Origin of the sequence: Mycobacterium sp. DL440, from assembly GCF_011745145.1 — a bacterium.
GTDB lineage: Bacteria > Actinomycetota > Actinomycetes > Mycobacteriales > Mycobacteriaceae > Mycobacterium.
Window position 1 is genome coordinate 2,426,055 of record NZ_CP050191.1, and the last position, 57,671, is coordinate 2,483,725.

The 57,671-nt window shown below is 66.6% G+C and carries 50 protein-coding genes, 1 tRNA gene and 1 pseudogene (1 of these 52 only partly in view); 36 read left to right on the plus strand and 16 right to left on the minus strand.

Features of this window, described 5'->3' with window-relative positions; genetic code table 11:
• The first annotated feature begins 127 nt into the window (after positions 1-127).
• From rpsA to HBE63_RS11795, 4 genes are all read left to right on the plus strand, one after another.
• The gene (gene rpsA / locus HBE63_RS11780) at positions 128-1,573 is read left to right on the plus strand and encodes a 30S ribosomal protein S1 (protein ID WP_166904907.1); all 1,446 of its coding nucleotides are present in this window, start codon (positions 128-130) and stop codon (positions 1,571-1,573) included.
• A 75-nt stretch (positions 1,574-1,648) separates the two neighbouring features.
• Positions 1,649-2,812 (plus strand): dephospho-CoA kinase, encoded by a 1,164-nt coding sequence (gene coaE / locus HBE63_RS11785; protein WP_166904908.1) that lies wholly within the window; start codon positions 1,649-1,651, stop codon positions 2,810-2,812.
• A gap of 167 nt (positions 2,813-2,979) precedes the next feature.
• The gene (locus HBE63_RS11790) at positions 2,980-5,082 is read left to right on the plus strand and encodes a CocE/NonD family hydrolase (protein WP_166904909.1); all 2,103 of its coding nucleotides are present in this window, start codon (positions 2,980-2,982) and stop codon (positions 5,080-5,082) included.
• Positions 5,083-5,174: 92 nt separating this feature from the next.
• Positions 5,175-5,909 carry a FadR/GntR family transcriptional regulator gene (locus tag HBE63_RS11795; protein WP_166904910.1) on the plus strand — a complete coding sequence of 245 codons (735 nt, stop codon included), beginning with the start codon at positions 5,175-5,177 and terminating at the stop codon, positions 5,907-5,909.
• A 3-nt stretch (positions 5,910-5,912) separates the two neighbouring features.
• On the opposite strand, the gene HBE63_RS11800 is transcribed toward HBE63_RS11795, so the two are convergent.
• Together HBE63_RS11800 and HBE63_RS11805 are read right to left on the minus strand one after the other, a co-directional pair.
• A complete protein-coding gene (locus HBE63_RS11800; RefSeq protein ID WP_166904911.1) occupies positions 5,913-6,488 on the minus strand; it encodes a hypothetical protein in 576 nt (191 codons plus the stop codon).
• Positions 6,489-6,499: 11 nt separating this feature from the next.
• Positions 6,500-7,006, minus strand: a complete 507-nt coding sequence (locus HBE63_RS11805) for a DUF402 domain-containing protein (RefSeq protein ID WP_208301438.1) — start codon at positions 7,004-7,006, stop codon at positions 6,500-6,502.
• A 68-nt stretch (positions 7,007-7,074) separates the two neighbouring features.
• Between HBE63_RS11805 and uvrB the strand changes: the two genes are divergently transcribed.
• The 4 genes and pseudogenes from uvrB (at position 7,075) to HBE63_RS11825 (ending at position 10,910) form a co-directional block, all read left to right on the plus strand.
• Positions 7,075-9,234 carry an excinuclease ABC subunit UvrB gene (gene uvrB, locus HBE63_RS11810; protein WP_166904912.1) on the plus strand — a complete coding sequence of 720 codons (2,160 nt, stop codon included), beginning with the start codon at positions 7,075-7,077 and terminating at the stop codon, positions 9,232-9,234.
• 44 nt (positions 9,235-9,278) lie between these two features.
• A pseudogene (locus HBE63_RS11815) lies at positions 9,279-9,771 on the plus strand (MFS transporter); the annotation flags it as partial.
• Positions 9,772-10,010: 239 nt separating this feature from the next.
• Entirely contained in the window at positions 10,011-10,778 is a 768-nt protein-coding gene (locus tag HBE63_RS11820; RefSeq protein ID WP_166904913.1) for a DUF899 domain-containing protein, read from the plus strand.
• Positions 10,779-10,839: 61 nt separating this feature from the next.
• Positions 10,840-10,910 (plus strand) — tRNA-Cys (locus HBE63_RS11825).
• A gap of 66 nt (positions 10,911-10,976) precedes the next feature.
• On the opposite strand, the gene HBE63_RS11830 is transcribed toward HBE63_RS11825, so the two are convergent.
• The 3 genes from HBE63_RS11830 to HBE63_RS11840 are packed head-to-tail and all read right to left on the minus strand — an operon-like array spanning position 10,977 to position 14,526.
• Positions 10,977-12,587, minus strand: a complete 1,611-nt coding sequence (locus HBE63_RS11830) for an NCS1 family nucleobase:cation symporter-1 (RefSeq protein ID WP_166904914.1) — start codon at positions 12,585-12,587, stop codon at positions 10,977-10,979.
• Between the two features lie 26 nt (positions 12,588-12,613).
• Positions 12,614-13,462, minus strand: coding sequence for a nitrilase-related carbon-nitrogen hydrolase (locus HBE63_RS11835; protein WP_166904915.1), 849 nt, complete (start codon positions 13,460-13,462; stop codon positions 12,614-12,616).
• 44 nt (positions 13,463-13,506) lie between these two features.
• Complete coding sequence (locus HBE63_RS11840; protein ID WP_166904916.1) at positions 13,507-14,526, minus strand: TIGR03842 family LLM class F420-dependent oxidoreductase; 1,020 nt, start codon at positions 14,524-14,526, stop codon at positions 13,507-13,509.
• 266 nt (positions 14,527-14,792) lie between these two features.
• On the opposite strand from HBE63_RS11840, the gene HBE63_RS11845 reads away from it, so the two are divergent.
• Together HBE63_RS11845 and HBE63_RS11850 are read left to right on the plus strand one after the other, a co-directional pair.
• The gene (locus HBE63_RS11845) at positions 14,793-16,013 is read left to right on the plus strand and encodes a CdaR family transcriptional regulator (RefSeq protein WP_243858613.1); all 1,221 of its coding nucleotides are present in this window, start codon (positions 14,793-14,795) and stop codon (positions 16,011-16,013) included.
• Between the two features lie 13 nt (positions 16,014-16,026).
• Entirely contained in the window at positions 16,027-16,872 is an 846-nt protein-coding gene (locus tag HBE63_RS11850; RefSeq protein ID WP_208301439.1) for an acyl-CoA thioesterase II, read from the plus strand.
• Position 16,873: 1 nt separating this feature from the next.
• Here HBE63_RS11850 and HBE63_RS11855 read toward each other — a convergent pair whose 3' ends face one another.
• Positions 16,874-18,412 (minus strand): glycosyltransferase family 39 protein, encoded by a 1,539-nt coding sequence (locus HBE63_RS11855; protein ID WP_166904918.1) that lies wholly within the window; start codon positions 18,410-18,412, stop codon positions 16,874-16,876.
• A 350-nt stretch (positions 18,413-18,762) separates the two neighbouring features.
• Here HBE63_RS11855 and HBE63_RS11860 point away from each other — a divergent pair, with 350 nt between their 5' ends.
• Positions 18,763-19,206, plus strand: coding sequence for a universal stress protein (locus HBE63_RS11860; RefSeq protein ID WP_166904919.1), 444 nt, complete (start codon positions 18,763-18,765; stop codon positions 19,204-19,206).
• A gap of 15 nt (positions 19,207-19,221) precedes the next feature.
• On the opposite strand, the gene HBE63_RS11865 is transcribed toward HBE63_RS11860, so the two are convergent.
• A complete protein-coding gene (locus HBE63_RS11865) occupies positions 19,222-19,905 on the minus strand; it encodes an MBL fold metallo-hydrolase (RefSeq protein ID WP_166904920.1) in 684 nt (227 codons plus the stop codon).
• Positions 19,906-19,978: 73 nt separating this feature from the next.
• Here HBE63_RS11865 and uvrA point away from each other — a divergent pair, with 73 nt between their 5' ends.
• Positions 19,979-22,873, plus strand: a complete 2,895-nt coding sequence (gene uvrA, locus HBE63_RS11870) for an excinuclease ABC subunit UvrA (RefSeq protein ID WP_166904921.1) — start codon at positions 19,979-19,981, stop codon at positions 22,871-22,873.
• A gap of 4 nt (positions 22,874-22,877) precedes the next feature.
• Here the strand turns inward: uvrA and HBE63_RS11875 are convergent, their stop codons facing one another.
• Positions 22,878-24,047: a winged helix DNA-binding domain-containing protein gene (locus HBE63_RS11875; RefSeq protein ID WP_166904922.1), complete on the minus strand. Its 1,170-nt coding sequence runs from the start codon at positions 24,045-24,047 to the stop codon at positions 22,878-22,880.
• A gap of 3 nt (positions 24,048-24,050) precedes the next feature.
• Complete coding sequence (locus HBE63_RS11880; RefSeq protein WP_371814974.1) at positions 24,051-24,410, minus strand: hypothetical protein; 360 nt, start codon at positions 24,408-24,410, stop codon at positions 24,051-24,053.
• 92 nt (positions 24,411-24,502) lie between these two features.
• Between HBE63_RS11880 and HBE63_RS11885 the strand changes: the two genes are divergently transcribed.
• From HBE63_RS11885 to HBE63_RS11895, 3 genes are all read left to right on the plus strand, one after another.
• A complete protein-coding gene (locus HBE63_RS11885; RefSeq protein WP_166909688.1) occupies positions 24,503-24,997 on the plus strand; it encodes a lipoprotein LpqH in 495 nt (164 codons plus the stop codon).
• 71 nt (positions 24,998-25,068) lie between these two features.
• Entirely contained in the window at positions 25,069-26,817 is a 1,749-nt protein-coding gene (locus tag HBE63_RS11890; RefSeq protein ID WP_166904923.1) for a hypothetical protein, read from the plus strand.
• On the plus strand, positions 26,799-28,013 hold the full coding sequence (locus HBE63_RS11895; protein ID WP_166904924.1) for a CHAT domain-containing protein: 1,215 nt from the start codon (positions 26,799-26,801) through the stop codon (positions 28,011-28,013). Before HBE63_RS11890 ends, HBE63_RS11895 begins: the two co-directional genes overlap by 19 nt.
• A 1-nt stretch (position 28,014) precedes the next feature.
• Here the strand turns inward: HBE63_RS11895 and HBE63_RS11900 are convergent, their stop codons facing one another.
• Positions 28,015-28,458, minus strand: a complete 444-nt coding sequence (locus HBE63_RS11900; RefSeq protein ID WP_166904925.1) for a hypothetical protein — start codon at positions 28,456-28,458, stop codon at positions 28,015-28,017.
• A gap of 65 nt (positions 28,459-28,523) precedes the next feature.
• Here HBE63_RS11900 and HBE63_RS11905 point away from each other — a divergent pair, with 65 nt between their 5' ends.
• Positions 28,524-29,864 (plus strand): hypothetical protein, encoded by a 1,341-nt coding sequence (locus HBE63_RS11905; RefSeq protein WP_371814975.1) that lies wholly within the window; start codon positions 28,524-28,526, stop codon positions 29,862-29,864.
• Positions 29,861-31,000, plus strand: coding sequence for a hypothetical protein (locus HBE63_RS11910; RefSeq protein WP_166904926.1), 1,140 nt, complete (start codon positions 29,861-29,863; stop codon positions 30,998-31,000). Before HBE63_RS11905 ends, HBE63_RS11910 begins: the two co-directional genes overlap by 4 nt.
• 3 nt (positions 31,001-31,003) lie before the next feature.
• Here the strand turns inward: HBE63_RS11910 and HBE63_RS11915 are convergent, their stop codons facing one another.
• The 3 genes from HBE63_RS11915 to HBE63_RS11925 form a co-directional block, all read right to left on the minus strand.
• On the minus strand, positions 31,004-32,365 hold the full coding sequence (locus HBE63_RS11915) for an alpha/beta hydrolase family protein (RefSeq protein WP_166904927.1): 1,362 nt from the start codon (positions 32,363-32,365) through the stop codon (positions 31,004-31,006).
• A 47-nt stretch (positions 32,366-32,412) separates the two neighbouring features.
• Entirely contained in the window at positions 32,413-35,748 is a 3,336-nt protein-coding gene (lysX, locus tag HBE63_RS11920; protein WP_166904928.1) for a bifunctional lysylphosphatidylglycerol synthetase/lysine--tRNA ligase LysX, read from the minus strand.
• Between the two features lie 67 nt (positions 35,749-35,815).
• Entirely contained in the window at positions 35,816-36,175 is a 360-nt protein-coding gene (locus HBE63_RS11925; RefSeq protein ID WP_166904929.1) for a DUF1844 domain-containing protein, read from the minus strand.
• 263 nt (positions 36,176-36,438) lie between these two features.
• Between HBE63_RS11925 and infC the strand changes: the two genes are divergently transcribed.
• The 5 genes from infC to HBE63_RS11950 all read left to right on the plus strand — a co-directional run bounded on the left by infC (position 36,439) and on the right by HBE63_RS11950 (position 39,034).
• Entirely contained in the window at positions 36,439-37,056 is a 618-nt protein-coding gene (infC, locus tag HBE63_RS11930; protein ID WP_166909692.1) for a translation initiation factor IF-3, read from the plus strand.
• Positions 37,057-37,079: 23 nt separating this feature from the next.
• Positions 37,080-37,274 (plus strand): 50S ribosomal protein L35, encoded by a 195-nt coding sequence (gene rpmI, locus HBE63_RS11935; protein WP_036449598.1) that lies wholly within the window; start codon positions 37,080-37,082, stop codon positions 37,272-37,274.
• A gap of 40 nt (positions 37,275-37,314) precedes the next feature.
• On the plus strand, positions 37,315-37,704 hold the full coding sequence (gene rplT / locus HBE63_RS11940; RefSeq protein WP_166904930.1) for a 50S ribosomal protein L20: 390 nt from the start codon (positions 37,315-37,317) through the stop codon (positions 37,702-37,704).
• 23 nt (positions 37,705-37,727) lie between these two features.
• Positions 37,728-38,471, plus strand: coding sequence for an RNA methyltransferase (locus HBE63_RS11945; protein ID WP_166904931.1), 744 nt, complete (start codon positions 37,728-37,730; stop codon positions 38,469-38,471).
• Positions 38,472-38,593: 122 nt separating this feature from the next.
• Complete coding sequence (locus HBE63_RS11950) at positions 38,594-39,034, plus strand: hemerythrin domain-containing protein (protein WP_166904932.1); 441 nt, start codon at positions 38,594-38,596, stop codon at positions 39,032-39,034.
• Positions 39,035-39,153: 119 nt separating this feature from the next.
• On the opposite strand, the gene HBE63_RS11955 is transcribed toward HBE63_RS11950, so the two are convergent.
• On the minus strand, positions 39,154-40,470 hold the full coding sequence (locus HBE63_RS11955) for an amino acid deaminase (protein ID WP_166904933.1): 1,317 nt from the start codon (positions 40,468-40,470) through the stop codon (positions 39,154-39,156).
• A 151-nt stretch (positions 40,471-40,621) separates the two neighbouring features.
• Here HBE63_RS11955 and HBE63_RS11960 point away from each other — a divergent pair, with 151 nt between their 5' ends.
• From HBE63_RS11960 to HBE63_RS11970, 3 genes are read left to right on the plus strand one after another with little or no spacing between them, the layout of a single operon-like run.
• Positions 40,622-41,656, plus strand: a complete 1,035-nt coding sequence (locus HBE63_RS11960; RefSeq protein ID WP_371814977.1) for a sugar kinase — start codon at positions 40,622-40,624, stop codon at positions 41,654-41,656.
• Positions 41,653-42,402 (plus strand): IclR family transcriptional regulator, encoded by a 750-nt coding sequence (locus HBE63_RS11965; protein ID WP_166904934.1) that lies wholly within the window; start codon positions 41,653-41,655, stop codon positions 42,400-42,402. The genes HBE63_RS11960 and HBE63_RS11965 overlap by 4 nt, the downstream gene beginning before the upstream one ends.
• 46 nt (positions 42,403-42,448) lie before the next feature.
• The gene (locus HBE63_RS11970; RefSeq protein WP_166904935.1) at positions 42,449-42,853 is read left to right on the plus strand and encodes a RidA family protein; all 405 of its coding nucleotides are present in this window, start codon (positions 42,449-42,451) and stop codon (positions 42,851-42,853) included.
• A 9-nt stretch (positions 42,854-42,862) separates the two neighbouring features.
• Here HBE63_RS11970 and HBE63_RS11975 read toward each other — a convergent pair whose 3' ends face one another.
• The gene (locus HBE63_RS11975; protein WP_166904936.1) at positions 42,863-44,101 is read right to left on the minus strand and encodes an acyl-CoA dehydrogenase family protein; all 1,239 of its coding nucleotides are present in this window, start codon (positions 44,099-44,101) and stop codon (positions 42,863-42,865) included.
• A gap of 27 nt (positions 44,102-44,128) precedes the next feature.
• On the minus strand, positions 44,129-45,148 hold the full coding sequence (locus HBE63_RS11980) for an oxygenase MpaB family protein (protein ID WP_166904937.1): 1,020 nt from the start codon (positions 45,146-45,148) through the stop codon (positions 44,129-44,131).
• A 228-nt stretch (positions 45,149-45,376) separates the two neighbouring features.
• Here HBE63_RS11980 and HBE63_RS11985 point away from each other — a divergent pair, with 228 nt between their 5' ends.
• The 11 genes from HBE63_RS11985 to argH all read left to right on the plus strand — a co-directional run.
• A complete protein-coding gene (locus HBE63_RS11985; RefSeq protein WP_166904938.1) occupies positions 45,377-46,264 on the plus strand; it encodes an adenylate/guanylate cyclase domain-containing protein in 888 nt (295 codons plus the stop codon).
• Positions 46,265-46,322: 58 nt separating this feature from the next.
• On the plus strand, positions 46,323-47,366 hold the full coding sequence (gene pheS, locus HBE63_RS11990) for a phenylalanine--tRNA ligase subunit alpha (protein WP_166904939.1): 1,044 nt from the start codon (positions 46,323-46,325) through the stop codon (positions 47,364-47,366).
• The gene (gene pheT, locus HBE63_RS11995; protein ID WP_166904940.1) at positions 47,366-49,855 is read left to right on the plus strand and encodes a phenylalanine--tRNA ligase subunit beta; all 2,490 of its coding nucleotides are present in this window, start codon (positions 47,366-47,368) and stop codon (positions 49,853-49,855) included. The genes pheS and pheT overlap by 1 nt, the downstream gene beginning before the upstream one ends.
• Positions 49,856-49,998: 143 nt before the next feature.
• A complete protein-coding gene (gene argC / locus HBE63_RS12000) occupies positions 49,999-51,033 on the plus strand; it encodes an N-acetyl-gamma-glutamyl-phosphate reductase (RefSeq protein ID WP_166904941.1) in 1,035 nt (344 codons plus the stop codon).
• A complete protein-coding gene (gene argJ / locus HBE63_RS12005) occupies positions 51,030-52,265 on the plus strand; it encodes a bifunctional glutamate N-acetyltransferase/amino-acid acetyltransferase ArgJ (protein WP_166904942.1) in 1,236 nt (411 codons plus the stop codon). Before argC ends, argJ begins: the two co-directional genes overlap by 4 nt.
• Positions 52,262-53,140: an acetylglutamate kinase gene (gene argB / locus HBE63_RS12010; protein ID WP_166904943.1), complete on the plus strand. Its 879-nt coding sequence runs from the start codon at positions 52,262-52,264 to the stop codon at positions 53,138-53,140. The genes argJ and argB overlap by 4 nt, the downstream gene beginning before the upstream one ends.
• Before the next feature lie 65 nt (positions 53,141-53,205).
• Positions 53,206-54,351 carry an acetylornithine transaminase gene (locus HBE63_RS12015; RefSeq protein WP_243858717.1) on the plus strand — a complete coding sequence of 382 codons (1,146 nt, stop codon included), beginning with the start codon at positions 53,206-53,208 and terminating at the stop codon, positions 54,349-54,351.
• Positions 54,348-55,274: an ornithine carbamoyltransferase gene (gene argF, locus HBE63_RS12020; RefSeq protein ID WP_166904945.1), complete on the plus strand. Its 927-nt coding sequence runs from the start codon at positions 54,348-54,350 to the stop codon at positions 55,272-55,274. The genes HBE63_RS12015 and argF overlap by 4 nt, the downstream gene beginning before the upstream one ends.
• 1 nt (position 55,275) lies before the next feature.
• Positions 55,276-55,752 carry an arginine repressor gene (locus HBE63_RS12025; RefSeq protein WP_166904946.1) on the plus strand — a complete coding sequence of 159 codons (477 nt, stop codon included), beginning with the start codon at positions 55,276-55,278 and terminating at the stop codon, positions 55,750-55,752.
• A gap of 23 nt (positions 55,753-55,775) precedes the next feature.
• Positions 55,776-56,975: an argininosuccinate synthase gene (locus HBE63_RS12030; protein WP_166904947.1), complete on the plus strand. Its 1,200-nt coding sequence runs from the start codon at positions 55,776-55,778 to the stop codon at positions 56,973-56,975.
• 75 nt (positions 56,976-57,050) lie between these two features.
• Positions 57,051-57,671: the start of an argininosuccinate lyase gene (gene argH / locus HBE63_RS12035; protein ID WP_166904948.1), read on the plus strand. Its footprint extends 807 nt past the window's final position; 621 of the gene's 1,428 nt are visible here — the first part of the coding sequence; the start codon lies at positions 57,051-57,053; its stop codon lies off the right edge, out of view.

Consider the following 57,671-nt stretch of genomic DNA (forward strand, 5'->3'; position numbering starts at 1 on the left):
CGTGTGCCTGGTCTAGTACCCTCTTTACGTATCTGTGCACGCAGCTAGACCCGTCACGGATCAGCACGAAGGCACTACCGCAAAACTACTGTCCCTACGAGTAAACCTGTCCGGAGCAACCCACCACATGCCAAGTCCCTCCATCACCTCGCCGCAAGTAGCCATCAACGACATTGGCTCGGCCGAGGACTTTCTCGCCGCGATCGACAAGACCATCAAGTACTTCAACGATGGCGACATCGTCGAAGGGACCATCGTCAAGGTTGACCGTGACGAGGTTCTGCTCGACATCGGTTACAAGACCGAAGGTGTCATTCCTTCCCGTGAACTCTCCATCAAGCACGACGTCGACCCCAATGAGGTCGTTTCCGTGGGCGATGAGGTCGAGGCCCTCGTTCTCACCAAGGAGGACAAGGAAGGCCGTCTGATCCTGTCCAAGAAGCGGGCTCAGTACGAGCGCGCCTGGGGCACCATCGAAGAGCTCAAGGAGAAGGACGAGGCCGTCAAGGGCACCGTCATCGAGGTCGTCAAGGGCGGCCTGATCCTCGACATCGGCCTGCGCGGCTTCCTGCCCGCATCGCTGGTCGAGATGCGTCGTGTCCGCGATCTGCAGCCGTACATCGGCAAGGAGATCGAGGCCAAGATCATCGAGCTGGACAAGAACCGCAACAACGTGGTGCTGAGCCGCCGCGCCTGGCTGGAGCAGACCCAGTCCGAGGTGCGCAGCGAGTTCCTCAACCAGCTGCAGAAGGGCGCCATCCGCAAGGGTGTCGTCTCCTCGATCGTCAACTTCGGCGCCTTCGTCGATCTCGGCGGTGTCGACGGCCTGGTGCACGTCTCCGAGCTGTCCTGGAAGCACATCGATCACCCGTCCGAGGTGGTTCAGGTGGGCGACGAGGTCACCGTCGAGGTGCTCGACGTCGACATGGATCGCGAGCGGGTTTCGCTGTCGCTCAAGGCGACTCAGGAAGATCCGTGGCGGCACTTCGCCCGCACACATGCCATCGGCCAGATCGTGCCGGGCAAGGTCACCAAGCTGGTGCCGTTCGGCGCGTTCGTCCGCGTCGAGGAGGGCATCGAGGGCCTGGTGCACATCTCGGAGCTGTCCGAGCGCCACGTCGAGGTCCCGGACCAGGTGGTCACCGTCGGCGACGACGCGATGGTCAAGGTCATCGACATCGACCTGGAGCGTCGCCGGATCTCGCTGAGCCTCAAGCAGGCCAACGAGGACTACACCGAGGAGTTCGACCCGTCGAAGTACGGCATGGCCGACAGCTACGACGACCAGGGCAACTACATCTTCCCCGAGGGCTTCGACGCCGAGACCAACGAATGGCTCGAAGGCTTCGACAAGCAGCGGGAAGAGTGGGAGGCCCGCTATGCCGAGGCCGAGCGCCGGCACAAGATGCACACCACGCAGATGGAGAAGTTCGCCGCGGCCGAGGCCGAGGAAGCTGCTCGTCCGACCTCGTCGTCGTCCAACGGCGCTGGTCGCGAAGAGTCCACTGGTGGCACGCTGGCCAGCGACGCACAGCTGGCTGCTCTGCGCGAGAAGCTCGCAGGCAACGCCTAACAAGTACGGCAACGAACGCCCCGGCCCTTTGGGTCGGGGCGTTCGTCGTTCCAGGGGCCTGACAGACTGTGGGGCGTGCTTCGCATCGGGTTAACCGGCGGTATCGGCGCCGGGAAGTCAACAGTGTCGGCAACATTCAGCGATCTCGGCGGCATCATCGTCGACGGTGACGTCATCGCGCGTGAGGTGGTCGAGCCTGGGACCGAGGGCTTGACCAAGCTAGTCGACGCGTTCGGGGACGGGATCCTGCTGCCCGAGGGCGCACTGAACCGTCCTGCGTTGGCGGCGGTCGCTTTCAGCGACGATGAGAAGCGCGCCACCCTGAACGGGATCGTGCATCCGCTGGTGGCGCACCGCCGGTCGGAGCTCATCGCGGCGGCCCATGAAGATGCGGTCATCATCGAGGACATCCCGCTTTTGGTGGAATCTCAGATGGCGCCGATGTTCCCGTTGGTCATCATCGTCAACGCCGACGCGGAACTGCGCGTCAAGCGGCTCATCGAATATCGCGGGTTCACCGAAGCGGACGCCCGCGCCCGCATCGCCGCGCAGGCGACCGAGGAGCAGCGCCGCGCGGTCGCCGATGTGTGGTTGGACAACTCGGGCAGCCCCGGCGCCGTCGTCGAGCAGGCCCGCGCCCTTTGGCACGAGCGGATCCTGCCCTTCGCGCACAACCTGAAGATCCGGCAGCCGGCGCGTCGGGACCCCGTCCTGGTGCCCTACGACGCGACCTGGCCGGACCAGGCGCGCCGCATCATCGCCCGACTCAACACGGCCTGCGGCCACCGTGCGGTGCGCATCGACCACATCGGTTCGACCGCCGTGCCCGGGATGGATGCCAAGGATGTCATCGATGTGCAGGTGACGGTCGGGTCGCTGGATGTCGCCGACGAACTCGCCGACGCGTTGCTGACCGCCGGCTATCCCGTGGTGCCGGGCATCACCACGGACACACCGCACGATGACGATCCGACGTTGTGGCAGAAGCATTTTCATGCCTCGGCAGATCCCGGACGGCCAACCAATGTGCACATCCGGGTGGACGGCCGGCCGAATCAGCGGTTCGCGCTGATGTTCGTCGACTGGTTGCGGGCCAACCCGGGCGTGCAGGCCGACTACCTGGCGGCCAAGCGTGCCGCATTGGTGACTTCCGACTATGTCGTGGCCAAGGAGCCGTGGTTCCTGGACGCCTACCGACGCGCCTGGGAGTGGGCGGATACGACGGGCTGGACCGCCTGACGCCGATACCGGCAAAGAACCGACATACCCCGACTTTCCCGACGCGGGATCAATTATCGCAATCTGACTTTCGGCACCGCTCCACTCCCGTATATATGGCCGCTGGGATGCAAGGGGGGTTGCGGATGTCGTTGGTGCGCAGAGCAGCTGTTGTCGCCGGTACTTTTATGCTCGTCAGCGCGACGGTCGGACCGCCCGCGCACGCTGATCCCGCAGCCGGCAGTGACGGTTACTACCAGCCGTACTCCAACGACTTCACCGGGATGGAAGGCGCCTGGACGGCCGAAAAGGATGGGCCGCAACCGCATTCGGCGGTGCACATCGACTGGGATGTGCCGATCACGATGAGTGACGGGACGGTGTTGAAGGCGAACGTCTACCGGCCGATGGACAACGGCGTGGTCGTCACCGATCCGCTGCCGACCGTGCTCAACGCGACGCCCTACGCCAAGTGGGCGATGGCGATCGGAACCAAGCTGATGAACGCACCGGGTATCCAGGACGGCATCCTGCGCGGCATCGGGAGCCTGGAAAGCTCCGACCCGGCCCTGAGGAACCTGATGCAACTGATGCAGACCATGGACGGCGGCATGACTCAGGTCGTAATGCCAGACAAGCAGCTGGTCAAAAGTGGGTACGTATGGATCGACCTCGACGTGCGGGGTACCGGGTTCTCCGAGGGGGAATGGCAGTTGACCGGCCCACGGGAACAGCAGGACACCGTCGAGGTGATCGACTGGATCAGCAAGCAGGACTTCAGTGACGGCAAGGTCGCCGCGACGGGTGTCTCCTATCACGCCATCAGCGCGCTACAGGCCGCCTCGCATCGGCCGCCCGCGCTGAAGGCTGTCTTTGCCGTCGAGCCCGCCACCGATCTCGTTCAGGACGTGGCGCTCCGCGGCGGGGGTATCAACGTCGGGTTCCTGCCGTTCTGGCTGCACATGGTCAACGGTCTCAAGCGCGTTCCCGATGTGCAGTCCATGGTCCTGGGTACCTACCAGCAGGAGTATCAAAAGTGGATCGATGACCGCGCTGAGGACCCCACGTCGATGTCCGATGCGATGTACACGGCACTCAACGCCCGCACGATGGGTGAGGTGCTCGGCTCGCACGAGGCGATGATGCTGTATGACTCACAAGGGCCGTGGCGCAAGGCCACCCGCATCGACATGGCCAATATCAATATCCCGACGATGATCACCGGCGGCTGGAGCGACCTGTTCCGCAACGGTGAGTTCCGCTCCTTCCAGGATCTGACCGGGCTCAAACCCGGTGAGAAACAACTGATCATGGGACCGGGCTACCACGTCACCAGTACCGGCGGATATGGCAAGCGCGATGCCCCACCCCGGGCGGACGTCCTACAGAAGGCATGGTTCGACCACTGGCTGAAAGGGATTGACAACGGCGTACAGAACCTTGGGCCGGTGTTGGAGAAGATGCCAGGAGCCCAAGGATGGCAACGGATTTCGCAGTTGCCGCGCCCGGGGATGACCAACCGACGGATGTACCTGCGTAGCGAGGAAAGTCATACCGCGGTACGCACCTTGCACGACGGGTCGTTGTCGCCGCTCCCGCCGGCGACACCGAATCGGCTCACCGTCAAGGTCGGGGTGGCCAGCCTCTGTTCGGACATCACCAACACCCAGTACCTCGGCATCACCGCGATCCTCATGGAGTGCGCCCAGAATGAGAACACACATGAGGTCGACGGCCTGACCTTCACAAGCGAACCGGTGTCGGTGCCGACGGTGCTCTCCGGTCCGGTTGCCGTGCATCTGAATACACGGCACGAAGGAACCGACGGCTTCTGGATGGCAACCGTCAGTGATGTGGACGCCGCCACGGGCACCTCAGTTCCGTTGAGCACCGGGTGGGTCGTGTCTTCGATGCGGCAGGTTGACGAAGAACGAAGCAAACGCGGACCCGACGGTGACTACGTCGACCCCATCCAGACCCTCGATCTCAAGCGCGGATATCAGCCGGTCACACCGGGTGAGCCCACGACCATCGACTTCGGCACCTATCCGCTGGACGCGGTCTTGCAACCGGGCCACCGGCTGCGGGTCAGTATCTACAGCAGCAACTATCCCTCGGCCGTCCCGCCGATGCCGATGATGATGGCGGCCGGACTGACACCGCCGCCGTACGACGTTCGGGATGTCGCACTCCTATTCGACCGAAGCAACACCTTCTATCCCGAACATCTCGACATCGATCCGGCGGCACCCAGTTGGGTCAGTGTCCCCACCAGCGATCCCATCGCGTGAGAGGTGTTGGGCGACAGGGCCGTAATCGGGCCACCGGCGTGGGTTCAGAGGTTGAGGCGGTAGCGTCTGAAGCGTCCAAAGGGGGGACGAACATGTCAACATTGAAACCGGCCTTGGTTCCGGTCCGCCAGATTGCCGCCCATGAGCTGGTCGTCGACCAGATGCGGCGGGCGCTGGAACTCGGCCAGTTCCGGCCCGGTGACCGGCTGCCCACCGAACGCGAACTCTCCGACATGCTCGACGTGTCCCGCACGACGGTGCGTGCGGCCGTGGCCGTCCTCGAAAAGGAGGGTCTGATCACCGTGCGGCGCGGCCGGGGCGGCGGGTTCACCGTCCAGGCGCCGCATTACGACGCCGCCCAGATGCGCCGGGAACTGCGCCGCAACAAGCGGGAGATCCGCGATGCGTTCGACTATCGCGTCGTCGTCGAGACGGGGGCCACCCGGCTGGCGGCCGAGCGACGCCGGGCAACCGATGTGACCGGGCTGCGCAAGCTGCTCAAGGGGATGGAAGCCGCGCTGCAGACCGGGATGAACGACCAGTCAGCTCAGCACACGACGGACTTCCAGACCCTCGACTCCGCATTTCACCTCGGCATCGCCGAGGCTACGCAGAACGAGCGGCTGCTGGAGGCGGTGGCCGACGCCCGCCGGAGGATGTGGCTACCGGTCGGTGCCATCTTCGGACGCCTGGAGCCCAACGCCAACGACTACCACGAGTCGATCCTCGAAGCGATCGCGAACCGTGATCCGGAGCTGGCCGCCGCGCAGATGGCGGCCCACATCAACGACACCCGGCACACGGTCGAGTCCTGGCTGAAGCGCTGACGGCTAGGCGGTCGGTGGCTCAGGTTCCGCCGACGACGGGACCGAGGGGTCAACGGGTGGCGGCGTCGCGGGATCGGTGCCCACCGGGGTGGTGTCGGCGGCATTGCCCGGCATCGGGGCGCTCAGCGGGGCGCCGCAGGGCAGACTGCCGTAGCTCGGATCGTCCTTGGGTCTGGTCAATCGTGGGCCGACGAAGGTGTCGGCCTGAGCGATGAGCTGGTCGTCCACCAGGATCTCGCAGTGTAGGTTCGCCGAGTACGGCCAGTCGATGCGGACGGCCATTCCGGCGGTCTCCGGGTTGGACACCACACCGGTCGCTTCGAAGATCCGCCCCGGCAGCATGGACGGATCGGCGGTGTTGATGTTGTCGTCGTCGATCTTGTAGGCGATGGTCGCGTTGCGCGATACGCCGTCGATCCTGGCGCGATAGGTGACGTTGTGTAGCTCCTGGTCGGGCAGCGGTTCCACCTGAGGCGGCGCCTCCGGATCGGCCTGTGCCGCAGCGGGAATCAACAGCGCGCCGGTGAGCAGTCCGGCCAGTGCGGGGAGGACTCCCCAGGCGTACTTAGCTGAGCTCATGAATCTCGACCTTACGCTCCCCGCCACGTGAGGGCCATTCCGTTGCCGGACAGCCACTGATCCAGGCGATATCCGCAGCTCGCCAGGCCCTCGATCGCGGTCGCCGCGGTTTGCACCGCGTGCTCGCCGACCTCCGGACTCAGCAGCCCGTGGCGGACCGCGGTGAGCAGCTCGTCGACGTCGCACAGCTCGACGCCGCGCCCGGTGCGGATCACCAGGTCCAGGTAGTGGTCCACCGCATGCCAGGCCTCCGGGCCGGCGGTATAGCTGCCGATGTCGAGGTAGAAGTCCTGGTCACGCTCGTGACCGGGGTTGAAATGGAACACGCTGGCCCGCAGTCCGAGCGACGGTAGCAGCCACGATTCCAGGTAGTGGAACTGGGCCCGGCCGGGTGTCGGCCGCGCCATGTACAGCCCCCAGGGCTCGACGGTGTAGACATCGACGGCCCGCACGATGCCTTTCGGATCGGTGTTCGTGCGGGCCACCAGGTCGAATGTCTCGTGCTTGGGTGCGTGGATGCGCCCAAGACTACGCGGGGAGTGAACGCGGGCGGAAGTTGTCGGTGCACCGTTCTACGCTGGTGAGCATGGCCTTCGCGACCGAACACCCTGTGCTCGCGCATTCGGAGTACCGGGCTGTCGACGACATCGTCCGGACCGGCGCCGAGTTCGAGGTGGTCAGTGAGTTTGACCCCGCCGGTGACCAGCCGGCTGCCATCGACGAGCTCGAGCGCCGGATCAAAGCCGGCGAGCGCGATGTCGTGCTGCTCGGCGCCACCGGTACCGGCAAGTCGGCCACCACTGCGTGGCTGATCGAGCGGCTGCAGCGGCCCACCCTGGTGATGGCACCCAACAAGACACTGGCCGCCCAGCTTGCCAATGAATTGCGGGAGATGTTGCCGCACAACGCTGTTGAGTATTTTGTCTCGTACTACGACTACTACCAGCCCGAGGCGTATATCGCCCAGACCGACACCTACATCGAGAAGGACAGCTCGATCAACGACGACGTCGAGCGGTTGCGGCACTCGGCGACCTCGAGCCTGCTGTCGCGGCGCGACGTGGTCGTGGTGGCCTCGGTGTCCTGCATCTACGGCCTGGGCACACCGCAGTCCTACCTCGACCGCTCGGTGGAGCTGGAGGTCGGCCAGGAGGTGCCGCGCGACGGGTTGCTGCGGTTGCTGGTGGATGTCCAGTACACCCGCAACGACATGGCGTTCACCCGAGGCTCCTTCCGGGTGCGCGGCGACACCGTGGAGATTATCCCGTCCTACGAGGAGCTCGCGGTGCGTATCGAGTTCTTCGGCGACGAGATCGAGGCGCTCTACTACATGCATCCGCTGACCGGCGACATCGTGCGGAAGGTCGATTCCCTGAGGGTCTTCCCGGCGACCCACTATGTGGCCGGACCCGAGCGGATGGCGCATGCGATCTCGACCATCGAGGCCGAGCTCGAGGCGCGGCTGGCCGAACTGGAGGGGCAGGGCAAGCTGCTGGAGGCCCAGCGCCTGCGGATGCGCACCAACTACGACCTCGAGATGATGAAACAGGTCGGGTTCTGTTCAGGCATCGAGAACTACTCGCGCCACATCGACGGCCGCCCGGCCGGTTCGTCACCTGCTACGTTGCTCGACTATTTCCCCGAGGACTTCCTGCTCGTCATCGACGAGTCCCACGTCACCGTGCCCCAGATCGGCGGCATGTACGAGGGTGACATGTCGCGCAAGCGCAACCTGGTGGATTTCGGCTTCCGGCTGCCCTCGGCGGTCGACAACCGGCCGCTGACCTGGGAGGAATTCGCCGACCGGATCGGGCAGACGGTGTACCTGTCGGCGACGCCGGGTGCGTATGAGATCAGTCAGGCCGGGGGCGAGTTTGTCGAGCAGGTGATCCGCCCGACCGGGCTGGTCGATCCGCAGGTGGTGGTGAAGCCGACAAAGGGCCAGATCGACGATCTGATCGGCGAGATCCGCACCCGCACCGAGCGCGACGAGCGGGTTCTGGTCACCACGCTGACGAAGAAGATGGCGGAGGATCTCACCGACTATCTCCTGGAACTCGGCATCAAGGTCCGGTATCTGCATTCGGAGGTCGACACGTTGCGGCGGGTCGAGCTGCTGCGCCAGCTGCGGCTCGGGGAGTACGACGTGCTGGTCGGTATCAACCTGCTGCGCGAGGGTCTGGATCTTCCCGAGGTGTCTCTGGTCGCGATTCTCGACGCCGACAAGGAGGGCTTCCTGCGCTCCACGCGCAGCCTGATCCAGACCATCGGCCGCGCGGCGCGCAATGTGTCCGGCGAAGTGCACATGTATGCGGACAAGATCACCGACTCGATGCGCGACGCGATCGACGAGACCGAACGCCGCCGCGCCAAGCAGGTCGCCTACAACGAGGCGAACGGGATCGACCCGCAGCCACTGCGCAAGAAGATCGCCGACATCCTCGACCAGGTGTACCGCGAGGCTGACGACACCGAGTCGGTCGAAGTCGGCGGTTCGGGGCGCAATGCCTCGCGTGGCCGGCGTGCTCAGGGCGAGCCGGGACGTTCCGTCAGCGCCGGCATCGTGGAGGGCCGGGACACCACGAACATGCCGCGGGCCGAATTGGCGGATCTGATCAAGGATCTGACCGAACAGATGATGACCGCCGCCCGCGATCTGCAGTTCGAACTGGCAGCCCGGATCCGGGACGAGATCCAGGACCTGAAGAAGGAGCTGCGAGGGATGGACGCGGCCGGCCTGAAGTAACCAGAGTTGACCTCAACTGCGGTTCAGCTTCTAGCGTCGTCGGTGTGACCGATACCGTGATGCCCGATACCGGGACCTGGCGGCAGTTGTTGGGCGCCCGGCGTGCTGCTGTACGCCACCAACGAATTCCTGACCATCAGCCTGCTGCCCAGTGCAGTGGCCGAGATCGGCGGGCAGCGGTTCTACGCCTGGGTGACGACGGTGTACCTGGTGGCCTCGGTGGTCGCGGCCACCACTGTCCACTCGCTGCTGATGCGGCTGGGCCCGCGGCGCGCATATCTGTTGGGGCTCACGGTGTTCGGTGCCGGAAGCCTGGGCTGTGCGTTGGCCCCCAGCATGGAGGTGCTGCTCCTCGGGCGCACCGTGCAGGGTTTCGCCGGCGGCTTGTTGGCCGGCCTGGGTTATGCGGTGATCAACACTGCGCTGCCGAATACGTTGTGGACCAAGGCCTCTGCGTTGGTGTCGGCGATGTGGGGTATCGGCACACTGATCGGTCCGGCGGCGGGCGGGCTGTTCGCGCAGTTCGGCCACTGGCGCCCGTCGCATTGCCGCCCCGCACGATTGGCGGGGGACGGCGGCTCTGATCGGTGTCGGGGTGGCGCTGGTGGTCGGGTTCCTGTTCGTGGACCGGTCGCCGGGCCCACTAGTCCCGCGAGCGTGCGCGTCTGCTCCCCGACGCGCCGCGTCCGGTCGGCATTTTCCGCACACTCGTGCGCGATGAGTTTCGCCGCCGGCGCGAGTCTCACTCGTATAGGACCGATTAAGGGAGTGATTCGATGCCGCTGACGCTCAATGCCTACCCAACTGTCGTCGCTCGGGAAGAGTGGCTCGAGGCTCGCAAGAAACTGTTGGCCGCCGAACGTGAGGCGACGCACCTGCGCGATGCGGTCAACGCCCAACGCCGCCGGCTGCCGATGGTGAAGGTGGACAAGGACTACACGTTCGACGGGCCCGACGGTGAAGTGAAGCTGCTCGATCTGTTCGAGGGCCGCAGCCAGCTCTACGTCCACCACTTCATGTGGATCGACGCGATCGACCAGGGATGTCCCAGCTGCACCGCCGCAGCCGACTTGACGTTCACCGCGAGAGATCGAGACTTGTTGCACGGCAAGGACGTCACGTTCGCCTGCATCTCCCGGGCGCCCTACGCCAGCATCGCGGCGTACCGCGACGGCCACGGCTGGACGTTCCCGTGGTACTCGTCGCGCGACGGTGATTTCAGCTACGACTTCCACGTGACGCTCGATCCGGCCCGTGCGCCCATCGAATACAACTACAAGTGCGTCGACGAACTCCACGAAGCAGGCTTCACCGACGACGACCTCCGGGGTGACTGGCCGGGGGCCAGTGTCTTCCTGCGCCGCGGCGACGAGGTCTTCCACACCTACTCGGCCTTCGCGCGCGGCCTCGATCACACCGCGGTCGGATACCCTTTCCTCGACCTCACCCCGTACGGGCGGCAGGAACCGTGGGAGGACTCGCCGGCCGGATGGCCGCAGGCTGGGGCAGTGGTCGGCAGGCCGGTGGGGGACTGCGGCGGTTAGTGATCATTGAGATCGAAACTATGGGCGGGTGCCGGGGTGCCTGGCAGGCTAACCAACTAACGCGGGTGTGTCTGAGTGGCCAGGAACCGGCCTGCAAAGCCGTTTACACGGGTTCGAATCCCGTCACTCGCTCGATAGGGGTCAGTTCGGGCCGGGAAGTACCGTCGACGATCGGTGGTACTTCCCGGCCCGACTGGTCTATGCGCTCGGCGTGACCGTGGGCACGGGCATCGCGTCAAATGGAACTGTGTGGTGGCTATGCCGTCGATGCGACGCCAACACCCAGTAGACGGCCATGGCGACCAGGAAGGCGACGATCCAGTTGTAGTCGTACAGCGGCTTGAGTAGCGGCACCACCCCGTCGGCGGGGAAGGGCCCGATTTTCTCTCCATCGGTTCCGGGCGCCGAGTAGGCTCCGCCCACCGCGACGAATGCGCCCACGGCCGTGGCGATCACCGCACGAACGTTCCATCCGCTGGTGAAGTGGTAGTGGCCGTCGAGGACGAACAGCTCGGGGACCCGTAGTTCGGTTTTGCGGGCGAGCCAATAGTCGGACGCCAGGACGCCGCCCACAGCCCCCATGACACCGCCATAGAACCCCAGCCAGACGAACACATATGTCTCGGGGCTGGCCAGCAGCTTCCACGGCAGGATCAGGGTGCCGAGCGCCACCGAAACCAGCACCCCCCGACGGAACGTGATCAGCTTGGGCAGTGCGTTGGCGAAGTCCAGTGCCGGGCTGACCAGGTTGGCCGCCATGTTGGTCTGCACACTGGAGACGACGATGGCCAAGGCGCCCACCAAAACCGCTACGCGACTGCCGAAATGGGACACCAAGGCGTCGGGATTCCACAGCTCGGCGGCCGTCACCCCGTAATGCTGTGACGCAAGCGAGGTGGCGATGATCGCCATCAGGGAGACGATCAGCATGGTTACCGGCAGACCCCATGCCTGACCCCGCCGCTGTGCCTGCTGGTTCTCGGCGAACCTGGTGAAATCCGGCATATTGAGCGACAGAGTCGACCAGAACGCGATGTTGGCCATCAGGCTGATCGGGAACACCGATAGCCAGAAGTGCGATCCCCAGCCCAGTTCCGAGGGCTGCGACACCACGGGTCCGAGATCGCCGCCGGTCTTGAACAGGAGTACGACGATCAGGAGCACCACGGCGCCCACCACGATCGGCGCCGCGATCTGCTGAAAGCGGCGCAGGGATTCAAAACCCTTGTAAATGACCGCTACCTGGACGACGAGACAGATGGCGTAGCACGCCAAGGTGGTGATCGGCACTGTTCCGATGATGCCGAGGTCGACGGGCTGAGCCCGTGACCAGGACGGTCCGATCGCAGCACCCAGGGCGAGATTGAGGCCCAGTCCGCCGAACCAGGTTTGAATGCCAAACCATCCGCATGCCACCAGTCCCCGCATCACCGCGGGCAGATTGGCACCGTGCACGCCATAGGCGGCTCGGGCGAACACCGGAAAACTGATCCCGTGCTTGGCGCCGGCGTGGCTGTTGAGCAGCATCGGGATCAACACGATCAGGTTGGCCAGCACGATCGTGAGAAGTGCCTGAACCCAGTTCATCCCCAGCGCGATGAGCGACGCTGCCAGCGTCCAGGTCGCAGGGTTCATGCACATCGCTACCCACAACGTCAGGTAGACACGGCTTTTCCAGGTGCGCATGGTCGGATGGATGGGTCGCAGATCTGAGTTGTAGAGCGAGGCCTCCAGGGTATGTCCATGCGCGTCCAATGGAATTGATGCAGACTCGCCGGCCGACGGGGTTTCGGGTGCTTCAGAGCGCATTGGGGACTCCATCTGTGAGCGGGAATCTAGCTGGCGGGGATGGCCTCGTAGGATTCGGGGCGACGGTCGCGGTAGAACTGCCATTCGTTGCGAATGGTGCGTACGAGGGACAGGTCGAGGTCGCGTATCACGATTTCCTCTGTGTCCTGCGATGCCACCTCGCCCACGTAGTTGCCACGAGGATCCACGAAATATGAACTCCCGTAGAAGGTGACCGCATCGTCGCCGAATTCACCGGTCTCAGTGCCGATTCGGTTGTTGGCGCCCACGAAGTACTGGTTGTTGGCGGCGGCCGCAGGTTGCTCTAATTCCCAGAGGCGGTTGGACAGGCCCGGTTTGGTGGCCGACGGGTTGAAGACCAATTCGGCACCGGCGAGCCCGAATTCGCGCCAGCCTTCCGGGAAATGGCGGTCGTAGCAGATGTATACGCCGACCTTGCCCACTGCGGTATCGAAGACCGGGTAGCCGAGATTACCGGGTTTGAAGTAGAACTTCTCCCAGAATCGGTCGACGTGCGGGATGTGATTCTTGCGGTACTTACCGAGATAGCTGCCATCGGCATCGATCACCGCCGCCGTGTTGTAGTAGACGCCCGGCATCTCCTCCTCGTACACCGGCAGGACCAATACAACACCGAGTTCCTTTGCGAGCGCCGAGAAGCGGTCGGTGAGTGGACCCGGGACGGCTTGCGCGTACTCGTAGTACCTCGGATCTTGGGTGATGCCGAAGTAGGGCCCGTGGAAGAGTTCCTGAAAGCAGACGATCTGCGCACCGGCCGTGGCGGCCTGTCGAGTCAGATCCTCGTGCTTGGTGACCATTGACTCCTCGTCTCCGGTCCAGGCCACCTGGGTAATGGCTGCCTTTATCGTGGTCATGAGGTCTTTTCCTCTCTCGTTCAATGATTTTGGGGTGGCGTCGGTTAGGTGAGGATGACGTCGCCGGGGCAGTTGATCGTGGGGATGATCGATTGGCCGTACTCGGCCAGGGTGTGGTCTTGGCCGTCGTGTTGGAGATAGACCGCGAACTGGTCGACGCCGAGCTTCTGTAATTCCTGCAATTTGGCAACGTGCGCTGCGGCGGGTCCAAGGATGCAGAAGCGGTCAACGATCTCGTCGGGCACGAAGTCCGAGTGCGAGCTGCCCGCGCGTCCGTGTGCGTTGTAGTCGTATCCGTGGCGACCTTTGATGTAGTCGGTGAGCGATTGGGGCACCGCGCCGCTGCTGCCGTACTTGGCGACGATGTCGGCGACGTGGTTGCCCACCATTCCGCCGAACCAACGGCATTGGTCGCGTTGGTGGTCGAGGTCGTCACCGATATAGGCCGGTGCACCGACGCAGACCTTGATGTCATCGGGGTTGCGTCCGGCGTCGGCCGCCGCGTTCTTGACTCGTTCGATCATCCACTTGGTGATGTCGGGATCAGCCAGCTGCAGCAGGAATCCGTCGGCGACCTGTCCACACAGCTCAAGCGCCTTCGGGCCGTAGGCGCCGACGTAAACGTCCAGAGTGGACTTCGAGGCCCAGGGCAGGCGCACGGTGGAACCGTTGATCTCGGTGGGGCGCCCGTTGGCCAGGTCGGAGATCACCTTGACCGCCGATCTCAAAGTGTCCAGCGTGGAGGGCTTTCCGGACAGCGTCCGCATGGCGCTGTCACCGCGGCCGATCGAGCACACAGTGCGGTTGCCGAACATCGAGTTCAGCGTCGCGTAGGTCGAGGCGGTTACCGTGACGTCGCGGCTGAGCGGGTTGGTGACCATGGGGCCGACGACCACTTTGCGAGTGGCCGCCAGAATCTGACCGTGGATGACGTAGGGCTCCTGCCACAGCATGTGCGAGTCGAACGTCCAGACGTAGTCGAATCCCCGATTCTCTGCGGCGACCGCCAACTCCACCACGCGTGAGGCAGGTGGATCTGGTTGCAGCACGATGCCGAAGTCCATTGGTAGACCTTTCTTTGTTCGACGGCGTGACTAGATGAGGTACTGGCTGAGGCCGCGCTTGACGTGACCGGCGACCCTGAAGCCCTCCGGCGCGTCGCTCTCGTGGTGCTACCGAACGCTCACGACTGTGGCCGCGGTCACAACGAACTTATGTGCCGAACCGGCATTGAACCAGCACGCTGTGCACCGAAAATTCGTACTTTTCGTGTGCATGTGCACACCCGGGCCGTAGACGGCGGCGCTGCCCCGTGACTACGGTGACCGTCGTGCGCAAAGCTCGCGAAACCGATCAGTGGTCGCGCATCCGTTGGATGGAGCTGATCGACCAGGTGACCGCCAATCGCGAGCGACTGGTCGATGCATATATGGCGCAGATCGACGAGGGGCGTCGGTTCTACGAATCGCGCGTGGACACCGCCGATCTGCGCGAGAGTGCGCGGACGGCGTTCACGATGCTGCTCAGGCAACTTGCCGGCGCACCGATCAGCGAGGAGGACCGCCGCGTCACCCGTGAACTCGGGGTGCGGCGTGCCCGCCAGGGCGTGCAGTCGAGGAAGCTCACCGCAGCGATCCACCGTGACTTCTCGGTGCTGTGGTCGGCGTTCCTGGAGCTGTCCGAAGACGACGATGCCGCGGTGCTGACGCACCACACGGAAGACATGTGGCGCGTGGTCGACGGTTTCGCAGGAAGCATCCACGCGGCGTACTTCGACGAAGTGATTGCGATTGCGCAGGAACGGTCGTTCAGCGTGCAATCGCTGCTGGCGCAGTTGATCACCGACGAGTATCCGTCGTTGACCTTCATCGCCCGGGCCGGACAGGCGCTATCTATCCGCGAGACCGACGGCATCTGGGTCGCCGCCGCCTTGGTCGCCGAGGGGGCGCCGCTGCAGCAGTTCGCCGAGCGTCTGCGTCGTCGTGGCCGGTCGGCCTACACCTATGTGATGGGGGAGTGCATCTTGGTGGTGTGGGTGGCCGGTGTTGCCGCCTCCGGGCTGGTAGGCGTGCTCGACGGATTCGCGTCGAGTCCCGACCGCGCCGACCTTCAATCGGTCCGATGCGGCGTTTCGCCGTTGTACCTGGGGGTCGCGCAGTTGCGCTCGGCCGCCGAGATCGCCTGCGAGATCGCCTTGGCCATGCATCCCGAACACGCTGGGCCCACGACCATCGCGGACGTCTGGCCGCTGGTCGCCGGAGCCGCCCTCCAGAGCCGTTTGCCGGCCCTGGAGGAGTCGATACGGGGGCCGTTGCGTGATTGTCGGCCCGCCGAGTTGGCAGCGTTGATGGAGACGATCAGGGTTTTTTCGCAAAACGGCGATGCGAGTGCGACTGCGGCCCAATTGTTTTGCCACCGCAACACGGTGATGAAACGGCTACGCCGACTGAAGGAACTCACGGGACTGGACATGACCGTGCCCAAGGACTCGGCGCGAGTGCTGGTGGTTCTGGCGTCCGAGTTGGCGGCAGTTGGGGCCCATCCCGAATAATGCTGCGGTGCCCATGCTGCCCCTTGCTGACATCCTGTCCACGCTCGACCTCGTGGAGTCGGGTGACGGCATCTTCGTCGCTGAACAGCGGGACAACGCCACCCACCACATCGTGGGTGGGCATCTCACTGCCCAGGCGCTGATGGCGGCCGGCCGCACGGTCCCTGGCCGACTGCCGCACAGCCTGCATGTTTATCTGCTGCGGGCCGGCGACGCCCGGTATCCGGTGCAGATGGAGGTGGGCGTCCTGCGCGACGGCGGCTCGCTGTCCACGCGTCAGGTCACCGCCCGCCAGGGGGGAGAGATATTGCTGGAGGCGATGATCTCGTTCAGCGTCCCGATGGATGCCGCGGACTACCATCGACGCGCGCCCGAGGTGCCCGGTCCCGAGACTCTTCCCGGGGTCGAGGAGCAGTTGCAGGCGTTCGCCGATGAGGCCGACGGGTTCTGGGTGCGCCCACAGTGGATCGAGCGACGCTACATCGACCCGCCTCCACGGCTGGCGATCGAGATGGCGGAGCCGCCGGAGCGCACCCGGATGTGGTGGCGTCCCGCCGGACCCGTGACCGACGATCCGATCATCAACAGTGCTCTGCTGACCTACTTCGCGGGTACCGCCCTGCTCGACACCACAGTGACCATGCGGCGTGCCACCCATGTGACCACGTTCTCGGCGTTGATCGACATGGCGATCTGGTTCCACCGCCCCGCGGATCTGACGGATTGGGTGTTGTCGGACCAGGTTTCACCCAGCGGCATCAACGGGAGAGGCCTGGCCAGCGCCACGCTGTACAACCGCGCCGGTCAACTGGTGTGCTCGACGACCCAGGAGATGTACTTCGGCCGCCGCCGCGACTGAATCAACGGGTGGACTTGACCACCTGGGCGAAGTTGAACTGCCAGCGTTCGACGATGTGGAAACCCATGCTTTCGGGTACCCGATAGGCCGGAGCGCGGTCCAATCGGGGTCCGGGCTTCAGCCCTGTTCCGCTCTGTCGGCTCGGTACCGACGGGTCGCGTTCGGACACCGTCCACAAGACGGTGCAACGGCGCACCTCGTCAGCGACGCCCCAGATCCCGAGATGCGCATCCCACAACCGATTTCGTTTCCAGGCCGGGGTGCCGCGACCGGGGTCGATCAGGTCGGTGTACGCGGCCGGGCGGGCGGCGGTGAGTGGGCGGATGGGGCCCGGTTTCCACGAGGTGGTGTTGTCGAAGATCAGGCAGTCACCGGGGGATGAGTGTGCCGAGATGACGTCTGCGACCTGGCTGAAGTCCATGCCCTCCTTGGCGTACGGGCCGCGCTGCACCATCAGGTAGTTCGGCGTCGCCGCGACGGCGAACACCGCCAATACGGCAGTGATCCACTCGCGGCTGCGAGCCACCGCGACCACACACACGGCGAGCAGCAGCGCCATCGCCGGCGTGGTGAAGCAGAGGTAGCGAGGGTAGTAAAGCGGTTGGGCAACAGCCGAATACGCCAGAAGTGCCGCGGTCGGGGCGAGAACCCACACGACGGCCATCACCACCAGTCGACGCGTGCCGTGATCGGTGGGCCGCAGCCGCCTGGCCAGCAGGGGTGCACTCAGCACAGCAGCCGCCAGTACCGCGAACGCCACACTGTGGTCGAAATACTGCCTGACCAGGACTTCGGCAACCGAATGCAGGCCCGGCGGTGAGATCCAGCCGACCTGGAAGCTCTGCGAACGACACCACAAGACGAACGGAACCACGACGACCATCGCGGCCGCCGTCACCGACACCCACCTGGTGCGGGTGCGACGACGGTTACCGACAATCGCGACAGCCACGGCGTGTGGAACCACCATCAGCACCACGAAGATGTTCAGCACGGTGGAAACCGCCAGCAGCACACCATATGACAGCCACAGCGCGGTGCGGTCGCGCCGGATGGCGAAGATGAGCAGAACTGTCAGCCACACCGCCGCCAGCGTCGACCAGGAGTACGAGCGGGCCTCGATACCTGCCCACGTGATCCTGGGCAGCATCGCGAAAAGAACTCCCGCACAGACTGATACCGTGCGGGTGCTGAACTGCCGACCGAGAACCACCACCCCGCCCGCGGCACCACCGATGGCCAGGCAGCTGGAGAACCTGGACCAGAACTCCGTTGCCGGAAAGATGGTGAACCAGCCGTGCATCCCGAGGTAGTACAGCCCGTGCACCGCGTCGATATGGCCGATCAGGTCCCACAGCTGTGGCACCGTTCGGGTAGCGGCCGAGATGGTGGCCGCCTCGTCGAACCACAGCGATGGACGGGCGGCTCCCGCCGCGCACAGCACGACGGCAAATGCGGCCACCGCCAGGGAATCGAATCGCGTTCCTCGAACGACGCGCCGGTCCGCGCCCTCGGCGCGCTCATTCAGCGATAGATCCACGTCAGCGACGGTGTCACCCCCTCAAGTGATGGCAAACAATAACCTGAGGCGCTCCGACTCGCTTTCTCCGACAGCACTATTGCCGGGTGGTCAGGGGTCCAGATGAGCTGGATCACTCCGGCGGCGAATCGTCCTGGCGACAACCCGGATTTGACCGACGTCGACTACGTCACGGTCGGCACCGAATTTGCGCCTCTACGAGTTAATATCAGTGCCGATTCGCCGGACCGGGCACCAACAGTGGGTCCAGTTGTCGGCTGGCCGTGCGGGTGTCGTGATTCGCACCCCTGGTCAGCAGGCGACGGGTTACTGTCTCGGGTGGCGTTGCAACTGACAGTGGGAGGGTATTCATGAGCGCGTATCGAACCGTGGTGGTCGGCACAGACGGATCTGATTCGTCGTTGCGTGCAGTCGACCGCGCCGGTCTGATTGCCGCCGGGTCGAATGCCAAGCTGATCGTGGCAACCGCGTACTTCCCCCAGAGCGAAGACCAGCGTGCCGCCGATGTGCTCAAGGAAGAGGGCTACAAGATGGCGGGCAATGCGCCGATCTACGCCATCCTCCGCGAGGCGACAGACCGTGCGAAGGCCGCCGGCGCCACCGACATCGAGGAGCGGCCGGTTGTCGGCGCTCCGGTCGATGCGCTGGTCGAGCTCGCCGAGGACGTTCAGGCGGATCTGCTGGTGGTCGGCAACGTCGGCCTGAGCACGATTGCCGGCCGTCTGCTGGGCTCGGTGCCCGCGAACGTGGCACGCCGGTCCAAGACCGACGTGCTCATCGTCCACACCAGCTGAGCTACCGGCTGACGACTACCAACCGCGCTCGCGCCACTCCTCGAGATGGGGACGTTCGGCGCCGAGCGTGGTGTCGTCTCCGTGGCCGGGGTACACCACTGTGCGGTCGTCGTAGACGTCGAACACCTTGGCGCCGACATCACCCAGTAGCCGCTCGAAGTCGCCGGGCTGCCAGGTTTTGCCGACTCCGCCGGGAAACAGGCAGTCGCCGGTGAACAGGTGGGTCACCCCGTCGGCCCCACTGAGCGCCAGGGCGACCGACCCCTCGGTGTGACCCTGCAGGTGGATCACGTCGAACTTCAGTTCGCCGACCGTGATGGTGTCGCCGTCGGCCAGGATCCGGTCGGGCGTCACCGGCAGTGGCTCGGCGTCCAGGGAGTGTGCGGCCGTCGGCGCCCCGGTGACCTCTGCCACAGCTTCCAGCGCCTGCCAGTGGTCGAAGTGTTGGTGGCTGGTGACGATCAGGGACAGCTCGGGTGCCTGCTGCTTGATCACATCCAGCAGCACCTCAGCGTCGTTTGCGGCGTCGATCAGCAGTGTTTCACCGGTGGATGTGCAGGTCACGAGGTAGGCGTTGTTGTCCATGGGGCCCACGGACACCTTGATTATCGAGGCGTTCGGCAGGGCGCGCCGGGCGGCGGTCCCCGGCTCCTGGTGACCGGTGTAGGTGTCGTCAACCGCGATGTGAGGGCTGGTCATAGCGCCACCGTATCCGGCTTGTCGGTGGGCGCACATAGCATGGGCGTGAAGTCTGTCGTGGGAAAGGAAACGCGTGGCTGACCGCCTGATTGTGAAGGGTGCGCGGGAGCACAATCTGCGAGGAGTCGACCTCGATCTGCCGCGTGATGCGCTGATCGTGTTCACCGGCCTGTCCGGGTCCGGCAAATCCTCGCTGGCCTTCGACACCATCTTCGCCGAGGGGCAGCGCCGCTACGTCGAGTCGCTGTCGGCCTACGCGCGCCAGTTCCTCGGGCAGATGGACAAGCCCGATGTCGACTTCATCGAGGGCCTGTCGCCTGCGGTGTCCATCGATCAGAAGTCGACCAACCGCAACCCCCGCTCGACCGTGGGCACCATCACCGAGGTGTACGACTACCTGCGTCTGCTGTACGCCCGCGCGGGTACCCCGCACTGCCCGGTGTGTGGTGAGCGCATCGCCCGGCAGACCCCGCAGCAGATCGTCGACCAGGTGCTGGCCATGGACGAGGGGCTGCGATTTCAGGTACTGGCCCCGGTCGTCCGCACCCGCAAGGGCGAGTTCGTGGACCTGTTCGAGAAGCTCAACACGCAGGGCTACAGCCGCGTGCGGGTGGACGGCATCGTGCATTCGCTCACCGATCCGCCCAAGCTCAAGAAGCAGGAAAAGCACGACATCGAGGTAGTCGTCGACCGCCTGACGGTCAAGGCCAGCTCCAAGCAGCGGCTCACCGACTCGGTGGAGACCGCGCTGAACCTGGCCGACGGCATCGTGGTGCTGGAGTTCGTGGACCGCGAGGATGACCATCCGCATCGTGAGCAGCGCTTCTCCGAGAAGCTGGCCTGCCCCAACGGCCACCCGCTCGCCGTTGATGATCTTGAACCCCGGTCGTTCTCGTTCAACTCGCCGTACGGCGCCTGCCCGGAGTGCACGGGCCTGGGTATCCGCAAAGAGGTCGACCCCGAACTGGTCGTGCCCGACCCGGAGCTGACCCTGGCCGGCGGCGCCATCGCTCCGTGGGCCGTCGGGCAGAGCGCCGAGTACTTCACCCGGATGCTGTCCGGGCTGGGCGATCAGCTCGGGTTCGACGTCGACACCCCGTGGAAGAAGCTTCCGGCCAAGGCGCGCAAGGCCATTCTGGAAGGCTCGGATCACCAGGTCCACGTCCGGTACAAGAACCGTTACGGCCGCACCCGGTCCTACTACGCCGATTTCGAGGGCGTGATGGCCTTCCTGGCACGGCGCATGGAGCAGACCGACTCGGAGCAGATGAAGGAACGCTACGAGGGTTTCATGCGCGATATCCCCTGCCCGGAGTGCAATGGCACCCGGCTCAAGCCCGAGATCCTCGCCGTGACACTGGCCGCCGGGGACCACGGTGCCAAGTCCATCGCCGAGGTGGCCGAGTTGTCGATCGCCGACTGCGCCGATTTCTTGAACGCCCTCACCCTGGGGACACGTGAACAGGCCATCGCCGGGCAGGTGCTCAAGGAGGTCCAGTCGCGGCTCGGGTTCCTGCTCGACGTCGGCCTGGACTATCTGTCGCTGTCGCGGGCGGCCGCGACGCTGTCCGGCGGTGAGGCACAGCGCATCCGGCTGGCCACCCAGATCGGCTCCGGGCTGGTCGGCGTGCTCTACGTGCTCGACGAGCCGTCCATCGGCCTGCACCAGCGCGACAACCGCAGACTGATCGACACCCTGGTCCGGTTGCGCGAACTGGGCAATACCCTCATCGTCGTCGAACACGATCTGGACACCATCGCGCATGCCGACTGGGTGGTGGACATCGGCCCGGCGGCCGGTGAGCACGGTGGCCGCATCGTGCACAGCGGAACGTATGCGGACCTGCTGAGCAACCCTGAATCCCTTACCGGCGCTTACCTTTCAGGCAAGGAGAGCATCGAGGTCCCGGCTGTTCGGCGGCCTACCGACAAGCGTCGGCAGATCACGGTCGTCGGGGCGAGAGAGAACAACCTCCGGGAGATTGACGTCGCGTTCCCCCTCGGTGTGCTCACCTCCGTCACGGGGGTCTCCGGCTCAGGAAAGTCGACTCTGGTCAACGACATCCTGGCCTCGGTGATGGCCAACAAACTCAATGGTGCCCGGCAGGTGCCCGGCAGACACACCCGGGTCAACGGACTCGACCAGTTGGACAAGTTGGTCCGCGTCGACCAGTCACCGATCGGCCGCACGCCGCGCTCCAACGCAGCCACCTATACCGGCGTGTTCGACAAGATCCGGTCGTTGTTCGCCGCCACCACCGAGGCCAAGGTCCGCGGCTATCAGCCCGGGCGGTTCTCGTTCAACGTCAAGGGCGGTCGGTGCGAAGCCTGCTCAGGTGACGGCACCATCAAGATCGAGATGAACTTCCTGCCCGACGTGTATGTGCCGTGCGAGGTGTGCCAGGGCGCCCGGTACAACCGGGAAACCCTCGAGGTGCATTACAAGGGCAAGACCATCGCCGAGGTGCTGGATATGTCGATCGAGGATGCCACCGAGTTCTTCGAGCCGATCAGCTCGATCCATCGCTACCTCAAAACCCTCGTCGACGTCGGCCTGGGGTACGTGCGGTTGGGACAGCCGGCGCCGACGTTGTCCGGCGGTGAGGCGCAACGTGTCAAGCTCGCTGCCGAATTGCAGAAGCGGTCTACCGGGCGCACCGTCTACATCCTCGACGAGCCGACCACCGGCCTGCACTTCGAGGACATCCGCAAACTGCTCAAGGTGATCAACGGCCTTGTCGACAAGGGCAATACGGTGATCGTCATCGAACACAACCTCGACGTGATCAAGACGTCGGACTGGATCGTGGACATGGGTCCCGAGGGTGGCGCCGGGGGCGGCACGGTCGTCGCGCAGGGCACACCGGAGGACGTGGCGGCCCACCCGGACAGCTACACCGGCGAGTTCCTCGCCGAGCTGATCGATGTACCGGCGCCGAAACCCAAGCGACGCAAGGTCAGTGCCTGACGGTTCAGCGCTTCGACAGGGGCGAGGGGAACCGGGGATTGGCGCGTGCGCCGGCCAGCCACTCGGTCAGCGCATCAGCGCGCTGTTGCAGTGCGCGCGTGCCGTCGCGGCCGATGTCTTCCAACAGGTGCACCTGGATGCGGCCGTCAGCGTGCTGACCCCAGCCGCCGACGATCCGGCCGTCCCACCATGCCGTGGGCCCGCCGTTGCCGTTGGTGTCGAAGACCTGGCTGCGATGAGCACCGAGGTACCAGTCGCGGTCGAACCAGCCCATCGTGGTGACGTCCAGGCCCGGGAGTAGCGCCGCCCACGGCTCGGCGTCCGGTTCGATGTCGAGGTCGTCGGGCAGGACGTAACCGGGGGTGCCGGCTGCCCCCTCCAGGCCGACCTCGACTGCGCCGATATCGCGCAGGGCGTGACGGGCCCAGGTCAGGGTGTTGCCGAACCACCATTTGATGTCCGTGACCGTGGCCGGGCCGAATGTCTGCAACCAGGTGCGCACCAGCTCGGCCCGGGCATGGTCCGGCTCGACTGTCGGCGCCGGTGTGCCGAGCCAGTCGGAGGTGACCGTCCACCGCGGCCGCGAGTTGGTCCAGCCGCTGTCGTTCGGGCCTCGGACGATCTCGCCGCGCACCCCGAGCACCGTCAAAACCCTTGGGGAGAGTGGAGTTTCACCGCCCCACCGCTTTCCTGGTGCCGGGTCGAAAGTGCCGGCGAGTTCGGGCACTGCGGTGCGCAGTTGCGCAGCAGCGGTAGGCCCGTGCTCGCGCAGATGGGCCAGGACGGCCTGGCATGCGGTGGCGAGCCACTGGGCGCCGTCAGCGGCCACCCCGGCCTTCTCCACATCGCCGACGAGTTTGCGGTGCTCGTTGCCGGCCACCCGGTCACTGGCCCCGGCCTGCACCAGCGGCAGGTCCTCGGCTCGGACGACCCACAGCGTGCGGCGCATCGCAAGGTGTTTGAGCACCGTGCGCCGCGCATACAGCTCCTGGTCCAGATTGTCGGTGGCGAAATCGGGTAGCCGCGACCACAGGGACAGGTAGGGCGTTGAGGGATCAGTCGCGTGCAGCCCGACGAAGGCGCCAACGGTGGCGGCGACGGAGGATGCCGGACGGCTCAGGAAGTGACGCCGGGCCAGCCGGGCCCGGCGCTCGGCAATGGTGAAGGTGCGCACGAATCAGGCGTCGTCCGGCTTGTGCATGGACTCACGGATCTGCTTCAGACGCTCGGCCGCCGCCTGCTGGCGCTTCTCGTACTGCTCCTCGATGGTGCGGCCCTCCGGAGTCTCGGACGCCAGCTCCGCCGCCCCGATGGCGGTGCCGTAGCGGGTTTCGATCTTCTCCCGGACCGCGTCGAATGTCGGAACCCCGGCAGGGGTGTAGCCGGTCTCGGCCGGCTCAGAGAGCGGAGGCGGGGCCGGGGGGAGCGGCGACGGGGGAACGATCTCCGCGTCGAGCACGCTCTCGGCTTCTTCAGGTTGATCCGGTTGCGCTGGGTCCTTCGTCACGAAATCCACGTTACCTGCGGCAACCGACATTTCTTGGGATCGGTAGCACTTGGGCCCACCAAGACTTCGAGACACAACGGAGCCATCGGGGCAACGTGAAACGAAGGGAAGACGCAATGACCATGAATCGAGTTATCGCCGGCGCCATGGGACTGCTCGCGACCGGCGCCGTGCTGGTGGGCTGCTCGAACGACAAGCCTGCCGACAAGCCCGCCGCCTCGGCGGACCAGCCCGCCGGCGAATCCAAGGTCAGCACCGGGGCCAACACCGAGGTCAAGGTCGACGGTTCGGACCTGGCGGGCCTCGATCTGAACTCGGTCACGTGTGTGAAGCAGGGCGGCAAGATCAACGTGGCCAGCGCCGCCGTCGGCGGTCAGCAGGGCCTGGGCGTGGTGATGACCGACGAGGCCACGCCGAAGGTCGAGTCGCTGGGCCTGGTCTACGACGGCAGCGCGTTGGCGGTCAGCGAGGCCATGGGCGTCAAGGTCGGTTCGGCCGAGGTCAAGGTCGACGGGGACACCTACACCATCACCGGTGAAGCGTCGGGTGCCGACATGAAGAACCCGATGGCCGGGATGATCAACAAGCCGTTCACCATCACGGTGTCCTGCAGCTGATCTCCCGACATGGTGGGCGTGCCCGGCGGACCTCCTGCCGGGCACGCCCACACCTTTTATATGGTGCAGGGGTGACCATCGTCGACGATCTCTCCCGGGCCCGTCACCTGGCGCTGGCCGCCGACGAGGGCGCCGCCCACGATCTCCTGGTCTCGCTGCTGCCCCGGATCGAGCAGGCCGACCGCGACGACTACGCGTTCGAGGTGTTCGCCCAACTCGGCGAGATCTTCCTGGTCCGCACCGCCTACGACGGTGTGCGGGAGAGTATTTCCCGGGCGCGGGATACCCTGGGGATATACGTCGCGATCCGCTCGGGGCAACGACCCGACCTCGCCGCACAGGCCACCATGCCCGACTCCGAGATCGATCACATGATCTGCCGCTACACCCGTCGGGTGGAGTTCCTCGAAGCCGGACTGGCTGCCGCCCGCGGCGATCATGACGGTGCCGCGGCGCATCTTGAGACCCTGATCGAAACCGGTGGGGACTTCGACGATTTGCGGCGCGAGCATCGTAACCTCATCTGCCACACCAGGATTCTGATCGCGAGCAGCCTGTGCGACGACGACTTGTACGCCGCGTCGGTGCCGGTGTGGGCCGAGGTGCTCGACGTCCTCGAGGATCGCGACGCCCCCCGCGCCGATGATGCCGAGGTCGATCACCTGTTCGTCACCGGGGCGCTCGGCTACGGCCGGTTCTGCGTCGAGTCCGGCCGCCTCGACGAGGCGGAGCCATGGCTTCGCCGGGCCGGTGCCCGGGCCGAGGCGCGGGGCTGGAAGCTGGCCGCCGCCCGCGCCCAACTCGAACGTGGTGCCGCGGCATGGGCGGCCGCTCAATACGCCGACACCCAGGATCTGGTGACCGAGGCCTACCCGGTGATCGCCGAGCATGCCCGCGCCCATGACGTGTCCCGGAGCTGGCTGTACTTCGGACTGATCCGGGTGGGTCTGGGCAGGTTGCGGGAGGCCGACGAATGCTGGGAACACGCCGAGAGACATTGGCGCGAGATTGAGCGGCCCTTGCATATTCACCGAATTCTGTTGCAACGGAGTTGGCTAGCTCTGTTCCGCGGCGCCTTCGACGAGGCGATCGCGATGGTGGACGAGGCCAGGGGACTGCTGGACGCCTCGCCGCGCCGCAGTTGGTTGCAGTACGCGCGACTGGATGCGCACCTGGGCAACATCTGGCGGGCCGATGCGTTGGCGGGGATGGGCTTCGACGGTTTGGGCAAACCGGGGCAGAGCTGGGAACAGGTCGAGGCTCGGCACGCCGCGGGGACCGGCACGTTCAACTGCCGCCCGGGCAGCCGCAAGTACCGCCGCGGGATGGTCAAGCTTGATCGGGCCGCCGACCTGAAGGTTCCCGCTGCGCTGGCGGTTGATTCGGTGCGATACACGATCACCGACGCCGGGGCCAGGGCCCGTTGGGCCAACGGTGTTGCGGCTCCCTTGATGGCGGGAGCATTCGCGGTGGCCTGGGAATCGGACAATACCGAGTTGACCTGTGAGCTGATCGAATACCACAGCGCACGAGGGACTTTCAGTACCGATCGAGCGGATGAGCCGGGTCCTGCCGCCGAATGGACCGAAACCGCCACGGCGGTCGTACCCGTCGAGGCCGAACTCGCACCGCAACTCGCCGTCGCGGCTGCCGCGGCACCAGTCGGCGGTGAAGGCGCACTGACCAGGCTCGGCCCGTTGCCCGCGCTGCGGATCGACCCGAGTTCGGGTCCGATATTGAGCCACTACCGGGAGCTGGCGCTGCAGCGGTACGGGCGGGACGTCACCGCGCCTGGCGCGGAATGGATCACGTGGCCGTGACCGACACCCTGGTACTCCGGTTCGCCGATGTCGGCGTCGCAACCTATGTCAGCCTGCGCGTGGTGGGGCAGCCGCAGCGCTCGGTCACCTGGGTGATCGAGGAACCGCACATGGAGGCGGTGGAGGCCGTACTCAACCCGGCGCTGCCGGATCCGATCGGTACCGAGACGCCGGCCGAGGCGGTCGAACGGGCCGTGGTCACCGGTGCATTCGCCACCCCGGAGTCCGAACTGGAACTGGCCCGGCTGCTCGGTTCGCACCTGATCGGGATCGACGGCTGGCAACTGCTGGCCGATTGCGTCGCCGATGTCCGACCGGTGCTTTTCGTGACGCCGAGCCCGCGGTTGGGCCGGGTGCCCTGGGGTCAGCTGGCGATGCCGGGTCCCGACGGCTTCCGGCTGATGGAGTTGGTGGATGTGCTGATGGCGGTGCCGCCCAACATCGTTCATGCGCCGCGCCACGCCGTCCGTTGGCAGGATCGCCTCGATCGCCCGCCGGTGCTGGTACTGGATCCCCGCATTCCCGGGCAACGGCCGGATTCGGCCCTGGGCTCGGTGCTGGGCCGCCCGTCAGCGCAGACGCCGTTGTCGGAGCACTTCGGTGAGCTGGTGGCCGGCCACGCCGTCCTGCCGAAGGTCGACGCGGCCGTCGAGCTGTTCCGGCGTACCGATACCGACCGGCACTGGTTGGCCGACGCCTGCGCACTGGACCCGAGCCGGCTGCTCTACGTCGGGCACGCCAGCGCCGCTGACGGTGCCGCCGGGCATGCCGATCGGGCGGCCCTGCACTTGGCCGAGAGCGGGCCGCTGACCGCGGGGGAGATGATCGCGACGCAGCTGCCGATCCCGCCACGAGTGGCGTTGCTGGCGTGCGCATCCGGCGGTGACTACCGGTTCGACGAGGCGTCCGGATTGGTTGCCGCGATGATCCTGGGTGGTGCTCAGCTGGTGACCGCGACGCTGTGGTCGCTGCCGACCACGGCCGGGTTCCGTCAATTCAGTCCAGCTGGTGCAGAGGCCGATCCGATGACCGACACCATCGTCGGGGTGGACCTGGCACATCGCGGCGATGACGCGGGTCGGGCGGTGAACCGCTGGCAACGGGTCATGATGCGCCGGTGGCGTGACGGGGACCCGACGGCCAGCCCCTTGCACTGGGCCGCGCTGGCCACGTTCACCGTCGACGGCGCCCGCTGAGTCAGGCCGGGGTCACACAGATCGCCACGACGCTCTCATTGCCCGGACGGTAGTACGCATCGATCAGGTTGCCCGGCGAGACCTTCGCCAGCGCCGATGCCGGGATCAGCGCTCGCTGACGCACCGGGAACTGGCCGCCGCCGCGCCGGCTGACCATCAGGTCGAGCTCGACCTCGCGGTAGTCCTCACGGATGGCCCCGGTGGCCCGCATGCCGGTGACGATTCCGCGCGACCGGGTCCCGGTGCGGATCAGCTCGAGCTGCACCCGGGTCATGAGTCCCTTGCGGACCAGCATGTGGTCGAATTCGGCAACCAGCTCCCCGAGGGTGACCAAACGCTCGTCGGCCTCGTCGTTCCGGCAGACACACCGCGCCCGGCGGGTGGCGGTCAGCGCGGCGCCGGCACAGAACAGGCACAGGACGGTGAGCAGCACGGCCTCGGTCATGTCCCCAAGGGTCCGGCCGAGCGACCACTACCGAACCCAACTTCGACGCCTCTATCCTGGTGCCGGTGAGCATCGGGTCCGAAACGTCTGGGGCGAGCGCGGGCGCCGATTCGGGCGTGGGTGCCGCCCAACCGCGCCGAGCGGTCATCGACCGGGCCTGGCGCGCGCTGGGCCCCGGCGTCGAGGTGTTCAGCGGCGACGATGGCGGGCCGCTGCGCCGGACCGTCAAACGGATCATCGACCCGCTGGTGCTCAGGCTGCGCAGCAACACCCACTATTCGGCACCGGTACTGGCTCCCGAGGTGGCTGCTGAACTGCACGCGCAGATGATGCGCAGCGGGCCACATCTGCGTGCCGCCGCCGGCTGGTTCACCGAGCTCAAACAGCAGCGCCGACGGCTGCGCATCACCACCGGCAATGCCCAGGAGCTCTATTTCCCGGTGTGTTTCGAACTTGCCGTGACCCGAGGCGCGCCGGCCTCAGACAAGACGGACGTTGCGACGGGGGTGCTTGCCGAGCTTCATCAGGGCCGTGACCGTACCGCCACCGAGGCGCTCAACCAGCATGTGGCCGATCCGCATGTCATCGACCGGTTACGTCGCCAACTCGACCGCAGCTGGCATGACGTCGTGGCCTCCGACGCGATCACCGGCCCGTTCTTCGCCGGGCTGGCGACCGTGCTCGGCCCGGCCGACAGCCACCGTGCCGAGGCGGCCCGCCGGCGGGTGTGGTCGGCGCTGGTGGCCGACGCCACGCCGTACAACCTCGGCGCCGGGGTGCGGCACGAGGACGCCGAGCTGCCCTGGTCGCTTGTCGCCGTCGGGCTGAGTTCAGTGCTGCCACAACAGCACCCGTCGATCAATGGCCCGGTCGACGGCGACCGCCCGCTGGACCGCAGCGTGGTAGATCGGGTGCGGGCGACATTGCGCCGGGCACTGGACCGCGACGAACTGCCGGACATCCCGCTGCTGTGCGCAGAGGAGGTGGACCGGTCCTGCGCGCCGTGGGGACTGCTCGCCGAGGACAAGCAGGCCGGGCTTGTGGTCGGCATCGAGGTGGCCACCGACCTGCGCCCGCTCGACGCCTCGGCCACGGGGCGCTACCAGCTGTCGGCGCGCATCCAGGCCCGGCTGGCAAAAGAAGCGTACGTGCTGCATGCCCGCCGCTACCTGGTGGCCGGTGCCGCGGTGCACCCGCGCCAACGGCAAGTCATCGACGATCTCGCCGCCTTCTGCCGCCCCTATCTGAGCCGGCTGTGGGCGCGGTTGCACGGCCGAGATGTCTGGCAGGAGTCTTGCGCGGACGTCGACGAGCTGCGATCACTGCTGGAAGGCGTGGCCAGATCGGTCAGCCTGGATCACCGGCAGCGCATCAAGGCGATGCTGGAAGTGCAGGTGGCAGAGTGATATTGAGTGCAGAGGGCGGGCTGTGGAGCACCGGCCCGGTGGCCGACGATGTGCCTCTGGTCGCGGTACTGGAGGTCAGCGGCGCGGTCCTGTCCTGGGTGGTGGATGGGGGCGCCGGCGAACCACCGTCCATCACGTTCACCGATCCGGAGCGCGCGGACTGGCTGTGGCGAGTGCTCGGCGAGTCGGGTCATGTCGCGCTCCTGGACGCACTGCGCCAGCGGGAGCCGGGACAGCCGCTCGACCTGGCCGGGGTCGAGGTGCTGCCCGGAACGACGGACACCTTGCGGCGGTTGGCGATCGGGCACTGGCTGCGGCGTTGGTGGCCGGCGAGCGACCGGTCCGGCATCGCGGCACTGGAGCGCCCGGTACTCGATGCCGAACTGGCGCTGCTGACGGTCGCCGCCGACGATTACTTCACCGACGACACCCTGGATGCCGATGTCGCAGGCCTGTTGGCGCCACACCTCGGTATGTTGAATTCTCTTGCAGTGTCCGGCGATCCGAGGATTGCGGCACTGGTCGAGGAATGCCGCGAGCTGGCCGGTGAGATCGGGCTGGACTGGCCGGACACGCTCGAAGCGGAACCGCGGCGGGACGACTACGCCCTCGCGGCCGGCGCCGGCGACGGTACGAAGGCGGCAGGGCTGATCGCGAGCGGAGCGGGCACGGTCGTGTGGTCGGCGGTGCCGCCCGGCGTGTTCGACGCTGCCGAGGACACCCTTGAATGGTCGGTGCTCGGGGATGGCGCGGGGGCCGCAGCCGTGGTGCAGGTATTGCTTTCGGGGCCGGATTCACCGCTGGGCATCGAGGTCGAAGTACACGGTAACGGTTGCGATGCTTCCGGTTTCCTCGATGCGACGGGTCGCGCGGTGCTGGAGTTGCACGATGCGGAGGGGCGGGGTCTCACCGAAACCGAGGCCTGGAACCTGGATTGGGCACGCACCACCGTCCGGGTCGGCGCCGAAGGCGCCCCCGAGTCCGCGCAGGTGCGGGACCGGGTGCGAGCGTTCGCGCGGGAACGGCTGGCCTCCGCGGCATCCAATTCGCGGCTCGCCACGGTGCTGGATTCGCGGCTCGCCGCGGTGCCCGATGCCTTCCTCGCCGAGGTCCGCGCGGCCGAATCCGACTACTGAGCGCTACTTGGCGGCCGTCTGGATGAACGCTGCCGAGGGCGACGACTGCGGCAGTCCGGTCGCAGGTGCCTGCGGGGTGCCGATCGCACCGGCCAGCCAGGGCAGGGCCGTCGAGAACGCGTGGCTGGCGAACGGCCAGTCGTGGGTTCCCTGGTGGGTCACCACTGCGCAGGCGATGCCGTGTTTCGAGCCGAGTGCACACAAGGAGTTGGCGGCCTTGACCTGATCGTTGGCGTGGGCTGCGGGCTTGCCTGGCGTGGACGTGTCGTTGACGTCGAACCAGCCCGACATCTGGTCGTACGGCCCGTGCCGGTTGATCACGGTGCTCGGGTCGAACGTGTCCCACGCGGCGGCGTTGCCGCCGAACAGGCGGTCGATGGTCTGTGCCTTGGTTCCCGAGTTCGGGCCGATGTCACCGGCGATGTCGACGAACGCACTGAACAGTTCAGGGTGCATGACCGCCATGTCCACCGCGCAGGTGCCGCCCATGGACCAGCCGACGATGCCCCATCCCGAGGCCGTCGGATTGACGCCGTAGTGGCTGTTCATATACGGGACAACGTCTTTGGTGAGATGGTCGGCGGAGTTCCCGCGCTTGCCATTGACGCATTCGGTGTCGTTGTTGAAGGTGCCGCCCGGGTCGACAAATGCCAGCACCGGCGCGTACCCGTGGTGGGCGGCGGCGAATTCGTCCATCGTCTTGATCACGTTGCCCGCCCGCATCCAGTCGGCCGGGGTGTTGAACTCACCGCCGATCATCATCACGGTCGGCAACTGCGGAGCGGGATTGGAAGCGAACCACGCCGGCGGCAGGTATACATACTCGCCGCGATGCCGGAAACCCGAAGCGGTGTTGGGGATTTCGACGGGGACCACACTGCCCTTGGCGGGGATGGTGCCCTGGCGCTGCATAGCGGTCACCGTGACCTGATCGGTCTGGTCGGGCAGTGGGCCTGCAGTCAACTGGTTCCATGCGGTCTGCACCCACGGGAAGTAACCGACCCACAGGTTCAGTGCCAGTGCCGTACACAGCAGCGTCAGCGGCACTGCCATGACGGCGGTACCGCGCCGCCACCACCGGCTGCCGCGCCAGCCCGCCGCCAGGACCACGACCGCCGCGCCCGTCAGCGCGATCCACACCCACAGGGACCTGGGAGCCGGGTTGCCCGCCAGCCCCTCGGACTCGATGTACCAGTTGGTGCCCGCGACGAGGATGCCGCCCACTGCGGCGGCGAACGGCAGCCAGATGAGCGCCCAGCGGCGGGTACGCCAGCCGATCGCGGCGATCAACACCACGGCGGTGATGACTTGAATGCTGGTCGGAACCCAGCCGTGCATCAAGGACAGGTGGTGAGTGAAGGTCACAGCAATATCGTCGCCGCCCAATCTTGGGATCGGCTGTGAGGAACCTGCTAACGAGGTTTGGCCAGGGGAAACGGCAGTGTTTCGCGGATGCTACGGCCAGTTATCAACATGACCACCCGGTCCACGCCCATACCGAGACCACCCGTCGGCGGCATGGCGTACTCCATGGCCTGCAGGAAATCCTCGTCGAGTTCCATCGCCTCGGGGTCCCCACCCGCGGCCAGCAACGATTGTTCCTGCAACCGGCGGCGCTGCTCGACGGGGTCGGTGAGCTCGCTGTAGGCGGTGCCCAGTTCGACGCCCCAAGCCACCAGATCCCAGCGTTCGGCAACCCCCGGGATGCTCCGGTGCGGCCGGGTCAGCGGCGACACCGAGGTCGGGAAGTCCTTGTAGAACGTGGGCTCTTCGGTGCGGTCCTCGACGAGGTGCTCGTACATCTCCAGCACGACGGCGCCGGCGTCCCAGTGAGTCAGATAGGGGATGTGCGCCGCATCGCAGAGCCGGCGCAGCGTGGCCAGGTCTGTTTCGACGGTGACGTGCTCGCCGAGGGCTTCCGACACCGCGTCGTGCACGGTCTTGACCGCCCACTGGCCTGAGATGTCGATCGGCTCGAGGACTCCGTCGGCGCGCGGCCGTTGGAAGACCTGGGCTCCGTTGGCGGCGGCCGCGGCGTTCTGGATCAACTCGCGGCAGCCGTCGATCCAGACGTTGTAGTCGGCGTGGGCCTGGTAGGCCTCCAGCAGGGTGAACTCGGGGTTGTGGCTGAAGTCCACGCCCTCGTTGCGGAACGCGCGGCCCAGTTCGAAGACCCGCTCCACACCGCCGACGCACAACCGCTTGAGGTAGAGCTCGGGTGCGATGCGCAGGTACAGGTCCAGGTCGTAGGCATTGATGTGGGTCAGGAACGGCCGGGCGTTGGCGCCCCCGTGGATCTGTTGCAGGATGGGGGTCTCGACTTCGAGGAAACCTTTGGCGTACAACGTCTCCCGAATGGCGCGCAGGGCGCCGCTGCGGGCCCGGATCAAGTCCCGCGCCTCGGTGTTGACGGCCAGGTCCACGTAGCGGGCTCGGACCCGGGCCTCCTGGTCGGTCAGGCCCTTCCACTTGTCCGGCAGCGGGCGCAGGCATTTGCCGACCATCCGCCAACTGTCGACCAGCAGCGAGTGGGTGCCGTTGCGGCTGCGCCCCATGGAACCGCTGACCTCGATCAGATCGCCCAGGTCGATGGTCGCGGTGAAGTCGGCGGTGCCGGCCTGGGTCAGGCGGGCGTTGTCGAGCAACAGCTGAACTTCGCCGGACCAATCGCGCAGTTGGGCGAACAAAACACCGCCGTAATCCCGAACCCGCAGGATCCGCCCGGCGACGCTCACGCCGTCACCGTCGGCGGATTCCAGTGCGGCCGCGACGGTATGGCTGGGTGCCTGGCCCACGGGATAGGCATCCACACCGCTGGCCTGCAACTGGCGCAGCTTGGCCATCCGGACCCGGACCTGCTCGGGCAGTCGCTGTTGATCGTCGTCAGTCAGCTCGTCCCGCAGTCCGTTGGGGTCCGGGGCGCTGCCGTCGTGGTGCAACCGGCCCGAATCCACGAGATCGGCAGGGGCCGCGACGTGTTCGCCGGTGTGCTGTTTGTTTCGCCGGGAGAACGGCAGTACCAGGAATCCCTCGGCGATCACCGAGGCCACCCCGACCCGCGGGATCAACCGGGCGTCCTCGTAGCAGGCGTACCGGGGGACCCAGTGGGGCTGGTACTTCATGTTCGAGCGGTACAGCGTCTCCAACTGCCACCACCGGGAGAAGAACACCAACAGCGCTCGCCACAGTCGGGCCACCGGGCCGGCGCCCAGCTGTGCACCCTGCTGAAATGCCGACCGGAACATCGCGAAGTTCAATGAAATGCGGCTGACGCCAATGCCTTCGGACTGCATGCACAGTTCGCTGACCATCAGCTCGATGGTGCCGTTGGGGGATTGCGGGGAACGGCGCATGACATCGAGCGAGACACCGTTGGCTCCCCACGGCACCAGCGACAGCAATGCCACCACCTCGGGTTCTGAATTTTCTGGTTCGCCGTCCTTGTGCCGGACCGCCTCGACGAGCAGGCAGTCACCGTCGGCTGGGTCGCCGAGCCGGCCCAGTGCCATCGAGAAGCCGCGTTCGGTCTCGGTGTCCCGCCAGGCGTCGGCACGCTTGATCACCTCGGCCATCTCGGCCTGGTCCAGTTCACGGTGACGCCGCATGCGCACCGAGGTGCCGGCACGCCGGGCCCGGGTGACCGCCTGTCGCACCGCGCGCATATCGGGCCCGGACAGCCGGAAGTTGTCCGGATACAGAATGGCTTCGTCGCCGAGTTGCAGCGCGTTGAGCCCGGCCGCCCGGAACGCCTCGGCCGCAGTCGAACTGGCGCCCATCACGCCCGGTGCCCAGCCGTAGGTCTGGCACAGCTGCAGCCACGCGCCGATCGCCTGCGGCCAGGCCTTGGGATCACCGACCGGATCGCCGCCGGCCAGACACACCCCAACTTCTACGCGGTAGGCGATCGCGGCCCGGCCGTTGGGTGCGAACACCACCGACTTGTCTCGGCGCGTGGCGAAGTACCCCAGGGAATCGTTCTTGCCGTAGGTCTGCAACAGCCCGCGGATCGCCGATTCGTCTTCGCCGGTCAGTGCATTGGAGGCGCGTTGGGACTGGAACAGCACGACCGCGGCCGCCATCAGCGCCAGCGCGCCGAACAAGCCGAAGATCGCGTTGAGGAAGGTGTGCGAGTAGCCCTCGAAAACCTCAGTCGGGACGGTGGCGAATCCGCTGACCCGGTTGACCGCGTACAGCAGCCGCCATTCCGGGGACAGGGTGCCGGGGAACAGTTCCAGCAGCGCCCATGCGGCCAGGATCCCGATCGCCATGCCCACGACCAACACCACGGCGGATTTGAGCAGGGCGCCGCGGCGCACCTTGGCCCAGAACTGATTACGGGCCAAGACGAGCGCGGCGATGGCGGCCACGTGGAACACCACACCGATGACCTCGCCGACATCGTCGGCGACGGGGTCCCCACCGGCAGCGAGATCACCGAGGTTCCAGCCGATGGCACCCACCATGTAGAGCACCAGGATCCACCAGGCGATCCGCTTGCGGGCGGCCAGCGCGGCGGCCAGCAGCGCCAGCACGAACGCCCAGGCGAAGCTGGTGTCGGGAAAGTTGAAGATGTAGTCGTTGACGAACTCTCGCGGCACCTGGATCAACCAACGCACCGCCGGAGACACACTGGCGACCAGCGACAGGGTGGCGATCACCCCGACGATCCAGCCGGCTGCTGCGGGAACCCAGGAGAACCTCGACGCGAGCTGGACCCCGGTGCGGTTGCCGCGGCTCATAACGGTCATAGGCCCGGAGAATAGGCGGTCAAACCGTCAATTGGGTCCATCGCGCGCTCAGACACCGTCCAGGTGTTTACCAGACCGGTCCGGTGTACTTCTCGCCTGGACCTTTACCCGGCTCCTCGGGCGCCGCGCTGGCTTCACGGAATGCCAGCTGCAGGGTCTTGAGACCGTCGCGTACGGGGCCGGCGTGGGGTCCCAGGTATTCGGCCGATGCCGTGACGAGCCCGGCCAGTGCGGTGATGAGCCGCCGGGCCTCGTCGAGGTCGCGGTGGGGACTATCGTCGGGATCCTCGGCCGAGAGCCCGATCTTCTCGGCTGCGGCGCTCATCAACATGACCGCCGCCCGGGTGATCACCTCCACCGCGGGAATGTCGGCCAGGTCCCGTAGCTGCGGCGTCGCTTCGTCGGGCGTTTCGGTCGGATCCGTCATAGCTGCTAGACTGTCATGCGCGACCGTCCCGGCTTATGTCAGGGACAGCAAGTGGAGTCCCACTCCCACCGTTGGCCACAAGGTACAGCGGTCCGGTCGCCGGTGTCCTCGGACGCCGGTTCTGTGCTCCAGCGTTGGAGCTGCAGGCGGCGCAAGCCGTGATCGGTCGGCATTGGGCCCTGCTATGAGCAGGGCTTTTCTGTTCTAGCGGGCAGAAGTGCGGATGGGCGGGCCTCCTCAGCAGACCCAACATAGGAGGCCCCATCAGCACTGAGACCCGCATCAACGAGCGCATCCGAGTACCTGAAGTCCGCCTGATCGGACCGAACGGCGAGCAGGTAGGGATCGTGCGCATCGAAGATGCTCTCCGCGTCGCCGCGGATGCCGATCTCGACCTCGTCGAAGTTGCACCAGCCGCTAAACCCCCGGTCTGCAAGATCATGGATTACGGCAAGTTCAAGTACGAGACGGCACTCAAGGAGCGCGAGTCTCGCAAGAACCAGCAGCAGACCGTCGTCAAGGAGCAGAAGCTGCGTCCCAAGATCGACGACCACGACTACGAGACGAAGAAGGGCCATGTGGTCCGCTTCCTCGAAGCCGGGTCCAAGGTCAAGGTGACCATCATGTTCCGTGGTCGTGAGCAGTCCCGCCCCGAACTCGGGTACCGGTTGCTGCAGCGGCTGGGCGCCGATGTGGCCGATTACGGTTTCGTCGAGACGTCAGCCAAGCAGGACGGCCGCAACATGACGATGGTGCTGGCACCGCACCGCGGCGCGAAGACCCGCGCCAAGGCGGCAGAGCAGGCCGAGCGCCCCAGCGGGCAGCAGGCAGCACCAGCCGCACCAGCCGCACCAGAAGCACCAGACGTTACGCAGAACTAGTTTCAACACAGAACTGAGGATTCATGCCCAAGGCGAAGACCCACAGCGGAGCATCGAAGCGTTTCCGCAAGACCGGGACCGGCAAGATCGTGCGCCAGAAGGCCGGCCGACGCCACCTGCTGGAGCACAAGGCCACCAAGCGCACCCGCCGGCTCGACGGCCGCACCGTGGTGGCAGCCAATGACACCAAGCGTGTCAACAAGTTGCTCAACGGCTAGACCTGCCGCTCCCCGTACCGAACGAGAATAGGAACATCCCATGGCACGCGTGAAGCGCGCACTCAACGCCCAGAAGAAGCGGCGTACCGTACTCAAGGCCTCGAAGGGCTACCGCGGCCAGCGGTCGCGTCTGTACCGCAAGGCCAAGGAACAGCAGCTGCATTCGCTGACCTACGCCTACCGCGACCGTCGTGCCCGCAAGGGTGACTTCCGCAAGCTGTGGATCTCGCGTATCAACGCCGCGGCCCGCGCCAACGGCATCACCTACAACCGCCTGATCCAGGGCTTGAAGGCTGCCGGTGTCGAGGTGGACCGCAAGAACCTGGCCGAGATCGCCGTCAGCGACGCCGCCGCGTTCACCGCGCTGGTCGAGGTCGCCAAGGCTGCTCTGCCGGAGGACGTCAACGCTCCTTCCGGAGAGGCCGCCTGACGCTCACCGAGCGTTCTGCCCGGGTGGCGGCTGCAGTCAAACTGCAGCGCCACGTCGGGCGCCGCCGCGCCGCACGCTTCCTTGCCGAGGGGTCCAACCTCGTCGAGGCGGCGTTGCGGCGCGGACTTGTTTCCGAGGTGTTCGCGACCGAGGCGGCCATGGACCGCTTCGGCGAGTTGCTGACCGAGGCGCCGGTGCAGTTGGTCACCGAGCGAGCGGCAAAAGCGTTGTCGGACACCGTGACCCCGGTAGGCCTGGTGGCCGTGTGCCGACTGCCGGAGGTCTCCCTTGAAGACGTTCTGGCTGCCGCGCCCCGGCTGATCGCGGTGCCCGTGCAGATCTCGGAGCCGGGCAACGCCGGTACGTTGATCCGCGCTGCCGACGCGATGGGCGCCGACGCCGTCGTGTTGGCCGGCCACAGCGTCGACCCGTACAACAGCAAGTGCCTGCGGGCGTCGGCCGGCAGCATCTTCTCGCTGCCGGTGATCAGCGAGCCCGATGAGTCGGCAATCGTTGCGCGACTGCAGGCCGCCGGGCTGCAGGTGCTGGCCACCACGCTCGACGGCGAGGTCAGCCTCGACGATGTGGAGCTGACCGGGCCCACCGCCTGGCTGTTCGGGCCCGAAGCCCACGGCCTGCCAACCGAGTTCGCTGCGGCAGCCGATCACCGGGTGCACATTCCCATGCCCGGACATTCCGAAAGCCTCAATATCGCCTCGGCGGCATCGATCTGCCTGTATCAGAGCGCGCGCGCCCACCGGCATTAGTGCCGAATGGCCACTTATCGCACGGCTTTTCGCGATTTGTGTATCACAAGTGGCCACTCGACCCATGTGGCACGATGCTGTTGGGAGGACCAGCCATGTGCCAATACTGCGGTTGCCGAGATATGCCACTGTTGCGGGATTACATCGCCGAGCACGAGCGGGCCGTCGACCACGGCCGCGAAGCGGTGCGTGCCATGGACCGCGGCGAGCTGGACGCGGCCGGCCGGCTTCTGGCGGCGATGTTCGAGGAATTGCGCTCGCACTGGCAGGGTGAGGAGAACGGGCTGTTCGCGGTGATGCACACCGATGAGCTCTACGCCGAGCACATCGACCCGCTGGTGGCCGAACACCGCGAGCTCGCTGCGTTCCTCGAGGTGGTCGACCTGACCGATCCGGCTGATCAGGCCCGGGTTCGCAAGGAGATCGATGAGCTCTACGCCCATATCGCCAAAGAAGAGGACGGGCTGTTCCCGGCCGCACTCACTGCGCTCGACGGCCCCGACTGGGATGCCGCGATGGCGGGATGGCAGGACGCGCACCCAGGCCGGCACATGATTTCCTAGCGCCCGCTGGCCAGCGACAGTGCGGCGACGAAATTCGCTGCCCGACTGGCACGTCGAGTTCTGTCATTGCACACCTCCGTCATCGAGAGCCAACTGCCCGCGTACAGGACAGATCTGGATCAGAAGTAGGTACGGATCAGGCCGACGACGACGGGATCCGTCTCGTCCGGCGCCACGACCGGGATCCATCTCCATTTGTCGAACGCCGTGCACGGGTGGGAAAGCCCCAGTCTCACAACGTCGCCCACCCGGATGTCGGAGGCGGGCGGGAGGGTCAGGAACGCGTGCTGGTCGTTGACGGCGACGATCTCCGCATCCGCGAGAGGACGTGCGGGTGCGCCGAGTTGCGGGGCGACCAGTTGGGGTATCGGCAGTCCCTCGTCGAACGGGACATCGCGCTTACCGGCGTCCAGTAGCGCCAGCCCAGGTTCCGGGCGTGACACCACTCGTGCCCAGGTATGCATCGCCGAGCGCAGCCGGTAACGCTCTTCGCCGCGGCGAAACGGCGTAATCCCGGTGTAGAAGCCGTCGTCGTGGATGATGTAGGCCCCGGCACGGACCACGACGTGTGTGCGGCCGCCGGCCAGCGGGGCCAGCACATCCGCCACGGCATCGAAATAGGCACTGCCACCGGCAGTTACATAGAGGTCGGACTCGGCGGGGTAAAGTCCCTCGGCTTCGATGCGGCGGTGCAGCCGGGCCATGTCCGCCAGGTAGTGCCGGACCCGCGAGAGCGACGTGTCCGATGCGTCGTGCGCCAGCGATCCCTCGTAGCCGGATACCCCGGCCAGGCGCAGGGCGTCACTGGCCGCGATGCGCTCGGCCACCGCCGAGGCCTCATCCACCGAACGCGCACCGGTACGGCCGCCGGCCGCACCGAGTTCGACGAGCACCGGAATCTGCCGAGCCACCTGGAATTCGGCGAGGGCCACGTTCATCGCGTCCACCGTGGCCGCCGAGTCCGCCCAGGCGATCACCTCGAGGTCGGGCCGGGCGGCCATCTCCCGGGCCAGCCAGTGCAACGCTGCCGGATCCACCAGGGCATTGGCAAGCTGGATCCGTCGCACCCCGAAACTCACCGCGACGCGTACCTGACTGGGGGTGGCCAGGGTGATACCCCATGCCCCGCTGCGTAATTGGCGATTCCAAAGGACCGGTGACATCGTGGTCTTGCCGTGCGGTGCCAGCTCGACCCCGTGCGCTGTGCACCATGCCGCCATGGCGGCCACATTGTCATCGATGGCCGAATTGTCCAGTGTCATCACTGGTGTGGTGAATGCCGAGAGGCGGGGGCCAGTGGCGAGGAACTCCTCGGTGGTGAGGCCGTCGGCGGCAGCCGGAAGGGCCTTGTCCAGTTCGGACAGGCGCTCGGCGCGGAGGTTGTCCCAAGCCTCAGTGTCGAGCGTGGGCTCACCTCCTCGTGTCGTCGTACCCATCTTGTCCTCCGCGGGTGCGTTTGGGGGAAGCCACCAGAACAGTGTGAACTGCTACGTTGCGTATAGTGCAACGCATGTTGCAATTTAGTGTGTGACCTGTCTAACATGGCTGGCGACACCGCGTCAATCGTCCCAACCCGCGAGGACTGCAGTGCCCGAATTGCGCGCAGCTACCGTCGGCGGCATCGCCTGCCTCGGTGAAGCGCTGCTCCTGGCCGGTACTCAAGGGGAATTGCACCTGGCCGGTACTCAGGCTGGACTGCACCTGGCCGGTGCGGAAGCCAACGTCGCGGCCGGCCTCGTCGCCTGGGGCATCCCCGCTTTCTTCATCGGCCGGCTCGGCGACGACGAACACGGGGCCCTGATCAGATCCGAGTTGACCGCCCGCGGAATCGACCTCTCCGCTGTCGAGATCGATCCAGCCCGCCCCACCGGGCACTACGCAAAAGTGGCCGCACCGCACAGCACGGGGGAGCCGCGCAGCGTCATCCGGTACAACCGGGCGGGGTCGGCAGCGTCGGCAATGACACCTGAATTCCTGGACGCGCCGGCGGTTGCGACCGCATTCGCGCACGCATCGGTGGTGCACTGCAGCGGCATCACCCCGGCCCTGTCGACGAGCTGTCGGGCCATGATGCGCCGACTGCTGACCGAGCGACCCGGCATTGCCGGGCCGGTGAGTTTCGATGTGAGCTGGCGTGAACAGCTGTGGCCCGACGGCGACACCGCCGAACTGGTCGCGCTGGCCAACCAGGCCGACGTGGTGTTGATGGGTGTCGACGAGGCGCTCCGCGTCATGGGAACCGACGACCCAATTGCCTTGCGCCGCATCTTGCCGGACCCCGCGACGCTGGTCATCAAGGACGGTGCGGATCAGGCGCTGGCCGTCGACTGCTCCGGCGAGGAGTTCGTGGTTCCCGCGCTGTGTGTCGAGGTCGTGGAATCAGTCGGCGCCGGCGACGCCTTCGCCGCCGGATTCCTCAGCGGCGTCATCCTCGATGAAGATCCGGAATCATGCCTGCGGCGCGGCCACATCGGAGCCGCCGTCACCCTCACTGTCGCGGCGGATTTCGCGCCGGCACCGCCCGGCGAGCTGATCGAGCACCTGCTCACCTGCACGGACGGGGAGTGGGCTGCGACGAGGGTGAGCGAGGCTGGGTTTTCGGTGTGCGGGGGCAGGCGGTGAGCCAGAGCGTCGCGCGTGCCCTGCAGTTGTTGATTCAGCTCGGCAACGGCCCGGCCGGCCTGGATGAGCTGGCGGCCGCCACGGAAGTGCACAAGACCACCGTGATGAGGCTGCTGCGTACTCTCTCCGACGAGCGGTTCACCTTCCGCGACAACAACAACCGGTATCACCTCGGATCACGGATCTTCGAACTCGCCGCCCACGGCACCGATCAGCGGGAGATCCGCCAGATCGCCTCGCGGTACCTCGTCGGGTTCAATCGCGAGTACGGCCGCAGCACCCATCTCGCCGCGATGGAAGGTAGCGACATCGTGTACATCGACAAGCTCGAATCGCACGATCAGATCCGCATGTACTCGCGAATCGGCTTGACCGCCAACCTGAATTCCACCGCCGTCGCCAAGGTGATTCTCGCTGACCTGTCCGATGCCGAACTGCTGTCGATCGTCGCCGCGATGGACTTCACCCGGCGTGCTGCGAACACCATCACCACGCCGGAGGCATATCTGCGGGAAATCGAGACCGTCCGCGCACAGGGCTGGGCGCAGGACCGTGAAGAGAACGAGCCGTCGATCAACTGCGTGGGGGCACCGATCCGCGGCGCGAATGGCCGTGTCGTCGCGGCGGTCTCGGTGTCGGTGCCCGACGTGGTGCTGCCCTTCGAGCAGGTGTTGGAACTCCTGCCGCCGCTGCGGGCGGTAACCCGGCGCATCTCGGCTGAGTGCGGTTACCATCCACCCGCCTGATCCAGCCCGCACACATCGAAAACAGGAAAACAGAGGAGATTCCACCGTGTCCGATTCGCAGGTCATCCGTACCGACGACGCACCGGCACCCGCTCACACCTTCAGCCAAGGCATCCGTAAGGGCGGCTTCCTCCAGGTGTCGGGGCAGGGGCCGATGGACCCCGCGACCAACACCTACATCGGCGAAGGCGACGTCAAGGGACAGACGCGCCGGACGTTGGAGAACGTCAAGGCGATCCTGGCCGCCGGTGGCGCCGGTGTCGATGACGTCCTGATGTTCCGGGTCTACCTCACCAAGCGCGAGGATTTCGCGGCCATGAACGAGGTATACGGCGAGTTCGTCGCCGAGAACGTGAAGTCCGGCCAGCTTCCTTGCCGGACAACGATATTCGTCGACCTCCCGCACGAGGTCATGCTGGTGGAGATCGACGCGCTCGCCGTCGCGGGTTGACCGGGAAGGCTAGCTGAGCAAACCCCGTGCCACGTGGGTGATCTGCACTTCGTTGCTGCCGGCGTAGATCATCAGCGACTTCGCATCACGTGCCAACTGCTCCACCCGGTACTCGGTCATGTAGCCATTGCCGCCGAACAGCTGCACCGCCTCCATCGCGACGTCGGTGGCCGCCTGCGAGCAGTACCACTTGATCGCGGAGGCCTCGGCGAGGGAGATCGGGGCGCCCTTCTCGGCGGATTCGATGACGCGGAACAGCATGTTGCGCACGTTCATCCGGGCCACCTCCATGTTGGCCAGCTTGAGCTGGATCAGCTGGAACTGGCTGATCTCCTGGCCCCACAGGGTGCGGGTCTTGGCGTAGTCGACGCTCAACCGCAGGCATTCCTCGATCACGCCCAGCGCCATCGCGGCCACCCCGATGCGTTCGGCCGAGAAGTTCGATCGTGCGCTGGCCCGGCCTTCGTCGGCCCCATCGTCGGACCCTTCGGTCTCGCCGAGGAGCCGGTCACGTCCCAGCCGGACGTTGTTGAAGAACAGCTCGCCGGTGCGCGATGAGTGAATGCCCATCTTGCGGAACGGCTTCGACTGTACGAAGCCTTCCATCCCGCGATCGAGGACGAAGGTCAGCACCTTCCGATTGCGTTTGTCCGCACCGTCACGCTCATCCAACTTCGCGTAGACCACCACGACATCGGCGTCCGGGCCGTTGGTGATGAAGGTCTTCTGGCCGTTGAGGATGTAATCGTCGCCGTCACGGGTCACATAGGACTTCATCCCGCCGAAGGCGTCCGAGCCCGAATCGGGTTCGGTGATCGCCCACGCGCCGATCTTCTCGTAGGTCACCAGCCCGGGCAGCCAGCGTTCCTGTTGGGCCAGTGTGCCGCGGCTCTGGATGGTCGACACGGTCAGGCCCAGGCTCACCCCCAGGCCGGTGACGAGGCCCATCGACACCCGGCACAGTTCGCTGATCAGGACGAATCCCATGCCCGGCGAACCGCTGCCGCCGAACATTCCACCGCGGGCCCCCGAGGGCTTGTCCTCGCCGCTGCGCAGCTTTTCCAGTCGCTTGTCCAGCGATTCCTTGGAGAGGGTGTCAATACCGAACGTGGCGAACAGCTTTCGCACGATCGGATACGGCTCCATCTCGCCGCTTTCCAGCTCATCGAGGTGGGGCCGGATCTCCTTGTCCACGAACTCGCGTACTGCGTCCCGGACAGCGACGTCGACATCAGACCAATCAAGCATCTCGACAGCTTAGACAGGTGTCAAAAGTCAGGCTGCACTGCGCCGGGCGGGCCGCCGCAACGCCGGCAGGGAAAAGGTGGTGTGCACCAGCGCGCCGGCCCGGTCCAGCAGGGTCTTGTGGCGCGGTAGGTAGTGCATCGGCAGCCCGCGGCGGTCACGGGGCGGTCCCATGAAGCCAGGTGCTTCGATCAGGGGGCCGTCGGCCGGTAGCTTCCCGGCAGCGCGGCGGTAGGCCGACAGCGCGCGCGGGTGCAGCCTGATCTCCTCGGGCACCGCGACGAATGCCAATTCGACCATCTTGCCGAAGATCCGCAGCAGGACCTCGTCGCCGGGCGTCCAACGCATCCCGGCCTTTTCCCGCACGGCCGGGTCGAACAGGCCGGCCGCGATCCAGCGTTGCGCCCCGACAAGGGGTTTGAACAGTTGATCCCACACCGGCGTCGGCATCAGCACAAACCACGGTTTGGGGATCCGGATGGTGAAGATGTCGAGGGTGGCCCGGTTGATCTCGAGCTCGTCCCGGCACTTGGCGTCCCAGTACTCCTGAAATTCCGCCCAGGTCTTGGGAACTGGCCGCATACTCATTCCGTACATGCCGTACCACTGCACGTGCTCGTCGAACAGTTGGCACTTCTCGGCCTCGGTGAGACCGCCGCAGAAATACTCCGCGGTCTTGATGATGAGCATGAAGAACGTGGCGTGTGCCCAGTAGAACGTCTCGGGATTCAGCGCGTGATAGCGCCGGCCCTGGCCGTCGACGCCCTTGATGGTGTGGTGAAAGCCCTTGATCTGTGCGCCGGTGTCAGCCGCCCGGTCACCGTCGTAGACGACGCCCATGATCGGGTAGACCGACCGGGCCACCCGTTGTAGGGGTTCGCGGAGCAGGATCGAGTGTTCCTCGACGCCCGCACCGAGTTCGGGATACATGTTCTGGATCGCGCCGATCCAGACGCCCAACATCCCGGTGCGCAGATCGCCGAAGTACTTCCAGGTCAGCGAATCCGGGCCGAGTGGATCGTGCTCGCTGGTGGTGGCTCGTATGGTCATTGCGTCCTCGTTGACTCGTCATGACGTGAATCACAGCTGTGCCCAACGATAGTAGTGACAACGTATGTTGTCTACGACGCCACGGCGCGTCGTCGCGCACTGTTATGAGGCGGCTACCGTGGCGCCACAGGGCTGTGACCAGCCCGATTTCCTGGCGCCCGGAAAGTGTGGGCAAACCCGCTCGTGGCGCGATTGCCGCCCGGTCCGCGCGCCACTTACTCTTGCGCTGTGGATGGCGAGCCGTTCGATGACCCGTCCGGCGAAGTCGGGGATGTCGAGCAGGCGCCGCAGCAGCGCCCCGTGAAGACGCCCGGGTTGCCGGGGCCATTGGGGTGGGTGCAACGCACCAATCGCAGCCCGGCCGTCATCGATCTGGTCCGGCGGGTACGTCGGTCGTTGCCCGGGGATCCGGATTTCGGTGACCGCCTCTCGGCTTCGGGTGAGGGTGGGCCCCGCGCGGCCGCGCGCGTGGCGGACCGCCTGCTCGACCGTGACGCCGCCTCGCGTGAGGTGAGCCTGGGCGCGCTACAGGTTTGGCAGGCGCTGACCGAGCGGGTCTCGGGAACTCCGGCGAATTCCGAGGTGACGCTGGTGTTCACCGATCTGGTCGGTTTCTCGTCGTGGTCGCTGCGTTCCGGCGACGACGCCACCTTGCGGTTGCTGCGACGGGTGGCGCAGGTGATCGAGCCCCCGGTGCTCGAGGCAGGCGGTCACATCGTCAAACGCATGGGCGACGGAATGATGGCGGTGTTCTCCGATCCGGGCACCGCGCTGGATGCCATGCTCGTGGCGCTCGATGGTGTCAAGAACATCGATCTGGACGGTTACGCGCCGCGGATGCGGGTCGGTATCCACACCGGGCGCCCGCAGCGCATCGGGTCCGACTGGCTCGGCGTCGACGTCAACGTCACCGCCCGGGTGATGGAACGGGCGAGCAGCGGAGGGCTCGTGGTGTCCCACACCACGTTGGCGGGCATCTCCGAGGATGAGCTGGCCGCACTCGGGGTCACTGTCAGGCGCCAACGGCGGCAGATGTTCTCGAACAAGCCCGAGGGAGTGCCCGAGGATCTGGTGATGTACCGGGTGAAGACTTCCGGGCAGTCGCCGGCGGGCTGAAGGCCGACCGCTGGAAACGGATTCGAAGCCTCATCAGGCCATCGCCTATGATCGCCGGGTGGCTGAGCAGCCCAGTGATCTCTCAGAAGAAGCCCTGACCAAAGCCGTCAGCGCGGCCCGGCATGCCTTTGAGCTGGCCGGTGACCTCGACGCGCTCGCGCGCGCCAAGACCGAGCACCTCGGTGATCGTGCCCCGATCGCCCTGGCACGCCAGGCGTTGGCAACTCTGCCGAAGGCAGACCGCGCCGACGCCGGCAAGCGGGTCAACGTCGCCCGCGGTGAGGCCCAGCGCGCGTACGACGAGCGGTTGGCCGCGCTGCGTGCCGAGCGGGACGCCGCGGTGCTGGTCGCCGAACGGATCGATGTGACGTTGCCCTCGACGCGCCAGCCGGTGGGCGCCCGGCACCCGATCACGATCCTGGCCGAGAACGTCGCCGACACCTTCGTGGCGATGGGCTGGGAGCTGGCCGAGGGGCCGGAGGTCGAGACCGAGCAGTTCAACTTCGACGCGCTCAACTTTCCGCCGGACCATCCGGCCCGCAGCGAGCAGGACACCTTCCAGGTGGCCCCTGACGGTTCGCGGCAGGTGCTGCGCACTCACACCTCACCGGTGCAGATCCGCGCGCTGCTGGAGCGGGAGCCGCCGGTCTACATCATCTCGATCGGGCGGACCTTCCGGACCGATGAACTCGATTCCACCCACACTCCGGTGTTCCACCAGGTGGAGGGGCTGGCGGTGGACAAGGGCCTGACCATGGCGAATCTGCGCGGCACGCTGGACGCCTTCGCGCGGGCCCAGTTCGGGCCGGACGGGCGCACCCGGTTCCGTCCGCACTTCTTCCCCTTCACCGAGCCGTCGGCAGAGGTGGACATCTGGTTCCCCGGCAAGAAGGGCGGCCCCGGCTGGGTCGAGTGGGGCGGCTGCGGCATGGTCAATCCGAATGTGTTGCGCGCATGCGGTATCGATCCGGATATCTACTCGGGATTTGCCTTCGGCATGGGATTGGAGCGAACCCTGCAGTTCCGCAATGGAATTCCCGACATGCGCGACATGGTCGAGGGCGATGTCCGGTTCTCGCTGCCGTTCGGGGTCGGTGCCTGATGCGGATTCCGTTCAGCTGGCTGCGCGAGGCCGTCCGCGCCGGTGCCCCGGACTGGGATGCCTCCGTCGAGGAACTCGAGGAGACGTTCATCCGGATCGGCCACGAGGTCGAGGAGATCATCCCGGTCGGTCCGGTGACCGGTCCGCTGACCATCGGCCGGGTCGCCGAGATCGAGGAGCTCACCGAGTTCAAGAAGCCGATCCGGGCTTGCAAGGTCGACGTCGGGGAATCCGAGCTGCGCGACATCGTTTGTGGAGCAACGAATTTCGCGGTCGGCGACCTGGTCGTGGCGGCACTGCCCGGCACTATTTTGCCCGGCGATTTCAAAATCGCCACCCGCAAGACCTACGGGCGGGTCTCCGACGGCATGATCTGCTCGGCATCGGAGATGAACCTGGGTGTCGAGGGGTCGGGCATCCTGGTGTTGCCGCCCGGTACCGCGGCACCGGGCACTCCGGCCGCCGAGGTCCTCGGGCTGGACGATGTGGTGTTCCACCTGGCGATCACCCCGGATCGCGGCTACTGCCTGTCGGTGCGCGGCCTGGCGCGTGAGATCGCCTGTGCGCACGACCTGGACTTCGCTGACCTGGCCGACGTGACACCGCTGCCTGCCGAGGGGGAGGCCTGGCCGCTGACCGTGCAGCCCGGAACCGGCGTGCAGCGCTTCGGGTTACGCCCGGTCACCGGAATCGACCCCGCCGCGGTGTCGCCGTGGTGGATGCAGCGACGGTTGACGCTCAGCGGCATCCGGGCCATCTCGCCTGCCGTCGACGTGACCAACTACGTCATGCTCGAACTCGGCCACCCGATGCACGCCCATGACAGCAGTCTGATCACCGGCGGCTTCGACGTGCGTTTCGCCCGCGATGGCGAAAAGGTGGTCACCCTCGACGATGTCGAGCGGACCTTGAACTCGGCCGACGTGTTGATCGTCGACGACGTCGCGACCGCCGCGATCGGCGGTGTGATGGGTGCGGGCACCACCGAGGTGCGCGGTTCCACCACCGATGTGCTGCTGGAGGCGGCGGTGTGGGATCCGGCGGCGGTGTCGCGCACCCAGCGTCGCCTGCACCTGGCGAGCGAGGCCGGGCGCCGTTACGAGCGGACGGTCGACCCGGCCATTTCGGTTGCCGCACTGGATCGTTGCGCCACCCTGCTGGCCGAGATCGGCGGCGGGACCGTCGAACCGAAGCTCACGGACTGGCGCGCGGACGGGCGCACCGACTGGTCCCAACCGGCCATTCAGATCCCTGCTGACCTGCCCGACCGCACTGCGGGCGTCGAATATGCCGTCGGCACCACGGCACGCCGGCTGACCCAGATCGGCGCCGCGGTAATTGAAGCGGCCGGGTCCGATGTGCTCACCGTCACCCCGCCGAGTTGGCGGCCCGACATGCGTCAGCGTGCCGACCTCGTGGAGGAGGTGCTGCGACTGGAGGGGCTGGAGGCCATCCCGTCGGTGCTGCCGACCGCACCGGCCGGCCGTGGTCTGACCGCGGTCCAGAAGCGTCGCCGCGCGATCGGGAAGTCGCTGGCGCTGGCCGGATTCGTCGAGATCCTGCCCACGCCGTTCCTGCCCGCAGGGGTGTTCGATGCGTGGGGTCTGGCCGCCGACGATGTCCGCCGCAACACCACCAAGGTGCTCAACCCGCTGGAGGCCGACCGGCCGCAGTTGGCCACCACGTTGTTGCCCGGATTGTTGGAAGCCTTGGGCCGCAACGTCTCTCGTGGTGCCGCCGATGTCGCACTGTTCGCGATTCAGCAGGTGGTCCATCCCACGGCCGAGACCCGGTCCGTCGAGCGCATCCCGAACGACCGGAGGCCCACCGACGAGGAGATCGCCGGGCTGGACGCCTCGTTGCCGCATCAACCGCAGCATGTCGCCGCGGTGCTGACCGGGCTGCGCGAGCCCGCCGGACCGTGGGGCCCGGGGCGTCCGGTGGAGGCGGCCGACGCATTCGAGGCGGTCCGCGTGATCGGCCGGGCCGCCGGAGTGGAGTTCACCCTGCGCGCCGCCCAGGAGCTGCCGTGGCATCCGGGGCGTTGTGCCGAGGTGCTGGTCGGCGATACCACCGTCGGCTACGCCGGCCAGTTGCACCCGGCGGTCGTCGAGCGGACAGGCCTGCCCAAGGGCACCTGCGCCGTTGAACTCGATCTCGATGCGATGCCGATTGTCGAGGTGCTGCCGGCACCGTCAGTGTCACCGTTCCCGGCGGTGTTCCAGGACATCAGCGTGGTTGTGGCCGACGAGGTGGCCGCGGCCGCCGTCGTCGACGCGGTGCGCGACGGGGCCGGCGAGCTGCTGGAGGACGTTCGGTTGTTCGACGTCTACACCGGCCCGCAGGTCGGCGAGGGGCGCAAGTCACTGGCCCTGGCGCTGCGGTTCCGCGCTACCGACCGGACGCTGACCGAAGACGAAGCCAGTGCCGCCCGCGACGCGGCGGTCGCCGTGGCGGGCGAGCGGGTCGGCGCGGTCCTGCGCGGCTGAGTCTCTCCGCGAGCAGACGCTGCGGTACCCAGAATCGACGCCCGATGGGTACCTACGCGTCTGCTCGGCGATGACCATGTACGCGTACGCCGGCCTGGATTAATGAGTTTGCATCTGCATGCATAACAATGCAGAATTGCCGCATGACTTCGATAGCGGTGGCCGGCGCCAGCGGCTACGCCGGCGGAGAGATCCTGCGATTGCTGCTCGGGCATCCGGCCTACGCTGACGGCCGGTTGACCATCGGGGCGTTGACCGCGGCCTCCAGCGCCGGGACCAGCGTCGCCGAGCATCATCCGCACTTGCTGCCGTTGGCCTCGCGCGTTCTGGAACCCACCGACGCCGAGGTGCTGGCCGGGCATGACGTGGTGTTTCTCGGACTCCCGCACGGTCATTCCGCGGCACTGGCCGAGCAGCTCGGTCCCGACACCCTGATCATCGACTGTGGTGCCGACTTCCGGCTGACCAACGCCGCGGACTGGGAGAAGTTCTACGGTTCGGCGCATGCGGGCAGCTGGCCCTACGGGCTGCCCGAACTGCCCGGCGCGCGTGACCGGTTGAAGGGCGCCAAGCGCATCGCGGTGCCCGGCTGCTATCCGACCGCGGCACTGCTGGCGCTGTTGCCCGCCGTCGGCGCCGATCTCGTCGATCCGGCCGTCACGGTGGTCGCCGTGAGCGGCACCTCGGGTGCGGGCAAGTCCGCCAAGGTGGACCTGCTGGGCTCGGAGGTGATCGGCTCGGCCCGTGCCTACAGTGTCGCCGGCGGGCACCGGCATACCCCGGAGATCGCCCAGGGGCTGCGTGCGGTGACCGACAAAGACGTCACCGTGTCGTTCACGCCGGTGCTGATCCCGACCTCCCGCGGCATTCTGGCCACCTGCACCGCGCGCACCGAGGCATCAGAAGCCGAGATCCGGGCGGCCTACGAAAAGGCTTATGACGCAGAGCCGTTCATCCACCTCCTGCCGGAGGGTCAGCTGCCGAAGACCGGTTCGGTGATCGGCAGCAATGCCGCGCAGATCGCGGTCGCTGTGGATACCGAAGCGCACACTCTCGTGGCCATCGCCGCCATCGACAACCTCACCAAGGGCACCGGCGGTGCCGCGGTGCAGTCGATGAACCTGGCGCTGGGCTGGCCGGAAACCGAAGGACTGTCGATCGTGGGAGTGGCACCGTGACGCAAGTGACAACTGGCAGCAAGCTGGTCCGCACCCAAGGAGTCACCGCCCCCGCGGGTTTCCGGGCGGCCGGCATTGCCGCCGGGATCAAGGCTTCCGGCGCGCCGGACCTGGCCCTGGTGTTCAACGAGGGACCGGACTACGCCGCGGCAGGCGTGTTCACCCGAAACAAGATCAAGGCTGCTCCGGTGCAATGGTCACAGCGAGTGCTGACCACCGGCCGGCTGCGTGCGGTGGTCCTGAACTCGGGTGGCGCCAACGCCTGCACCGGCCCGCTGGGGTTCCAGGACACCCACGCCACCGCCGAAGCCGTGGCCGGCGCGCTGAGCGACTGGGGCACCGAGACCGGTGCCATCGAGGTTGCGGTGTGCTCGACGGGCCTGATCGGTGACCGGCTGCCGATGGACAAGGTGCTGGCCGGGGTCACCGAGATCGTGCACGACATCGCGGGCGGCCTGACCGGGGGCGACGACGCCGCGCGGGCGATCATGACCACCGACACCGTGCCGAAACAGGTTGCGCTGCACCATTCGGTGGAGTCGGGGGAGAACTGGACCCTCGGCGGGATGGCCAAGGGCGCCGGGATGCTGGCGCCGTCACTGGCCACCATGCTGGTGGTGCTGACCACCGACGCCGTCGCAGACGCTGCGGCACTGGACACCGCGCTCCGGCGGGCCGCGGCACTGACCTTCGACCGGCTCGACGTCGACGGCAGCTGCTCGACCAACGACACCGTGCTGCTGCTCGCCTCGGGCGCCAGCGAAATCGCCCCGAGTCAGGACGATCTCAACGAGGCCGTGCTGCGGGTCTGCGACGACCTGTGCGCGCAGTTGCAGGCCGATGCCGAAGGCGTCACCAAGCGTGTCGTCATCACCGTGACCGGCGCCGACAGCGACGACGATGCGCTGGTCGCGGCGCGCGTCATCGCCCGCGACAGCCTGGTCAAGACCGCGCTGTTCGGCTCCGACCCCAACTGGGGCCGGGTCCTGGCCGCGGTCGGCATCGCGCCGGTGAAGCTCGATCCTGAGCGGATCAGCGTGTCGTTCAACGGTTCTCCGGTGTGCGTCGACGGGGCCGGTGCCCCAGGCGCGCGCGATGTCGACCTGTCCGGCGAGGACATCGCCGTGGTGGTGGACCTGGCGGTGGGCTCGGAGGGAGGCCACAGCGCTTCCATCAGGACCACCGACCTGTCGCATGCCTACGTCGAAGAGAACTCGGCCTACAGCTCATGAATCAAGCCATCGAGCGCGGCGTCAAGGCCCAGGTGCTCGCCTCGGCGCTGCCGTGGCTCAAGCAACTGCACGGCAAGATCGTCGTCGTCAAGTACGGCGGCAACGCCATGACCGACGACACTCTCAAAGCGGCCTTCGCCGCCGACATGGTGTTCCTGCGCAACTGCGGCATCCATCCCGTGGTGGTGCACGGGGGCGGGCCGCAGATCAGTGCGATGCTCAAGAAGCTCGGCATCCCAGGCGATTTCAAGGGCGGCTTCCGGGTGACCACCCCGGAGGTCCTCGATGTGGCGCGCATGGTGCTGTTCGGTCAGGTGGGCCGGGAGCTGGTCAACCTGATCAACGCCCACGGCCCGTACGCGGTGGGCCTGACCGGTGAGGACGCGCACCTGTTCACCGCGGTGCGGCGCAGCGTCACCGTGGACGGGGTGGCCACCGATATCGGGCTGGTCGGCGACGTCGAACACGTCAACGCCGGGTCCCTGCTGGATCTCATTGCCGCAGGCCGGATTCCGGTGGTCTCAACCATCGGTCCGGATGTCGACGGTGTGGTGCACAACATCAACGCCGACACCGCGGCTGCGGCGCTGGCCGAGGCCCTGGGCGCCGAGAAGCTGATCATGCTCACCGATGTGGAGGGCCTGTACACCGATTGGCCGGACCGCTCCTCGCTGGTCAACGAGATCGACACAGCGGCCCTGACACAGCTGCTGCCGTCTCTCGAATCCGGCATGGTGCCCAAGATCGAGGCCTGCCTGCGGGCGGTGGCCGGCGGGGTGCCGAGCGCGCATGTGATCGACGGCCGCGTCGAACACTGTGTGCTCGTCGAGCTTTTCACCGATGAAGGAACTGGAACGAAAGTGGTGGCGAAGTGAGCGGCGGGCAGGAGCGCAGCGACTTGGGGATCCAGCACAGTCTCCAGGACCGCTGGGAAGCGGTGATGATGAACAACTACGGCACTCCGCCGTTGGCGCTGGCCAGCGGTGACGGCGCCGTGGTGACCGATACCGACGGCAAGTCCTATCTGGACCTGCTCGGCGGTATCGCGGTCAACCTGCTCGGGCACCGCCACCCGGGTGTCATCGACGCCGTCACCACCCAGCTCAACACGCTGGGCCACACCTCGAACCTGTACGCCACCGAGCCGGGGATTGCGCTCGCCGAGGCTCTGGTCGGATACCTGGGCGCCGACGCGCGGGTGTTCTTCTGCAACTCGGGCACCGAGGCCAACGAGGTCGCCTTCAAGATCACGCGGCTCACCGGCAAGACGAATATCGTTGCCGCCCAAGGGGCCTTCCACGGCCGCACGATGGGATCGCTCGCCCTCACCGGCCAGCCCGCCAAGCAGGCGCCCTTCGAGCCGCTGCCGGGCAACGTCACCCATGTGCCCTACGGCGACGCCGAAGCCCTTGCCGCCGCGGTTGATTCGGATACCGCCGCGGTGTTCCTTGAACCGATCATGGGGGAGGGCGGCGTCGTCGTCCCGCCCGCCGGATACCTGGCTGCTGCCCGGGATATCACCACGAAGAACGGTGCGCTACTCATTCTCGACGAGGTGCAGACGGGCGTCGGGCGCACCGGTGCTTTTTATGCCCATCAGCACGACGGCATCACCCCCGACATCGTGACGCTGGCCAAGGGCTTGGGCGGCGGGCTGCCGATCGGGGCCTGCCTGGCCATCGGACCGGCCGGTGATCTGCTCACGCCGGGTCTGCACGGCAGCACGTTCGGCGGCAACCCGGTGTGCACCGCGGCCGCGCTGGGCGTGCTCAAGGCGCTGACCGACGGGGATCTGATCGCACGTGCCGGGGTGCTCGGCAAGACCTTGAGCCACGGCATCGAGGAGCTGGGCCATCCGCTCGTCGATCACGCGCGTGGCAAGGGCCTGCTGCAGGGCGTGGTGCTGACCGCACCGAGCGCCAAGGCCGTCGAGGCCGCGGCCCGCGACGCCGGCTTTCTGATCAACGCCGCTGCCGCGGACGTGATCCGGCTGGCACCGCCGCTGATCATCACCGAACCGCAGATCGAGACGTTCCTGTCCGCTCTGCCCGCCGTTCTCGACACCGCTGTGGAGGCTGCTTCATGACCATCCGGCATTTCCTGCGTGACGACGATCTGTCGCCTGACGAGCAGGCCGAGGTGCTCGCCCTGGCCGCAGAGCTGAAGAAGGCACCGTTCTCGCGGCGCCCACTCGAAGGCCCGCGTGGCGTCGCGGTGATCTTCGAGAAGAACTCGACGCGCACCCGGTTCTCGTTCGAGATGGGGATCGCCCAGCTCGGCGGGCATGCCGTGGTGGTCGATGGCCGCAGCACCCAGTTGGGCCGGGAGGAAACCCTCGAGGACACCGGGGCGGTGTTGTCCCGCTACGTCGACGCGATCGTGTGGCGCACCTTCGCCCAGGAGCGGTTGACGGCCATGGCAAGTGGTGCCTCGGTCCCTATTGTCAATGCGCTGTCCGACGAATTCCACCCCTGCCAGGTGCTGGCCGACCTGCAGACCCTGGCCGAGCGCCGGGGCGACCTGGCCGGGCTGCGGATGACATACCTGGGTGACGGCGCCAACAACATGGCGCACTCGCTGATGCTGGGCGGCGTCACCGCAGGGATCAACGTCACCATTGCCGCACCCGCTGGTTTCGAACCGGACCCGCACTTCGTCGACGCCGCCAAGCGCCGCGCCAGTGAAACTGGAGCAACCGTGTCCGTTACCGATGACGCACAGGCCGGGGTCGACGGGGTCGACGTGCTCGTCACCGATACCTGGACGTCGATGGGCCAGGAGAACGATGGCCTCGACCGCGTGCGGCCGTTCCGCTCGTTCCAGGTCAACGCCGACCTTCTCAAGCGCGCCGACCCGGAAGCCATTGTGCTGCACTGCCTTCCGGCGCACCGCGGTCACGAGATCACCGACGAGGTGATCGACGGGCCGCAGAGCGCGGTGTTCGACGAGGCCGAGAACCGGCTGCACGCGCAGAAGGCCATGCTGGTGTGGCTCCTGGAGCGATCCTGACGTGAGCGCACCGACCCGCGCCGGCCGCCAGGCCCGCATCATCTCCCTCCTGTCGGCCAGGCAGGTGAGCAGCCAGACCGAACTGGCCGCCCTGCTGGGCCAGGAAGGCATCGAGGTCACCCAGGCCACGCTGTCGCGGGACCTGGAGGAACTCGGCGCGGTGAAACTGCGTGGCGCCGACGGCGGCGTCGGCGTGTATGTGGTGCCCGAGGACGGCAGCCCGGTGCGGGGTGTGTCCGGCGGCACCGAACGGTTGACCCGGTTGTTGGGGGAGTTGCTGGTATCGACGGACGCCAGCGATAACCTTGCCGTGCTGCGCACCCCGCCCGGGGCGGCGCATTACCTGGCCAGCGCGATCGATCGCGCCGCCCTGCCATATGTGGTCGGCACCATCGCCGGTGACGACACCGTCCTGATGGTGGCGCGCGCACCGATGACCGGGGCCGAACTTGCCAACACCATCGAGAACTTGAAATAAAGCCCAAAACAAGGAGATTGCTCATGTCCGAACGCGTCATCCTGGCGTACTCCGGAGGTCTGGACACCTCGGTCGCGATCAGCTGGATCGGCAAGGAGACCGGCAAAGAGGTCGTCGCCGTCGCCATCGATCTCGGCCAGGGCGGTGAGGACATGGATGTCGTGCGCCAGCGCGCCCTGGACTGCGGTGCGGTCGAGGCGGTCGTGGTCGACGCCCGTGACGAGTTCGCCGATGAATACTGCCTTCCGACCATCAAGGCGAACGCGCTCTACATGGACCGCTACCCGCTGGTGTCGGCCATCAGCCGTCCGCTGATCGTCAAGCATCTGGTGGATGCGGCCCGCAGCCACGGCGGAACCGTCGTCGCGCACGGCTGCACCGGTAAAGGCAACGATCAGGTGCGCTTCGAGGTCGGGTTCGCCTCCCTGGCCCCCGAACTGGACGTCATCGCACCGGTTCGCGACTACGCCTGGACCCGTGAGAAGGCCATCGCGTTCGCCGAGGAGAACGCCATCCCGATCAACGTCACCAAGCGGTCGCCGTTCTCGATCGACCAGAACGTGTGGGGCCGCGCGGTCGAGACCGGGTTCCTCGAGGACCTGTGGAACGCGCCGACCAAGGACGTCTACGACTACACCCAGGACCCGACGGTCAACTTCAACGCCCCCGACGAACTGATCATCAGCTTCGACAAGGGCCGCCCCGTGGCGATCGACGGTCGCCCGCTCAGCGTGCTGGAGATCATCCAGGAGCTCAACACCCGGGCCGGCGCCCAGGGCGTGGGCCGGCTCGATGTGGTCGAGGACCGGCTGGTCGGCATCAAGAGCCGCGAGATCTACGAGGCGCCGGGCGCCATGGTGCTGATCACCGCGCACACCGAGTTGGAGCACGTGACACTGGAGCGTGAGCTGGGCCGGTACAAGCGCGGCGTGGACCAAAAGTGGGGCGAGCTCACCTACGACGGCCTGTGGTTCAGCCCGCTGAAGCGGTCCCTGGAGGCGTTCGTCGAGCACACGCAGGAGCACGTCTCCGGCGACATCCGGCTGGTTCTGCACGCCGGGAGCGTCATCGTCAACGGCCGCCGTTCCGGGGAGTCGCTGTACGACTTCAACCTCGCCACCTACGACGAGGGCGACAGCTTCGACCAGAGCGCGGCCAAGGGCTTCGTGCTGCTGCACGGTTTGTCGTCCAAGATCTCGGCCAAGCGCGACCTGGGCTTGTGATGCCGAGCAGACATAAAACTGCCCTATTTCCAGTGTTTATGGGCGGTTTTGCGTCTGCTCGCGGAAAGAAGTGACATGAGCACCAACGACGGAACCACCAACGAAGGATCGCTGTGGGGCGGCCGGTTCGCTGACGGCCCTTCGGCAGCCCTTGCCGCCCTGAGCAAGTCGACCCACTTCGACTGGGTGCTGGCGCCGTACGACGTCACCGCCTCCAAGGCCCATGCCCGCGTTCTGCACCGGGCCGGGCTGCTCACCGATGAGCAGCGCGACGGGCTGCTCGCCGGCCTGGACAGCCTGGGTTCCGATGTCGCCGACGGCAGTTTCGAGCCGCTGGTCACCGACGAGGATGTGCACGGTGCGCTGGAGCGCGGGCTGATCGACCGGGTCGGGCCGGATCTCGGCGGCCGGCTGCGGGCCGGACGTTCCCGTAACGACCAGGTGGCCACATTGTTCCGGATGTGGCTGCGCGACGCCGTCCGCCGCGTGGCCGATGGCGTGCTCGAGGTCGTCAACGCGCTGGCCACCCAGGCCGCGGCGCACCCGACGGCGATCATGCCCGGCAAGACGCACCTGCAGGCCGCCCAGCCGATTCTGCTCGCGCATCATCTGCTGGCGCACGCCCATCCGCTGCTGCGCAATGTCGACCGGCTCGCCGATTTCGACGACCGCACCGCGGTGTCGCCTTACGGTTCG

Excerpts from the sequence above, each read along its gene's own strand:
- rpsA (WP_166904907.1), top strand. The coding sequence starts at position 128 with ATGCCAAGTCCCTCCATCACCTCGCCGCAAGTAGCCATCAACGACATT.
- HBE63_RS11790 (WP_166904909.1), top strand. The coding sequence starts at position 2,980 with ATGCTCGTCAGCGCGACGGTCGGACCGCCCGCGCACGCTGATCCCGCA.
- HBE63_RS11795 (WP_166904910.1), top strand. The coding sequence starts at position 5,175 with ATGTCAACATTGAAACCGGCCTTGGTTCCGGTCCGCCAGATTGCCGCC.
- HBE63_RS11800 (WP_166904911.1), bottom strand. The coding sequence starts at position 6,488 with ATGAGCTCAGCTAAGTACGCCTGGGGAGTCCTCCCCGCACTGGCCGGA.
- uvrB (WP_166904912.1), top strand. The coding sequence starts at position 7,075 with ATGGCCTTCGCGACCGAACACCCTGTGCTCGCGCATTCGGAGTACCGG.
- HBE63_RS11820 (WP_166904913.1), top strand. The coding sequence starts at position 10,011 with ATGCCGCTGACGCTCAATGCCTACCCAACTGTCGTCGCTCGGGAAGAG.
- HBE63_RS11830 (WP_166904914.1), bottom strand. The coding sequence starts at position 12,587 with ATGCGCTCTGAAGCACCCGAAACCCCGTCGGCCGGCGAGTCTGCATCA.
- HBE63_RS11835 (WP_166904915.1), bottom strand. The coding sequence starts at position 13,462 with ATGACCACGATAAAGGCAGCCATTACCCAGGTGGCCTGGACCGGAGAC.
- HBE63_RS11840 (WP_166904916.1), bottom strand. The coding sequence starts at position 14,526 with ATGGACTTCGGCATCGTGCTGCAACCAGATCCACCTGCCTCACGCGTG.
- HBE63_RS11850 (WP_208301439.1), top strand. The coding sequence starts at position 16,027 with ATGCTGCCCCTTGCTGACATCCTGTCCACGCTCGACCTCGTGGAGTCG.
- HBE63_RS11860 (WP_166904919.1), top strand. The coding sequence starts at position 18,763 with ATGAGCGCGTATCGAACCGTGGTGGTCGGCACAGACGGATCTGATTCG.
- HBE63_RS11865 (WP_166904920.1), bottom strand. The coding sequence starts at position 19,905 with ATGACCAGCCCTCACATCGCGGTTGACGACACCTACACCGGTCACCAG.
- HBE63_RS11880 (WP_371814974.1), bottom strand. The coding sequence starts at position 24,410 with ATGTCGGTTGCCGCAGGTAACGTGGATTTCGTGACGAAGGACCCAGCG.
- HBE63_RS11885 (WP_166909688.1), top strand. The coding sequence starts at position 24,503 with ATGAATCGAGTTATCGCCGGCGCCATGGGACTGCTCGCGACCGGCGCC.
- HBE63_RS11895 (WP_166904924.1), top strand. The coding sequence starts at position 26,799 with ATGGATCACGTGGCCGTGACCGACACCCTGGTACTCCGGTTCGCCGAT.
- HBE63_RS11900 (WP_166904925.1), bottom strand. The coding sequence starts at position 28,458 with ATGACCGAGGCCGTGCTGCTCACCGTCCTGTGCCTGTTCTGTGCCGGC.
- lysX (WP_166904928.1), bottom strand. The coding sequence starts at position 35,748 with ATGACCGTTATGAGCCGCGGCAACCGCACCGGGGTCCAGCTCGCGTCG.
- HBE63_RS11925 (WP_166904929.1), bottom strand. The coding sequence starts at position 36,175 with ATGACGGATCCGACCGAAACGCCCGACGAAGCGACGCCGCAGCTACGG.
- rpmI (WP_036449598.1), top strand. The coding sequence starts at position 37,080 with ATGCCCAAGGCGAAGACCCACAGCGGAGCATCGAAGCGTTTCCGCAAG.
- rplT (WP_166904930.1), top strand. The coding sequence starts at position 37,315 with ATGGCACGCGTGAAGCGCGCACTCAACGCCCAGAAGAAGCGGCGTACC.
- HBE63_RS11950 (WP_166904932.1), top strand. The coding sequence starts at position 38,594 with ATGCCACTGTTGCGGGATTACATCGCCGAGCACGAGCGGGCCGTCGAC.
- HBE63_RS11955 (WP_166904933.1), bottom strand. The coding sequence starts at position 40,470 with ATGGGTACGACGACACGAGGAGGTGAGCCCACGCTCGACACTGAGGCT.
- HBE63_RS11975 (WP_166904936.1), bottom strand. The coding sequence starts at position 44,101 with ATGCTTGATTGGTCTGATGTCGACGTCGCTGTCCGGGACGCAGTACGC.
- HBE63_RS11980 (WP_166904937.1), bottom strand. The coding sequence starts at position 45,148 with ATGACCATACGAGCCACCACCAGCGAGCACGATCCACTCGGCCCGGAT.
- pheT (WP_166904940.1), top strand. The coding sequence starts at position 47,366 with ATGCGGATTCCGTTCAGCTGGCTGCGCGAGGCCGTCCGCGCCGGTGCC.
- argC (WP_166904941.1), top strand. The coding sequence starts at position 49,999 with ATGACTTCGATAGCGGTGGCCGGCGCCAGCGGCTACGCCGGCGGAGAG.
- argB (WP_166904943.1), top strand. The coding sequence starts at position 52,262 with ATGAATCAAGCCATCGAGCGCGGCGTCAAGGCCCAGGTGCTCGCCTCG.
- HBE63_RS12015 (WP_243858717.1), top strand. The coding sequence starts at position 53,206 with ATGATGAACAACTACGGCACTCCGCCGTTGGCGCTGGCCAGCGGTGAC.
- argF (WP_166904945.1), top strand. The coding sequence starts at position 54,348 with ATGACCATCCGGCATTTCCTGCGTGACGACGATCTGTCGCCTGACGAG.
- HBE63_RS12030 (WP_166904947.1), top strand. The coding sequence starts at position 55,776 with ATGTCCGAACGCGTCATCCTGGCGTACTCCGGAGGTCTGGACACCTCG.